This is a genomic window from Leisingera sp. JC1, assembly GCF_001679925.1.
Taxonomy (GTDB): domain Bacteria; phylum Pseudomonadota; class Alphaproteobacteria; order Rhodobacterales; family Rhodobacteraceae; genus Leisingera.
Genome location: NZ_LYUZ01000101.1, coordinates 1 through 40709 on the forward strand (window position 1 = coordinate 1; position 40709 = coordinate 40709).

Annotated in this window: 33 protein-coding genes and 4 pseudogenes; 12 read left to right on the plus strand and 25 right to left on the minus strand. The window is 63.9% G+C overall.

What is annotated here, in order from left to right; translation table 11 throughout:
• Window positions 1–23 precede the first annotated feature (23 nt).
• From A9D60_RS15505 to A9D60_RS15595, 20 genes and pseudogenes are all read right to left on the minus strand, one after another.
• Window positions 24–766, minus strand: a pseudogene (locus A9D60_RS15505) (IS3 family transposase); the annotation flags it as partial.
• Between the two features lie 51 nt (window positions 767–817).
• Window positions 818–1009: pseudogene (locus A9D60_RS27475) on the minus strand (IS3 family transposase); the annotation flags it as partial.
• 8 nt (window positions 1010–1017) lie between these two features.
• Window positions 1018–1278: helix-turn-helix domain-containing protein (locus A9D60_RS26145; RefSeq protein ID WP_175392971.1), on the minus strand; the 261-nt coding region annotated here is incomplete at its 5' end.
• 1 nt (window position 1279) lies between these two features.
• Window positions 1280–1448: pseudogene (locus tag A9D60_RS15515) on the minus strand (transposase); the annotation flags it as partial.
• A 51-nt stretch (window positions 1449–1499) separates the two neighbouring features.
• Complete coding sequence (locus A9D60_RS15520; protein WP_141117941.1) at window positions 1500–2480, minus strand: hypothetical protein; 981 nt, start codon at window positions 2478–2480, stop codon at window positions 1500–1502.
• A gap of 207 nt (window positions 2481–2687) precedes the next feature.
• The gene (locus A9D60_RS15525) at window positions 2688–4205 is read right to left on the minus strand and encodes an aldehyde dehydrogenase (NADP(+)) (protein WP_065268437.1); all 1518 of its coding nucleotides are present in this window, start codon (window positions 4203–4205) and stop codon (window positions 2688–2690) included.
• A gap of 128 nt (window positions 4206–4333) precedes the next feature.
• A complete protein-coding gene (locus A9D60_RS15530) occupies window positions 4334–5014 on the minus strand; it encodes a GntR family transcriptional regulator (RefSeq protein ID WP_065268438.1) in 681 nt (226 codons plus the stop codon).
• A gap of 140 nt (window positions 5015–5154) precedes the next feature.
• Entirely contained in the window at window positions 5155–6180 is a 1026-nt protein-coding gene (locus tag A9D60_RS15535; protein WP_065268439.1) for a trans-3-hydroxy-L-proline dehydratase, read from the minus strand.
• Window positions 6181–6192: 12 nt separating this feature from the next.
• Window positions 6193–7296: a cis-3-hydroxy-L-proline dehydratase gene (locus A9D60_RS15540; RefSeq protein WP_065268440.1), complete on the minus strand. Its 1104-nt coding sequence runs from the start codon at window positions 7294–7296 to the stop codon at window positions 6193–6195.
• Window positions 7297–7320: 24 nt separating this feature from the next.
• The gene (locus tag A9D60_RS15545; protein WP_065268441.1) at window positions 7321–8571 is read right to left on the minus strand and encodes an NAD(P)/FAD-dependent oxidoreductase; all 1251 of its coding nucleotides are present in this window, start codon (window positions 8569–8571) and stop codon (window positions 7321–7323) included.
• A gap of 11 nt (window positions 8572–8582) precedes the next feature.
• Window positions 8583–9893 carry a TRAP transporter large permease gene (locus A9D60_RS15550; protein WP_065268442.1) on the minus strand — a complete coding sequence of 437 codons (1311 nt, stop codon included), beginning with the start codon at window positions 9891–9893 and terminating at the stop codon, window positions 8583–8585.
• 3 nt (window positions 9894–9896) lie between these two features.
• Window positions 9897–10433, minus strand: a complete 537-nt coding sequence (locus A9D60_RS15555; protein ID WP_065268443.1) for a TRAP transporter small permease subunit — start codon at window positions 10431–10433, stop codon at window positions 9897–9899.
• Between the two features lie 53 nt (window positions 10434–10486).
• Window positions 10487–11548: a TRAP transporter substrate-binding protein DctP gene (dctP, locus tag A9D60_RS15560; protein WP_065268444.1), complete on the minus strand. Its 1062-nt coding sequence runs from the start codon at window positions 11546–11548 to the stop codon at window positions 10487–10489.
• Window positions 11549–11613: 65 nt separating this feature from the next.
• Window positions 11614–12564, minus strand: a complete 951-nt coding sequence (locus tag A9D60_RS15565) for a 4-hydroxyproline epimerase (RefSeq protein WP_065268445.1) — start codon at window positions 12562–12564, stop codon at window positions 11614–11616.
• On the minus strand, window positions 12555–13514 hold the full coding sequence (locus A9D60_RS15570; RefSeq protein ID WP_065268446.1) for a dihydrodipicolinate synthase family protein: 960 nt from the start codon (window positions 13512–13514) through the stop codon (window positions 12555–12557). The genes A9D60_RS15565 and A9D60_RS15570 overlap by 10 nt, the downstream gene beginning before the upstream one ends.
• 65 nt (window positions 13515–13579) lie before the next feature.
• Window positions 13580–14302, minus strand: coding sequence for an amino acid ABC transporter ATP-binding protein (locus A9D60_RS15575; protein ID WP_065268447.1), 723 nt, complete (start codon window positions 14300–14302; stop codon window positions 13580–13582).
• A complete protein-coding gene (locus A9D60_RS15580; RefSeq protein ID WP_019298488.1) occupies window positions 14299–14961 on the minus strand; it encodes an amino acid ABC transporter permease in 663 nt (220 codons plus the stop codon). The genes A9D60_RS15575 and A9D60_RS15580 overlap by 4 nt, the downstream gene beginning before the upstream one ends.
• Window positions 14962–14972: 11 nt before the next feature.
• The gene (locus tag A9D60_RS15585; protein ID WP_065268448.1) at window positions 14973–15635 is read right to left on the minus strand and encodes an amino acid ABC transporter permease; all 663 of its coding nucleotides are present in this window, start codon (window positions 15633–15635) and stop codon (window positions 14973–14975) included.
• A 73-nt stretch (window positions 15636–15708) separates the two neighbouring features.
• Window positions 15709–16509, minus strand: a complete 801-nt coding sequence (locus A9D60_RS15590) for a transporter substrate-binding domain-containing protein (RefSeq protein WP_039148525.1) — start codon at window positions 16507–16509, stop codon at window positions 15709–15711.
• Between the two features lie 128 nt (window positions 16510–16637).
• A complete protein-coding gene (locus tag A9D60_RS15595; protein ID WP_065268449.1) occupies window positions 16638–17051 on the minus strand; it encodes a winged helix-turn-helix transcriptional regulator in 414 nt (137 codons plus the stop codon).
• An 89-nt stretch (window positions 17052–17140) separates the two neighbouring features.
• Between A9D60_RS15595 and A9D60_RS15600 the strand changes: the two genes are divergently transcribed.
• From A9D60_RS15600 to A9D60_RS15610, 3 genes are all read left to right on the plus strand, one after another.
• A complete protein-coding gene (locus A9D60_RS15600) occupies window positions 17141–17902 on the plus strand; it encodes a YdhR family protein (protein WP_065268450.1) in 762 nt (253 codons plus the stop codon).
• 185 nt (window positions 17903–18087) lie between these two features.
• Window positions 18088–19983, plus strand: a complete 1896-nt coding sequence (locus A9D60_RS15605; RefSeq protein WP_065268464.1) for a methyl-accepting chemotaxis protein — start codon at window positions 18088–18090, stop codon at window positions 19981–19983.
• A 235-nt stretch (window positions 19984–20218) separates the two neighbouring features.
• Window positions 20219–22126 (plus strand): methyl-accepting chemotaxis protein, encoded by a 1908-nt coding sequence (locus A9D60_RS15610; protein ID WP_254656710.1) that lies wholly within the window; start codon window positions 20219–20221, stop codon window positions 22124–22126.
• A gap of 79 nt (window positions 22127–22205) precedes the next feature.
• On the opposite strand, the gene A9D60_RS15615 is transcribed toward A9D60_RS15610, so the two are convergent.
• Both A9D60_RS15615 and A9D60_RS15620 read right to left on the minus strand, forming a co-directional pair.
• Entirely contained in the window at window positions 22206–24419 is a 2214-nt protein-coding gene (locus A9D60_RS15615; RefSeq protein WP_065268451.1) for an NADP-dependent isocitrate dehydrogenase, read from the minus strand.
• A 296-nt stretch (window positions 24420–24715) separates the two neighbouring features.
• Window positions 24716–25213, minus strand: coding sequence for an SH3 domain-containing protein (locus tag A9D60_RS15620; RefSeq protein WP_065268452.1), 498 nt, complete (start codon window positions 25211–25213; stop codon window positions 24716–24718).
• A gap of 220 nt (window positions 25214–25433) precedes the next feature.
• Between A9D60_RS15620 and A9D60_RS15625 the strand changes: the two genes are divergently transcribed.
• The 3 genes from A9D60_RS15625 to A9D60_RS15635 all read left to right on the plus strand — a co-directional run bounded on the left by A9D60_RS15625 (window position 25434) and on the right by A9D60_RS15635 (window position 29759).
• Window positions 25434–26420 (plus strand): 2-hydroxyacid dehydrogenase, encoded by a 987-nt coding sequence (locus tag A9D60_RS15625; protein WP_065268453.1) that lies wholly within the window; start codon window positions 25434–25436, stop codon window positions 26418–26420.
• 39 nt (window positions 26421–26459) lie between these two features.
• Complete coding sequence (ggt, locus tag A9D60_RS15630) at window positions 26460–28241, plus strand: gamma-glutamyltransferase (protein WP_065268454.1); 1782 nt, start codon at window positions 26460–26462, stop codon at window positions 28239–28241.
• Window positions 28242–28355: 114 nt separating this feature from the next.
• Complete coding sequence (locus A9D60_RS15635; RefSeq protein WP_065268455.1) at window positions 28356–29759, plus strand: FAD-binding oxidoreductase; 1404 nt, start codon at window positions 28356–28358, stop codon at window positions 29757–29759.
• 145 nt (window positions 29760–29904) lie between these two features.
• Here the strand turns inward: A9D60_RS15635 and A9D60_RS15640 are convergent, their stop codons facing one another.
• The 3 genes from A9D60_RS15640 to A9D60_RS15650 all read right to left on the minus strand — a co-directional run bounded on the left by A9D60_RS15640 (window position 29905) and on the right by A9D60_RS15650 (window position 33027).
• A complete protein-coding gene (locus A9D60_RS15640) occupies window positions 29905–31167 on the minus strand; it encodes a glycerate kinase type-2 family protein (RefSeq protein ID WP_065268456.1) in 1263 nt (420 codons plus the stop codon).
• Window positions 31168–31247: 80 nt separating this feature from the next.
• Window positions 31248–32225 (minus strand): HpcH/HpaI aldolase/citrate lyase family protein, encoded by a 978-nt coding sequence (locus tag A9D60_RS15645; RefSeq protein WP_065268457.1) that lies wholly within the window; start codon window positions 32223–32225, stop codon window positions 31248–31250.
• Window positions 32226–32412: 187 nt separating this feature from the next.
• A complete protein-coding gene (locus tag A9D60_RS15650; protein WP_083194229.1) occupies window positions 32413–33027 on the minus strand; it encodes a response regulator transcription factor in 615 nt (204 codons plus the stop codon).
• 310 nt (window positions 33028–33337) lie between these two features.
• Here A9D60_RS15650 and A9D60_RS15655 point away from each other — a divergent pair, with 310 nt between their 5' ends.
• The 6 genes and pseudogenes from A9D60_RS15655 to glyA form a co-directional block, all read left to right on the plus strand.
• Window positions 33338–34585 carry an aminotransferase class V-fold PLP-dependent enzyme gene (locus A9D60_RS15655; protein ID WP_065268459.1) on the plus strand — a complete coding sequence of 416 codons (1248 nt, stop codon included), beginning with the start codon at window positions 33338–33340 and terminating at the stop codon, window positions 34583–34585.
• Between the two features lie 24 nt (window positions 34586–34609).
• Window positions 34610–35809 (plus strand): malate--CoA ligase subunit beta, encoded by a 1200-nt coding sequence (locus A9D60_RS15660; protein WP_065268460.1) that lies wholly within the window; start codon window positions 34610–34612, stop codon window positions 35807–35809.
• Entirely contained in the window at window positions 35806–36699 is an 894-nt protein-coding gene (gene sucD / locus A9D60_RS15665) for a succinate--CoA ligase subunit alpha (RefSeq protein ID WP_065268461.1), read from the plus strand. The genes A9D60_RS15660 and sucD overlap by 4 nt, the downstream gene beginning before the upstream one ends.
• 101 nt (window positions 36700–36800) lie before the next feature.
• Window positions 36801–37772, plus strand: a complete 972-nt coding sequence (locus A9D60_RS15670; protein ID WP_065268462.1) for a 2-hydroxyacid dehydrogenase — start codon at window positions 36801–36803, stop codon at window positions 37770–37772.
• Window positions 37772–40432: a phosphoenolpyruvate carboxylase gene (locus A9D60_RS15675; RefSeq protein WP_065268463.1), complete on the plus strand. Its 2661-nt coding sequence runs from the start codon at window positions 37772–37774 to the stop codon at window positions 40430–40432. Before A9D60_RS15670 ends, A9D60_RS15675 begins: the two co-directional genes overlap by 1 nt.
• Window positions 40433–40445: 13 nt before the next feature.
• A pseudogene (gene glyA, locus A9D60_RS15680) lies at window positions 40446–40709 on the plus strand (serine hydroxymethyltransferase); the annotation flags it as partial.

Below are 40709 nucleotides of genomic sequence, written 5' to 3' on the forward strand. Positions count from 1 at the left end.
CGTTGGACAGGATCTGGCGTAATTTAAGCTACTCTCTGCCGCTGCTGACCAGGTTGGGTTTCGTCTTTTCTCAGCCAATAGACCATGGCAGGAGGCTTGCCGCCAAGGGCGGAATGTGGGCGTTTTCGATTATAGAACTCGATCCATCTGCCGACGCCCGCCTTCGCCTCTGATCCAGTCTCCCAAGCGTGCAGGTAGACGCACTCGTATTTCAGACTCCGCCAGAGCCGCTCCACGAAGATGTTATCGCGGAACCGGCCTTTGCCATCCATCGAGATGCGCACACCGGATCGCCGCAGCCTGTCCGTCCAGGCGAAGGACGTGAACTGGCTGCCCTGATCTGTATTCATGATCTCGGGCGGGCCGAACTTGTGGATGGCCTCGTTCAGCGCCTCGACACAGAAGTCCGCTTCCAGCGTGTTCGAGATGCGCCAGGCCAGCACCTTGCGGGTGTGCCAGTCAATGATCGCCACCAGATACAGGAACCCCTTGCGCATTGGCAGATAGGTGATGTCTGCCGCCCAGACCTGGTTCGGGCGCCCCACCCGCAGACCACGCAGCAGATAGGGGTAGGTCTTGTGTCCCTTCGCTGCCTTGCTGGTGTTGGGCTTCTGGTAGATCGGCATGAGCCCCATCACCCTCATCAGCCGCCTGATCCGCTTTTCGTTCACCAAATGCCCCTCATTGCGCAGATGCCAAGTCATCTGCCGCACACCGAAGAACGGCGTTTCCAGGAACTGTTCGTCGATCCGACGCGCATGAGCCCCATCACCCTCATCAGCCGCCTGATCCGCTTTTCGTTCACCAAATGMCCCTCATTGCGCAGATGCCAAGTCATCTGCCGCACACCGAAGAACGGCGTTTCCAGGAACTGTTCGTCGATCCGACGCATCAGCATCAGGTTCAGAGCCGTCTCGCCTTTGGGTTGATAATAGAACGACGACCGCGAGATCGACAGCAGCTTGCACTGCTTGCCAATGGGCAGATTGGCATTGGCAGGCTCGATCATTTTCCGCCTCACTTGCCGATCCACGGTTTGAGCTTTCGTGACAAAAAATCGTTGGCAACGGCCAGCTCCCCAATCTTAGCGTGCAGCTCTTTGACCTGTTCTTCGTCAATCTCCGGGGTTTTCTTGCCGCCACGCTCGAACACGCCGGACGCGCCCTCCAGGAGCGCCCGCTTCCAGCTGTGGATCATCGTCGGATGAACGCCAAATTGGCTTGCCAGCTCTGCAACAGTCCGCTCGCCCTTCAAAGCCTCAAGTGCGACCTTGGCCTTNGCTCGAACACGCCGGACGCGCCCTCCAGGAGCGCCCGCTTCCAGCTGTGGATCATCGTCGGATGAACGCCAAATTGGCTTGCCAGCTCTGCAACAGTCCGCTCGCCCTTCAAAGCCTCAAGTGCGACCTTGGCCTTGAACTCAGGCGAATGGTTCTTCCGTTTCGACATCTCTGATCTCCTCTGCGTCGAAGATCAACAGACAGCAAATCGTAGCTTACGTCAGTGTCCGAAATTCAGGGGGTAGCTCAAGTCGCCTAATTCCGCATAAGCAATCAGTGGCTGCGAGGTCGCTCTTTCTGTAGTGTCAGAGCGCTTCTTTTGCTTCCACTTGCCGAGAATTTCTCCGGGTACTCGCTGCTTCACCCAGTTGGTGCCGTGGGCATTGGTCATCAAATTGAAGACAAATTGACGCAGTTCATACTCAAACCGCATTAGTTGGTTATGCGCCTCGTTTGTCCTTTGAAAATCGTCTTCGGTAGTTTCGCTGCTCTCCTCTTCAGATACTTCCTCTACATAATTGAGACCGGCTGAACTCATTCCGCTTCTGAAGGTGGTTTCGGGTAGCTCAACTAACTCCCGCGCAAGTCCTTGCGAGACATAAAATTCAGTGCGGATAATTGGGTCGAGAAGAGCTTTAAAATCGACTTTCAGAGGTTGACGCCAATCACCAAGATCAACTCGTAGAACTTGGGCGAGGTCTTCATCGAAACTGGGAAGCGTGTTCACAAGGTTCCCGATGCCCTGAATTTCCGCCAGGGCTGTTATTGAGCCAAAGTTGAGGCTTTCTAACTGTTCGGGTATAGTAATACCCAACGCGAAGCGCCGAAAATAGTCTGCCTTAAGGTCATATCTGTCAAGGGTGTCCAACAAGCCAATCTTAGGAGCATTCAATCTTAGCTGCTCTAGATTCGCTTCCGAGGCGATGCCGGTACCAGCCAAACTTGCAACTAGTTTGGAAAGAGATTCATTGGGCTCTGCAAGGGCAAGATCCAATACTCCTGCTAGACCTACCGATTGCTCAAGTAGCTTCACTTTTGCAAGGTCGTTATCAGTGGATATGCCCGGTACAGATACAGTTTCGCCCAGCTGGTCGATGATGGATTGGTACTCGACTGGGAGCGCAGAGGCTTGCATCAGTCGAGCGGCTTTTAGAACTGGAGTGTCTTGTAGTGCTAGGATTTTGCGTAGACGGTCTTTCATTCAGGAAAACTCAGCGGCTGAAATTCGTGTAAGGGTATTCCGTATTCTCCATCATGGTTGAATGGTAGCTCAGCGCAACTAACAATGCCGATATTGTTCCCAGAACCCAGCCTCTCAGCTTGGGGTTGATTTGTAAAACTAAAGCCCCGGATCACCTCCGGGGCCTTCTGCATTTCTCAGGGCAGCTGTCGCCTCAAAACCGCCCCCTCACCCCTCCCGCAAATCCTCCGGCAGCAATGCCTCCGGGATGTTCTGGTAGCACACCGGGCGCAGGAAGCGGCGGATGGACAGGGTGCCCACAGACGTCGCGCCGAAGTTGGTGGAGGCCGGGTAGGGGCCGCCGTGGACCATGGTGTCGCTGACCTCAACCCCGGTGGGGAAGCCGTTGGCCAGCACCCGGCCGGCCTTGCGCTCCAGCACCGGCAGCAGGGTCTGGCCTTGGGCAGTGTCAGCTTCGTCCAGATGCAGGGTGCAGGTCAGCTGGCCCTGCAGCGCGCGGGCGATCTCCAGCATCTCGGCGTCGCTGTCGGCGGTGATCACCAGACCCAGCGGGCCAAAGACCTCCTCGGCCAGGATCTCGTTATCGAGCCAGGTGCGGGCTTCGGTCACATAGAGGTAGGGCGCGGCGGTGCGGGTGTTGCAGCTGGTGGTCAGCAGCTCGCGCACGCCCGCGGTGGCGGCGACGCGGCGCTGGCCGTCCTGGTAGGCGCTGGCGATGCCCTCGGTCAGCATGGTCTGGGGGGCGACCGCTGACAGGGCGGCGGTGGCGGTGTCGATGAAAAGCTCGGCTTCGGCGCCTGCGCGCAGCACCGCGATGCCGGGGTTGGTGCAGAACTGGCCCGCGCCCATGGTCAGCGAGGCGGCCCAGCCGGTGGCGATTTCCGCGCCGCGATTGGCGAGGGCGGCGGTGAGGATGAACATCGGGTTCACGGATCCCAGCTCGCCGAAGAAGGGGATCGGCTCGGGGCGGGCAGCGCAGAGGTCAAAGAGGGCGCGGCCGCCTGCGAGGGAGCCGGTGAAGCCCACGGCCTTGATCAGCGGGTGCTGGACCAGCGCCGCGCCGACCTCGCGGTTGCCGCCCTGGATCAGGCTGAAGACGCCGGGGTGGAGGCCGCATCTGGTGATCGCGGCCAGGATCGCTTCGGCGACGATTTCGCCGGTGCCGGGATGGGCGCTGTGGCCCTTGACCACGACCGGGCAGCCCGCGGCCAGCGCCGCGGCGGTGTCGCCGCCGGCGGTGGAGAAGGCGAGCGGGAAGTTGGAGGCGCCGAAGACCGCGACCGGCCCCAGCGGGCGCTGCATCATGCGCATGTCGGGCCGGGGCAGGGGCGCGCGGTCCGGCAGGGCGGCGTCATAGCGGCGGTCGAGGTAATCGCTCTTCAGGATATGCTCGGCAAAGATGCGCAGCTGGCCCGTGGTGCGGCCGCGCTCGCCCTGCAGGCGGGCCTCGGGCAGGCCGGTTTCCTGGGTGCCGATGGCGGTGATGTCTTCCGCGCGGGCCTCGATCTCATCGGCGATGGCGTGGAGGAAGGCGGCGCGCTCTGCCCGGCTGGTGCTGCCGTAGCTGGCAAAAGCGTCCTCTGCCGCCTCTACTGCCGCGTTGACGTCTCTGACGCGGCCAACGGAGAAGTCGTGGCTGGCACCGCTGGCGGGGGCGGAGGGGAAGCGGGTGCCGCCGGGCACCCAGGCGCCAGCGATCAGGTGGTTTCCGTGCGGTGTGAACATGGGCGGGCCTCTGTCTCGTGGGGTCAGTGAATCTTGATACAGGATAATGGATACAAAATGCGAATTGTGCAAGATGCTGACCGGAGAAAACCGGGCGGTTCACGTGTCAGAAGCTGAAATAGGGCGGGTTAGCTGTCGGCCGTGGCGCGGTGTTCGGCGACCAGCGACAGCAGTTCCTCCTTGGTGCGGGAGATGTGATGGGTCAGCGCGGCGCAGGCGCCCTCCACATCGCGGGCCTGGGCCAGGTCCAAGAGGTCGTGGTGCTCTTTCTTGGCAGGCTCGCGCTGTTTCATCACGCTGAGGTGCATCCGGATGAAGCGGTCGCAATGCAGGCTGATGCCCTGCAGCACCTCGTTGGTCAGCTTGCGGTCCGCAGCGGCATAGAGCGCCGAGTGGTATTTGTGATTGAGCGCGCCCCATTTGGCCACGTCATTGGCATCGTAAGACGCGTCCATGTCCTTGAGGATCCGGGTGCAGCGCGCGAAGTCCTCGGTGGTCATGGCGGGGATCGCGCGGCGGAACAGGTCCACTTCCAGCAGGATGCGCAGGTCGAAGATCTCCGCGATTTCACGCAGTGAATGCTTGGTGACGGAGGCGCCGCGGTTGTTGGTGAACTGCACCAGGCCTTCGGCGTCCAGCCGTTTCAGCGCCTCGCGGATCGGCATGCGGGAGACCGCGTATTCCTCTGCCAGCGCTTCCTGCCTGATGGTTTCGCCCTCTGCCAGCTCGCCGCTGAGGATGCGTTCGCGCAGGTCGTTGGCAATCACCTCGGGAAGGGAGCTGCGGGTAACGGCGCGTTTGCCTGCCATGGGGGCCTCGTGAAATCAGTTGTTCGTATTTTGGATACGCTAGAGGGTCTGCCCCGTTTCTTCAAGCAATTGGGCCGGTTTAAAGCGGGCAACGGGCGCTGCTGTTCGGCGCGCGGTTTTTGTATCCAAAACCCGGGCCGTCAGGCGCCCCAGGTGTCGCTGAGGCGGTAGCCGCCGGGCCAGGGGTCGTCCGGGTCCAGCATGTGCTGGTGGATGCCGGTGATCCAGCCGCGGCCGCTGAGTTCCGGCACGATTGCCGCGCGCCCCGCCACCGTAGTTTGCTCCACGATCCGCCCGGTGAAGCGGGAGCCGATGATGGACACGGCCTCAAAGGTCTGGTCCGGCGTCATCTGCCCCTTGGCCAGCATCAGTGCCATGCGGGCGGAGACCGCGGTGCCGGTGGGGGAGCGGTCGACCTTGCCCGGCTGGATGGCGACGGCAGAGCGGCTGCTGAGGCCGGTTTCCTTCTCCTCCAGCGGGCCGCAGAAAGCGCAGAAAGAGATGTGGTTCCAGTCCGGGTTCTCCGGGTGGGCGAAGCCCAGCTGCGCGTTGGCGGCCTGCAGGATGCGGGTGCCGAGTTGGGCGATCTGCTTGGCGTTTGCCTCTGTGATCTCCAGCCCCAGATCGGCGGCCTGCACCACCACGAAACTGTCGCCGCCGTAGGCGGTGTCTACGGTCAGCGTGCCAATGCCCGGCACCTCCAGCGCCGCGCCGATCTCACCGGCGAAGCTTGGGACATTCTGCACGAAGATTCGCTCTGCCTTGCCACCCCTGCATTCGGCGCGCACCCGCACCAGCCCGCCGGGGGCCTCCAGCACCAGACGGGTTTCCGGCTCCTGCATCGGCAGGATGCCCCCGTCCAAGAGCACGGTGGAGACGCAGATCGAGTTGGAGCCGGACATTGGCGGGGTGTATTCCGGCTCCATGATGATGAAGCCCATGTCGGCCTCCGGGTGCGTGGGCGGCACCAAGAGGTTCACATGGCGGAACACGCCGCCGCGGGGTTCATTCAGGACGAAGTTCCGCAGGGTCTGGTCGCGGTCGATGAAGGCGCGCTGTTCCCACAGGGTGTCGCCCGGCGGCGGTGCGACGCCGCCAACGATCACGTCGCCCACCTCACCCTCTGCATGGGCGGAAATCACATGGATGGTCTTGCTGCTGCGCATCCGCAGGCCTCCTCAGGAATAGCGGGCAACCGGTTCGCCCAGAGCCTCGAAGATCGGGGTGATCCCCAGGCCGGGTTCATCGGAGGCGGTCATCCGCCCGTTCACACGCTTGGGCGCGCCGCTGGCAATGTCAACGGTGCCATAGCTGTTGAAGTCGGTGGCAGAGAAGGTGAACTCCGCCGGGGTGGAGCGGGCCAGATGGGCGATGGCGGCGGTGGTGATGTCGCCGCCCCAGGTGTCCTCGATGGTCATCGGAATGCCATGCGCCACGCAAAGGTCGCGCATCAGCCTAGCTTTGCTCAGGCCGCCGACCTTGGAGATCTTGAGGTTGATCACGTCCATCGCGTCCTCGGCAATGCCGCGCACCAGCGTGTTGGGGGTGTCGATCACCTCGTCCATCACAAAGGGCAGCGCGGTGCGGCGGCGGATTGAGACGCTTTCCTCGTAGGTGAGGCAAGGCTGTTCCACATAGACGTCGAGGCCCGCGATGGCGCCCACCACCCGCGCCGCCTCGTGCCGGGTCCAGCCGGTGTTGGCGTCGGCCACCAGCAGGTCGGACTTCTTCAGCACCGCACGGGTGGCATGGATGCGGTCGATATCGTCGTTGGCCTCGCCGCCGACCTTGAGCTGGAACTTGGTGTAGCCTTCGGCGGCATAACCCTCGATCTTGCGGGCCATGATGTCCGGGGCCTCCTGGCTGATGGCGCGGTAGAGCACCACATTCTCCTGCGCGGCGCCGCCCAGCAGGGTGTAAACCGGCTGGCCGGTGGCCTTGCCCAGGATGTCCCAGCAGGCGATGTCGACCGGTGCCTTGGCATAGGGGTGGCCGCGCAGGGCGGCGTCCATAGTGCGGTTGATGCCGCCGATATTCAGCGGGTCCTGCCCAATGAGATGCGGTGCCAGTTCGGCCAGACCAGCGCGCACGCCGCGGGCGAAGGAGGGCAGGTAGGCGGAGCCCAGCGGGCAGCACTCGGCATAACCCGTCAGCCCCTCGTCGGTGGTGATTTCCAGCACGGTGCTGTCGAAGACATCAACATAATTGCCGTTCGACCAGCTGTAGCGGCCTTCCTTCAGCGGCAGATCAACCTGATAGACGGTGAGCTGGGTGATCTTCATGGTGCGGGTCCTTTCTGGGGCAGGTCAAAAACGGGTGGCGGAATAGGGCTGCACCGGCAGCGCGGCGGGGATGTTTGCGGCCAGCGCCGCTACCAGCTCAGCGGTGCCGGCGGCCTGGGTCAGGCCCAGATGGCCGTGGCCGAAGGCATAGATCACGCCATCCGCGCGGGCGGAGCGGCTGATCACCGGCAGGCTGTCGGGCATCGAGGGCCGGAAGCCCATCCACTGGGTGCCGCCAGCGGTGTCGAGGTCCGGCAGGAAGTGCTTGGCCTTCTGCAGCAGGATGTCAGCACGGCGGTAGTTCGGCGGCAGTTTCAGCCCGCCGAGTTCTACAGCGCCGCCAACCCGCACGCCGCCGTCGATCTTGGTGACAACGAACCCATGCGCCGGGAAGGTCAGGTGGGTCTTCAGGCCAAAGGCACCGGGGGGCAGGGTGGTGTTGTAGCCGCGTTCGGTCTCCAGCGGGATGTTTTCGCCCAGGGTGCGGGCCAGATGGTGCGACCAGGCCCCGCAGGCCACCACGATCTGCGCCGCGGGGACCGGGCCGTCCTTGGTCTGCGCCACGGTTTGCCCGCCTTCGCTGCGCAGGGCGTTGACTTCAGCGGTGTCTATGCGGCCGCCGCGGTCCACAAAGGTCTGCGCCAGATGCTCCGCCCAGGTCTTGGGGTTCACCGTGTTCATCCAGTCGGGGGTGAAGGCGGCATGGGTGAAGCGCGGCGCCAGGCCGGGCTGAACCTCGGCAATCGCCTCCGGGCTGCGCAGCAGGTCGAAGCGGATGCCATGCTCGCGCCGCAGCTGCCAGCCGGGCAGGGCGGCGCGGAAGGCGGTGTCGCCCTCGTAGAGCTGCATCTGCCCCTCGCGCTGCATCAGCGGCTCGCCCTCTACATCGGCAATCTGGCGTTCCAGTGCGGCGCGAGAATGTGCCATCAGCAGCACCTGCGCCTGCAGCGCCGCCTGGTAGCGGCTGCGCCAGCTGGCGCGCCAGAACCGCAGCATCCAGGGCGCGATCTGCAGCGCATAGGCAGGCGGCACCGACAGGGGGCCCAGCGGATCCAGCAGCCATTTCGGTGCCTTGCGCATGATGCCGGGCGTTGCAAGTGGCACGATGTCGGTAAAGGCGAAGGCTCCGGCGCTGGCGGCCGAGGCTTCAGCCGCGACGCCGGTGCGGTCGAGGATGCGCACGCGGCAGCCCTGTTTCTGCAGCTCCAGCGCGGCGCTGAGGCCGATGATGCCGGCGCCAATGACGAGGATATCGTCTGTGGTTTCAGTGGTCATGAGAGGCTCCGTTACAGGCCAACCAGAAGGGAGGGCAGCCAGGTGGCCAGCTCCGGCACCAGGAGGAGCGCCGCCAGCACCAGGCCTTGTGCGGCCACAAAGGGCAGCACGCCGCGGTACATGTGGCCATAGGTCATGTCCTTGGGGGCAATGGAACGCAGGTAGAAGATCGAGGGTGCCATCGGCGGCGTCAGGTAGGAGGTCTGGATCACCACCAGCACCAGCATTGCGAACCACACCGGATCGATGCCGGCACTGCGCACCAGTGGCGCAAAGATCGGCACGAAGATCAGCACGATCGACACCCAGTCCAGCACGAAGCCCGCAAAGAACACCACCAGGAGCAGGAAGGTAATCAGGCCTGCATTGCCGTAGCCGATGACCTCCACCGTATCGCGCACCAGCCCGCCGCCGCCGGTGACAGCAAAGATCGAGGTGAACATGGTGCCGCCCGCCACGATCAGCATGATCATCGCGGTGATGCGCAGGGTGACCCCCAGCGCCTCGCGCAGCATGGTGAAAGTGAGTTCGCGGAACAGGAGTGTCAGCACCAGCGTGCCGGCAGCACCCACCGCGGCGGCCTCGGTTGCCGACGCGGCACCGGCCAGCAGCGAACCAAGCACCATGGCAATCAGCAGCAAGGGCGGCACCAGCGCGGTGACGGTGATCTTCAGCTTCTGCCCCATCGGCATGGCGCGGCCCTCCGGCGGCAGCACCGGCGCGTCCTCAGGGCGGCGCAGGCTGCGCAGCAGAACGTAGCCGACGAAGAACACCACCATCAGCACACCGGGCAGGATCGAGGCGGCAAACAGCTGCCCGATCGACAGCTGCGCGATGGAGGCATAGACCACGACGATCACCGAGGGCGGGATGATGGTGCCCAGCGAGCCGCCTGCGCAGATGGTGCCGGCAATCAGGTCGTTCTTGTAGCCCGCGGCGCGCATGGCGGGGATTGCCATCAGGCCCACGACGATTTCCACCGCGCCGACAACGCCGGAGGCGGCGGCGAAGATCGCGCACATGGCGATGGTCGACAGCGCCAGCCCTCCGGGCAGCCCGCCCAGCCAGATTTGCAGGGCATAGAACAGCCGCTTGGCAATGCCGGAGCGTTCCAGCACCGCGCCCATGAAGATGAACAGCGGGATCGCTGCCAGAACGAAGTTGGAGGCGGTGTGCAACAGTGGGCCGTAAAGCTGCAGGAACAGCATGTCGCCAAAGACGGAATAGCCAAAGGCAACCGCCACGATCATCATTGAAAAGGCCACCGGGATGCCGGCAAAGACCAGCGCGAAAAGCGCCGCAAACATCAGAAGGGGGATCATAAATCAGCTCTCCGGCGTGCTGTGATGATCATCGGGGGTTTGCCCCGGGATCTTCTCGCCGCGCAAGTAAAGGAGCGCCTCCAGCAGGAACTGCAGGCAGAAAGCAAAGAGGCCGAGGGCAATCACGGCGTAGAACGGCCACATCAGGGGTGCCCAGGGGCTGACGGTTTCCACCTCGCCGGTCTGAAACGCCTTCAGCGCCTTGGAGGCGGCGACCCAGGTCAGTGCGCCGGTGATCGGCGCCATCAGCAGCGCATAGACCGCGGCATTCAGCAGCTGCTGAACCCGCAGCGGGAATTTCTGCGACAGGAAGTCGATCCGCACATGCGCCTCCTTGCGCAGCGAATAAGCCGCGCCCAGGAACACGATGGAGCCGTTCAGCATGTAGGAAATGTCAAAGGCCCAGAGCGTCGGCGCGCCAAAGACGTAGCGGGCGGCGACCTCGTAAAGCATGGCTGCAATCATGGCGAGGATGGTCAGCTGGCCAACCGCGCCGAAGAGGGCTGACAGCCCTTCAACGCCGGTTCTGAAAAAATGCATGGAAACCTCCGGGCAGGGAGGCGCAGGCCGGAGATCCCGGCCCGCGCATAGGGTCATTCGGCGGCGTCACGCACCAGGTAGACGGAGTTTTCAGCCCAGCTGGCCTGGTAGGCGAGGTAGCTGTCCAGAACCTCCTGCATCCGGGCATTGCCTCCCTCGGACAGTTCCGCGGCCCGCGCCCGCGCCCAGTTGCGTCCAGCCTCGCGCAGCTTCTCGGATTCTGCGTGCTCCATCTGGACCATCTGCACCTTGGTCTTGCGGTAGTCGGCCATCGCCTTGATGTCGGCATCGCCAAAGCGGGTGTAGCCCTCATAGGTCGACAGGCGCGCGGAGGCTTCGATCAGCCCCTGCAGGTCTTCGGGCAGCGCGTCCCAGGTCTCAGCCTTGACGAACACCTCCCACAGAAAGGACGGCTGATGCACGCCGGGCATGATCATGTAGGGCGCGACCTCGTGGAAGCCTTCGGAGAAGTTGGCACCGGGGGTGGACCATTCGATGGCGTCCACGCCCTTGCGCTGCAGCAGGGTGTAGATCTCGTTGCCGGGCACCACGGTGGGCACGCCGCCGAAGTCGTCCTTCATCACCGCGGCAAAGGCGCCGGAGGTGCGGTATTTCACGCCCTTCAGATCCTCGACGGTTTTGATCTCGACATTGGAGTGGGCCATCACTTCAGAGGTGCCGATGCCGACGACCAGGCTGTGCAGCCCCATCTCCTCGCGGCGGAATTCCTGCAGCATCTTCTCGCCGCCGCCCTCGTAGATCCAGTGCAGGGTGGCCTCCGGCGACATGCCGCCGGGGAAGGAGGCAAAGATCGCGTTGGTCGGGTCCTGGTTGACCAGATAAGAGGGGGTGGAGTGGCCGGCCTCGACGATGCCTTCCTGCACCGCCTCGTGTGCCTTGAAGGCAGGCACCAGAACGCCTGCGCCGAACGGCTGGATCTCCACCCTTCCTTGCGTCAGGGTTTCGACGTTGCCGGCAAAACGTTCCATGAAGTTCTGGTAGAGGAACGAGCCTTCGCCGACTGCGGCTGTCATTTTCCATTCGACCTCTGCCGCACCGGCGGCGGTGGCCAGGGCCAGGCTGAAGCCCGCGGCGATTGCGGATGTGAATTTCATGTTATGGACCTCTCTTCTGCTGGAATGCGGCCCGGGTTTCTGTCCCGGGCCTTGGTTAAAGATGTTCAGGCGGCGGCTTCCCCGCTGCTGGAGATGCCGCCGCGGAAGGGATCATCAGGGCTGAAGAACAGCTTGCCCTCGCCCATCACAAAAGCCTGCCCGCTGAGGGTTGGGATCACCCCGCCGCCCGGCCCCGGCTGATAGGACAGCCGGTAAGGGGAGCCGATGATGCTTTCCTGGATGATCTCCTCACCCGGCTGCAGCCGTCCGGAGGCGGCCAGACAAGCCAGCCGGGCAGAGCTGCCGGTGCCGCAGGGAGAGCGGTCGTAGGTGTCGTCCGGGCACAGCACGAAGTTGCGGCTGTGGATGCCGGCGCGGGGGGAGGGGTCCTGAAAGATCACATGGTCGATCGGCTCGCCCTTCTCGCCGCCCACCCCTTGGGCGTTAGCGGCGGTGCGGATGGCGATGGCGTGATCGGTCAGGGTACGGATGTTCTCTGTTCGCAAGGGCAGCGGGCTGGGTTCGACAATGAAGAACCAGTTGCCACCATAGGCGACGTCGCCCGTCACTGTGCTGCCGTCCGGCAGGGTGACATTGGCCGCCGCGGTGACGCGGCGGCTTTCGATGTTGGTGACGGTGACGGTATTGGCATCCTCCAGCAGCACCGTCACCACGCCGACGGGGGTCTCGATGCGGTGGCTGCCGGGGGTGATCAGGCCCAGATGGGCCAGCGTCACCGCCAGCCCGATGGTGCCGTGGCCGCACATGCCCAGCACTGCATCGGCATCAAAATAGATGACGCCAGCGGCGCAGGTGGGATCGGTGGGCTGCACCAGCAGCGCGCCGACCATGGCGGGCTGGCCGCGCGGCTCGCGCATCACGGCGTGGCAGAAGCCCATGTGGTCCTCTGCCAGCCGCCGCACGCGCTCTGCCAGCGGGCCGGTGCCCAGATCGGGACCGCCCTCCAGGATCACGCGCGTCGGCTCGCCGCCGGTGTGGCTGTCGACTACATGCATTCGGCGATGATCCCGCCCTGCGCCGACCAGTCTGCGAACCAGGTGCGGAACAGCTTGTACTGCTGTTCGCAATAGTTGCGCTGGGCGTCCGACAGCTCGTCAGTCTCGTTGAAATGCAGGCGGTAGTCTTCTTCACCGTTCAGCACCAGGAGGTGCTTGTAGTAGAGGATCAGGTCCGGGCCTTCGTCGAATGTCGAGAGCACATGGATGGCATCGGTCAGCTCCTGCGCGCGGACACGGGCCTCAGCGCTGCCCTCTGCCGCCAGTTTGGACAGGCGCGCCAGCAGCAGCGCTTCCCGCGGAAGGGCGCAGCCGATGCCGGTGATCGAGCCGGTGGCGCCGCAGTTCACGAAGCCGTGGTAGACCTCGGTGTCGACGCCGACCATCAGCGTCACCTGATCGTCCTGGCTGGTGATGTGTTCAGCCGCATAGCGCAGGTCGTCTTTGCCGCCGAACTCCTTGAAGCCGATCAGGTTCTTGTGTTCCGCGCGCAGGGCAAAGAACAGATCGGCGCGAGTGGCAAAGCCGTAATAGGGGCTGTTGTAGATGATCGCGGGCACGTCCGGAGCCGCGTCCAGAATGGCCTTGAAGTGGTTCTTTTGCGCCGCAACGGAGGTGCCGCGGGACAGCACGCGCGGGATCACCATCAGGCCGGCCGCGCCGACCTCCTGCGCGTGGCGGGCGTGATCGACAGCGGATTTGGTGTTGATCGCACCGGTGCCGACGACGACCGGCAGCCCGGCGGCGGCGAGGCGGGCGACGCCTTCCATCCGCTGTTCATCTGTCAGCAGCGGCCAGTCGCCCATCGAGCCGCAGTAGACCACCGCCGACATGCCTGCGGCGATCATCTCTTCGCCTTTTTTGACCAGCGCGTCGAAGTTCGGCGTGCGGTCCGGGTTGCAGGGGGTCATCAGGGCCGGCATGGTGCCGGTGAAGACGTTTGTAGACATTATCCAATTTCTCCAGTTAGGGGCAGGCCGCCGCTGGGAGGCACGGCAGCCTGCGGGGGAAGGGGTCAGCGCACGTTGGCGAGGAATTTGCGGGTGTGTTCGGACCGGGCGTCGCCGAAGATCTGGGCGGGTGGGCCGATCTCCTCCATCACGCCCTGATGGAAGAAGGCCACCCGGTCGGAGACATCGCGGGCAAAGCCCATCTCATGGGTGACGCAGATCATTGTCATGCCCTCGTCGGCGAGCAGGCGCATGGTATCCAGCACCTCGCCCACCAGTTCCGGGTCCAGGGCGGAGGTCGCCTCGTCAAACAGCATGTACTCCGGCTCCATCGCCAGCGCGCGGGCAATCGCCAGACGCTGTTGCTGGCCGCCGGACAGGGCGCTGGGGTAGACATCCAGCTTCTCGCCCAGACCGACGTGCTGCAGCTGTTTGGCAGCAATCTCGCGGGCCTCAGCCTTGGATTTGCCTTTGACGATGCGCGGCGCCAGCGCCACGTTTTCCAGCGCCGTCAGATGGGGAAAGGAATTCCACTGCTGGAACACCATGCCCAGCTTCTGGCGCAGCTTGTTGATGTCGGTGCCCTTGGCGTGCACATCGGTGCCGTCGACGGTGACTGCGCCATCCTGGATCTTCTCCAGCCCGTTGATGCAGTAGAGCAGCGTCGATTTGCCGGAGCCGGAGGCGCCGATGACAGAGAGCACCTCGCCTTTCTGCACATCCAGGTCGATGCCTTTCAGAACGTGCAGAGCGCCGAAATACTTGTGAAGGTCGCGGATGGAAATCATTGGGCCCACCTGTTTTCGAGATGTGTGGCGTAGCGGGAGACTGGATAGGACAGCGCGAAATAGAAGGCGCCGGCCAGGGCAAGGATCAGGAACGGCTCCTGGGTGCGGGTGATAAGGATCTGGCTGGCTTTCAGCAGTTCGACATAGCCAAGCACCGAAACCAGCGCGCTGTCCTTCATCACCCCCAAGGCAACGCCGACCCAGGACGGGAACACCGCCCGCCCGCCGATCGGCAGCACCACATGGCGCAGGTCCTGCCAGTAGCTAAGCCCGAGGCTGCGCGCGGCGCGGCGCATCGGGGCGCCCACCGCCTCAATCCCGCCGCGGGCGACATTGGCCACCAGCGCCGCGGTATAGACGGTCAGGATCACGGTGCCGGAGGCAAAGGGATCCAGGTTCAGCCCGACGATGGGGGCGAAGTTGTAAAACAGCACCAGCTGGATGATCAGCGGCACCGAGCGGAACACGTCCAGCACCGGTGCCAGTGTCAGGGTTGCGGCGCGCCGCCCCTCGTACAGCATCCAGCCGAAAAGGGTGCCCAGCACCGTGCCAAGTGAGATCGACAGGACGGAAATCCACAGCGTTCGCAGCGCGGCCTCACCCATGAACCACAGGTCATTGGGGGCAAAGCCGCTGAAAAACTTGAGTGTCGGTTCCATGGCTCTCCCCCTCAGTACCGGAACAGCCGGGCGGCCATCAGCCGCGAGCTGAGCAGGATCACCTTGACAATGGCGTAGTAGATCACCGCCGTGACCGCAAAATACTCAAAGATGCGGAAGGTGCGGGAGGCGAAGAATTGGGTCTCGCCCGACAACTCGCGGAACCCCACCAGCATCCCCAAAGAGGACATCAGCACCGCCCAGACCATCTGGTTGGTGATCGGGTGATAAACGATGCGGAACACTTGCGGGATCACCACGCGGCTGTAGGCCTGCCAGGGTGTCATGCCAAGGCTGCGGGAGGCGCGGATCTGGGTCTCCGGCACCGCCTTGAAGCCGCCGCGGAAGTTTTCCGCCAGATAGCCCGCGCAGTTGAAGGTCAGACCTGCCAGCACGATCAGATAGGGCGACAGATGCAGGCCGAAGGCGCCGAGGCCGAAGCCGAAGAAAAACAGCTGGAACAGCGCGGGCGTGTTGCGGGCCAGCTCCACCCAGGCGGTGGCGAACCAGTAGACCGGCCCCTTCAGATGCAGCCGCGCCAGCGCCAGGCAGAGGCCGATCACGATGCCAAGCACCATCGCCAGCACTGCCACCTGAAGCGTCAGGGAGGCCGCCTCCAGCAGGTCCGGCAGGCTTTTCATCACCGGCCGCCAGTGAAAATTATAGTCGAACATGTGGGGTTATGCTCCCTAGCCCTTGCCAGCCGCCGGGAGAGCGCGGCCAGCAGGGGCGGGTTTCACCGTTGGATCAGTACAGCACGCCGGGGATGCGCAGCTCAGGCGCGTCGCCGCCGACGTATTTGCCCCACAGCTCGGCATAACGGCCCGACCGCACCTGATGGGTGACAAACAGGTTCAGGAAGTTGATCCAGGTGACATCCTCGCGCTTGCCCACGACCGAGGTGTAATCGGTCGTCCAGGGCATCCGCGGGCCGGCTGCCAGGGTCTCATACTGCTGGGTCACCGGCAGCACCGCGGTATTGGTGGTCAGGCCAATGTCCGCCTTGCCCTGCGCCACCGCCAGGAACACCTCGTTCTCGGATTGGTAGCCCTGATAGTTGCCTTCCTCGCCCCATTCGGCGGCGATCTTCAGCCATTCCTGCTCCGGCACGGTGCCGATGGCGCCGGCCACCCGCTTGCCCTTGATGTCCTCAAAGCTCTCGATGCCGCTTTCGGTATTCACGACGCCCTGGGCGAAATAGATCGCGTAGGGGATAGTGAAGCCGACGGTGCGCGCCCGCGCCAGGCTGTCGGAGGTGGCGCCAAAGACCACATCGGCACGGCCTGTCACGATGGCCGGCAGGCGTTCGGCCCATGTCACCGGCAGGATCTCGGCATCGACTTCCAGCGCCGCCGCCAGATCGTTGCAGTAATCGACGTCAAAGCCTGCCGGTTCGTTATTGGCATCGCGGTAGCCGATTGGCGGGAAATCCAGCACCACGCCGCAGCGCAGGGTGCCGCGATCCACTACATCATCGAGCGTATCCGCAAGGGCAGGTGCCAAGGGCACCAGGGCAAGCGCCGCAGCCGCGGCCAGCGATTTGAACATGAGATCCTCCTGTCGGTTCGTTGTTGTGGAGAATCAGATACAGGATAATGGATACAAAATCCACAAATATGTGGAGCCGCCCGCCGGGACTGTGGGAGGCGGGTTAAAGACGATTTTAGATCAGAGGTTTAGGGCCGCTCGCCTGCGCGCATTCTGGCCTCGGTTCCAGTCCGGTCCGCCGAGATTTTGTCAAGGAACCCCGTCAACGCATCCGGGTCAGGGTTGTAGCGGCCGCTCCACAGGGCAATTTCAATCAGCACCGGCGCCAGGTCACGGCCTTTCTGTGTCAGCCCATAAACAAAGCTGCGGCCGCTGTCCGGGTCCTTCTCCTTGGTGACAATGCCCGCCTGCTCCAGCTGCTTCAGCCGCTGCGCCAGGATGTTGGTGGAGATCCCCTCCCAGCCTGCCAGCAGCTCGCCATAGGTCCGGGCGCCTTTCACTGCCATGTCGCGGATCACCAGGAGGCTCCACCGGTCGCCGAAAATGTCCAGCGCATAGGCGACGGGACAGCCGGAGTCATATTTGCTGCGTGAATGGGTCATGGTTCCTGCGTATGTTTTTTACTTGCGAAATGCAAGTGTTCGTGCGAGCCAATGAATCACTTGCAAAAGGCAAGCAATCAGGAGTGACCATGACCCAAACCCCGATGACCGCGGATTCCCGCGAACGATCGCGGCTGTCCCGCCGCCAGCTGCTGGCCGCCTCTGCGGGTGCGCTGCTGCTGCCCTCCCTTTCCCAAGCACAGGAAACTGCCATGACCCCCAAAGCCTTTGTTTACACCGAAGTTGCCATCTCCGTGCCGTTCGACCAGGCGCCCTGGCAGGACATCAACGAGGCGATCCGGCAGCAGCCCGGGTTCCTGAACAAGACCTGGCTGTCGGGCCACGGCAATAACTCGCTGGGCGGGTTTTATGGCTTTGACAGCATTGAAAACGCGCGCAAATTCGTGACCGGCTATTTCCCTTCGGAGCCTCGGGCCTTCGGTGTGGCACATAACACGCGGGTCTTTGATGCCCGGATGACCGAAGCCGCCAGCCGTGACATGGCTGCGGTGCAATACGGCGGCGCAGGCGCAGCACCAGGTGCCTTTGTCTATACCGAGCTGCAACTGTCGGTGCCTTTTGAAGATGCGCCCTGGCAGGCCCGGAACAAGGCGCTGAAGATGCTGCCAGGGCTGCAGAACAAGGTCTGGCTCAGCGGGTTGCAGACCCGGACGCTGGGCGGGTTTGATGCTTTCGATACGCTGGACCACGCGTTGGATTTCGCAGTGAACATGTTCCCGGAAACCGCGGCGGAGCTGGGCTGCGCCTTCTACACGCGGGTGTTTGACGCCTCGGTCACGGAGACCGCCAGCAGGGCAATGCACTCCCCTTACTACAGCCCTGCCGCCTAGCACCGGGCGGCTGCGCCAGTGCAGCTTGATTGTGTCCAGGCCGCTGCGGTTTTGCGCGGCGGCCTGGACCGGTGCGCTCACGGATGGTGCTGCGCCGGTGACGGTGCTGCGGCGCTAGGGTTTTGTTAGGACCGGCTGCCTATTTGAAGAAGGAGATGGCCCGGAATCAAAGGACCCAAATCACTATGCCTGCTTTCTTCTACCGTTTGCCGGTGCGGATCTACGCACTGGCCGCAATGGCGGTTTGCCTGTTTGCCCTGCTGACCGTCTTCCTGCTGGTTCGCGCAAATAACGATGAATATGTCAGTCGCGAACGCGAGCTGCATCAGGTCACGGACATGGCCTTCAGTCAGCTGGATGCGCTGCAGAACCAGGTCGCGGATGGCCAGCTGGATGAGGCAGCGGCCCGCGAGATGGGGCGCACGGTGCTGGAGACGTTCAGGTTCGGAACCGCCGGCGATTTTCACGCCTTTGATTTCGACCTGGTGATCACCGCAAACGCCTTTCTGCCGGAGTGGGTGGGCACGCGTCAGCAAGGCCTGACTGATGAAAACGGGGTCAAGATCTACCAGGAAATGCTCAAGATCGCCAAGGCGGATGGGCAGGGTTCTCTGATTTACCACTTCGCCAACGCAAGCACCGGAGTGATTGAAGCCAAGATGGGCTATATCCGGGTCTATGAACCCTGGGGCTGGATCGTTGGCACCGGTGCCTATGTGTCGGATATCGAGGCCAAGGTGCAGCAGAACATTATCACGACCGTGACCGGGCTGCTTGTCACCCTGGCGGTTCTGATGGTGGGCGCGACCCTGATTACCCGCAGTGTCACCGGGCCGGTCGGCGCTCTGCGCGGGCGCATGCAGTCGATGGCTGACGGCGATACCGCCAGCGCCATTCCGGCCACCGCCAGCAAAAGCGAGATCGGTGAGATGGCGCGCACTCTGGATGTGTTCCGCCAGGCGCTGATCCGCCAGCAGGAGCTGGAAGACGCGGAGCATGCGCTGAACGAGAAGCGCAGCAAGGTGGTGGCGGCGCTCAGCAGCAAGCTGTCGGCGCTGTCGCAGGGCGACCTGACCGCACAGATCACCGAGACCTTCCCGGAGGATTACGAACAGCTGCGCCAGGACTTCAACACCACCGCGCGGAACCTCAGCGCCACGGTGGAGCAGGTGATTGCCGCCGCCGCCAGCATCCGCAACGGTGCGGCTGAGATCAGCCAGGCCTCCGACGACCTGTCGCACCGCACCGAAAGCCAGGCGGCGACGCTGGAGCAGACCGCCGCGGCGCTGGACGAGCTGACAGCAAGCGTCAAATCCGCCGCTGAGGGCGCCCGCAGCGTTGAGGCGACGATGGAAGACGCCAAGGCAGAGGCCCGCACCAGCGGCGAGGTGGTGCAGAGCGCGGTATCGGCGATGACCGAGATCGAGGAAAGCTCGAACAAGATCAGCCAGATCATCTCGGTGATCGACGACATCGCTTTCCAGACCAACCTGCTGGCGCTGAACGCAGGCGTCGAGGCAGCGCGGGCCGGCGAGGCGGGCCGCGGATTCGCGGTGGTCGCCAGCGAGGTGCGGGCTCTGGCACAGCGGTCGTCTGACGCGGCGATGGAGATCAAGACGCTGATCTCCGACAGCTCCGGCCAGGTGGCCCGCGGTGTGGATCTGGTGGGCAAGGCGGGTGACGCGCTGCAAAGCATCGTCAGCCAGGTCACCCATATCTCGCAGCTGGTCTCCGGCATTGCCGAGGGTGCTGCGGAGCAGTCAACCGGTTTAAATGAGATCAACACCGGTGTCACTCAGCTGGACCAGGTGACCCAGCAGAACGCGGCGATGGTGGAGGAGGCGACGGCCGCCGGCCACATGCTGAAGACCGACGCGGGCAAGCTGGCGGACCTGGTCGCCCACTTCAAGACCGCAGGAGGCAGCGTGATGGCAGCACCGGCGAAACCCGCTCCCGCCCCGGCAGCAGCGCCGGCCCCGAGCGCCCATGGCAGCGATGACTGGGACATGCAACCCGCGCCGCAACCGGCCGCAGTGGCCGCCAGCGGCAACGCCGCCCGCGACCTGTGGCAGGATTTCTGATCCAGGACAGACCGTTGCAGACAAAAAACGCCCGGGGAAAATTCCCCGGGCGTTTTATCTTGCGGCGGTAGGGATGGGCGCTGGCCGGCAGATTGAAAGCGGTTCAATCAAAATGCGGCAAGAATTTCCGGCAATACGGCGTGAAAGCGCAGGCAGGGCTTTGCTGGGTAGGGGTTTGTTAGAAACTGCGGCCTAAACAGGCAGGCAATAGACCTGCAATGAAGGCTCTGATTACATGTCCAGAATACCCGCTTTTCTCTACCGCTTGCCTGTCCGTATCTACGCGCTTTCGGCGCTTGCGCTGTCGTTGATGGCGCTGCTGACTTTCCTGCTGCTCTCGCAGTCCGTCAAAAACGCTTATGAGATGCGCTATACGGAGCTGCACAATGTCACCGACACGGCTGTCAGCCTGCTGCACGACTTGGAGGAAGGGGTTCAGTCCGGCCGCTTCACGGAACAGGAGGCCCGTGACATCGGCCGCGAGCGCCTGACCGCGCTGCGCTTTGGCGATTCGGGGTATGTCTTTGTTTTCGATCACGATCTGGTGGTTCAAGCACACCCGGTTGTGCCGGACTGGGTTGGCACCAACCAGGGCGCTTATGAGGATGTGACCGGCATCAAGGTGTTCCAGGAGCTGGAGAAGATCGCTGCCGCCAAGGGGGCAGGGGAGCTGACCTATTTCTTCAAGAAGCCCGATTCAGAAGTGATGGAAGCCAAGATCGGCTATGTGCAGGCCTATAAGCCCTGGGGCTGGATCATCGGCACTGGCGCCTATGTGTCGGACATCGAGGCCGATGTTGCAAAGATGCGCAATGAGGCGCTGATCGTTCTGGGTATCAGCCTGGTCGCGCTGATGGTTGCCGCCTATTTCATCACCCGCAGCGTGACCGGCCCGCTGACCGGTCTGAAGAACCGGATGCAGACGATGGCCGATGGCGACACCAGCAGCGAAATCCCCTCAGCAGAGGCGCGCAGCGAACTGGGCGAGATTGCCCGGAGCGTCGATGTGTTCCGCCAGGCGCTGATCCGCCAGCAGGAGCTGGAAGACGCGGAGCATGCGCTGAACGAGAAGCGCAGCAAGGTGGTGGCGGCGCTCAGCAGCAAGCTGTCGGCGCTGTCGCAGGGCGACCTGACCGCACAGATCACCGAGACCTTCCCAGAGGATTACGAACAGCTGCGCCAGGATTTCAATACCACCGCGCGGAACCTCAGCGCCACGGTGGAGCAGGTGATCGCCGCCGCCGCCAGCATCCGCAATGGTGCGGCTGAAATCAGCCAGGCCTCTGACGACCTGTCGCACCGCACCGAAAGCCAGGCGGCGACGCTGGAACAGACCGCCGCCGCGCTGGATGAGCTGACGGCATCGGTGAAATCCGCCGCTGAGGGCGCCCGCAGTGTTGAGGCGACGATGGAAGACGCCAAGGCAGAGGCCCGCACCAGCGGCGAGGTGGTGCAGAGCGCGGTCTCTGCAATGACCGAGATCGAGGAAAGCTCGAACAAGATCAGCCAGATCATCAGCGTGATCGACGACATCGCTTTCCAGACCAACCTGCTGGCGCTGAACGCAGGCGTCGAGGCGGCGCGGGCCGGCGAGGCAGGCCGCGGATTCGCGGTGGTCGCCAGCGAGGTGCGGGCTCTGGCGCAGCGGTCGTCTGACGCGGCGATGGAGATCAAGACGCTGATCTCCGACAGCTCCGGCCAGGTGGCCCGCGGTGTGGATCTGGTGGGCAAGGCGGGCGACGCGCTGCAAAGCATCGTCAGTCAGGTCACCCATATCTCGCAGCTGGTCTCCGGCATTGCCGAGGGTGCCGCGGAGCAGTCAACCGGCCTCAATGAGATCAACACCGGTGTCACTCAGCTGGACCAGGTGACCCAGCAGAACGCGGCGATGGTGGAGGAGGCGACGGCCGCCGGCCACATGCTGAAGACCGACGCAGGCAAGCTGGCCGACCTGGTGGCCCACTTCAAGACCGCAGGCGGCGGTTCCGCGGCGGCCCCGGCAGCCCCGGTGAAACCCGCCGCTGTCCCGGCCTCGGCACCAACCGCGCATGGCGGCGATGACTGGGACATGCAACCCGCGCCGCAACCGGCCGCAGTGGCCGCCAGCGGCAACGCCGCCCGCGACCTGTGGCAGGATTTCTGATCCAGGACAGGGTCTTTGCAGAAAAAACGCCCGGGGAGCGATCCCCGGGCGTTTGCTGTTTCAGCCGGTCAGGAGCGGATCAGCCGATGATGGCGTTCAGCGTCGGGCTGGGGCGCATCACCTTGGCCTTCAGCTCCACGCTGGGGCGGAAGTAGCCGCCGATATCGGCGGGCGCGCCCTGGGCGGCGGCCAGCTCGCTGATGATCTGCTCTTCCTTGGCGCCCAGCTCCTCGGCAATGGGAGCAAAATGCGCTGCAAGCTCTGCATCGTCGGTCTGGGCTGCCAGCGCCTCGGCCCAGTAGCGGGCAAACCAGTAGTGGCTGTCGCGGTTGTCCGGCTCGCCCGCCTTGCGCGAGGGCGAGCGGTTGTGGTCGAGGATGCCTTGGGTCGCGTCCTCAGCCGCACGGCCCAGCACGCCGGCCTTGGTGATGCCTTTGACGTCGGCCAGGAAGTTCAGCGACTCGCCGAGGGCGCAGAACTCACCCATCGAGTCCCAGCGCAGGTGGTTCTCTTCGACCAGCTGCTGCACGTGCTTGGGGGCAGAGCCGCCAGCGCCGGTTTCAAACAGCCCGCCGCCCTGCATCAGCTTGACGATCGACAGCATCTTGGCCGAGGTTCCCAGTTCCAGGATCGGGAACAGGTCGGTCAGGTAATCGCGCAGCACGTTGCCGGTGATTGCGATGCTGTCCTTGCCTGCGGTGATGCTTTCCAGGCTCTGGCGGGTGGCTTCGCGCGGCGCCAAGATCTGGAACTTGTCCGCAACGCCGGCCGCCTGAAGCGCGGGCTGAACGTATTTGATCAGCTCGGCGTCATGGGCGCGGTTTGCGTCCAGCCAGAAGATCGCCTCGGAGCCGGTCAGGCGCTGGCGGTCCATCGCCAGCTGGATCCAGTTCTCGATCGGCGCCTTCTTGACGGTGCAGGCGCGCCAGATGTCGCCGGTTTCAACGTCGTGCGAATGCAGCGTATCGCCATTGGACAGCATGATGCGGATGGTGCCGTCGGCCGGCGCCTCAAAGGTGGTCGGGTGGGAGCCGTATTCCTCAGCCTTCTGCGCCATCAGTCCGACGTTGGCGACCGCGCCTGCGGTGGTCACGTCCAGCGCGCCGTTGGCTTTGAAGAAATTGATGGACTCGTCATAGACGGTGGAATAGCAGCGGTCCGGGATCACGCAGTTGGTGTCGCCCTTGTTGCCGTTCTGGTCCCAGCCCTTGCCGCCGGCGCGGATCACCGCAGGCATGGACGCGTCGATGATCACATCCGATGGCACATGCAGGTTGGTGATGCCCTTGTCGCTGTCCACCATGTACATGTCGGGGCGCTCGGCGCGTACCGCTTCGATGGCGGCGGTGATTTCGGCGTTGCCTTTGACGCGCTCCAGCAGGTCGCCCATGCCGGAGTTCGGGTTCACCCCCAGCGCGTCCAGCTCGGCGCCGTATTTCTCGAACACCGGGGCCAGCCAGGCCTTCACTGCGTGGCCGAAGATGATCGGGTCGGAGACCTTCATCATGGTCGCTTTCATATGCAGCGAGAACATGGTGCCGTCCGCCTTGGTGTCGGCAATCGCTTCGCCGAGGAAGGACGACAGCGCCTTCACCGACATGAAGGTGGCGTCCGCCACGGTGCCTTCTTCCAGCGGCCAGCCGTCTTTCAGCACGGTGACAGCGCCGTCCTTGGCGACAAACTCGATCCGCGCGGCACCGGTCTGGGCGGCGGTGATGGTTGCGGACTTCTCGTTGGCGTAGAAATCGTTGCCGGGCATTGACGACACTTTGGTCTTGCTGTCTGCCGACCATGTGCCCATCGAATGCGGGTTGGCCTTGGCGTAGTTCTTCACGGCCTTGGCGGCGCGGCGGTCGGAGTTGCCTTCACGCAGGACCGGGTTCACCGCCGAGCCCTTGATCGCGTCATAGCGGGCGCGCACGTCTTTTTCGGCGTCGGTCTTGGGCTCTTCCGGGTAGTCCGGGAGGTCATAGCCCTGGGCCTGCAGCTCCTTGATGGCGGCGGTCAGCTGCGGCACCGAGGCGGAGATGTTCGGCAGCTTGATCACATTGGCGTCCGGGGTCTTCACCAGCTGGCCCAGCTCGGCCAGGTCGTCGCTCTGGCGCTGCGCGTCGGTCAGGTTCTCCGGGAAGGCGGCGATGATGCGGCCGGCCAGCGAAATGTCCTTGGTGCCGACGGTGACGCCAGCGGCAGACGCGAACTTGCGGATGATCGGCAGGAAGGATGCCGAGGCCAGTTCGGGCGCTTCGTCTACAATGGTATACAATATGTCCGGGGTTTGATTTTCTGCCATGTTCCACAACCTTTCAGCGATCTCGGAGGCTTATAGGGCATCAGCGCGGTCGGGCCGCGCCGGTTTCGGGTAGTCCGGTGCTGCCGCAGCGGCGCCCGTGTTTCGGGCGGGTCAGGCCTGGGCAGCCATGTGTGTGGCCCCCATGTAGAACACGATTGCTGCGGGTGCAATGGTTTGGCGCACTTGCGCCCCCGCGCGGATTGCCGCGGCTGGCGTGAGGGGCGCAGCCCCTCTTGGGCAGCGGGCTCAATTCACCCCGGAGTATTTCGGCAAAGAAGAAGGGGCGGGGAGGGGGGTTACTCGCGCAACTCGTCCGGGGAGACGCCCCAGAGCTTTTTCTTCGGCGCCCAGCCGCTGTAGCCGCCGGCGGAGATCTCGCACCAGTCGCTAGCGCATTCGCCCAGCCGCGCCACCACGCCCAGTTCAAAGGCGGCCGTCACCGGCGCGCGGGTGTCGGGGCGGGCGTGCACTGTCAGCATGTCCTCCTCGACCAGCACGGTGCGCACGCCGGACAAGAGTGCGTAATGCACCCAGCCGCCGGCGCCATCGCGGTCCTGCACCCGTCGCCAGTGGCCGTATTCCGCGGTGATTTCCAGCGGCATGCCACGGCGCTTAAACACCCAGTCGATCTTATGGGTCAGCGACGGGCCGCGGCGCACATTGCCGGTGGCGGCCTTCATCGAGACATAGCGGGGCAGGGGCAGGTTGGTGACCGGGCCGCGGGATTCGGCCGCACAAACGGTGGCCGTCAGCAAGGTAACTGCTGCTGCCGCTGCCAGATGGCGGAGTGCCATTGCCGCGTTTCTCACTGCCTGCTCGCCTCTTCGTTGCCCAGCCGGGTTATGCCCAGCCTCTTGTTCCGGTTTTTTTAGCCCGTCTTGTTATGCCCCTGCAGCGCCCGGCATATTTCCGGTCCCGCGGTCAGGGAATGCGGTTGGGTTCTTGTGCCTCTGCGCATCCTGCGCCACGATGCCATGGAGGCGTGCGGAATGAAAAGCCCAAGGGAGAGCACAAGTGCCAAGAGACCGATTGAGTGTTGTCGTTACGCGACGGTTGCCGGAACCTGTGGAAACCCGGCTGAGCGAGCTGTTCAATGTGCGTCTGCGCGAAGATGACACGCCGATGACCCGCAGCGAGCTGGCCGCGGTGCTGAAAGATGCCGATGTGCTGGTGCCGACCGTCACCGATTGCATTGATGCGGGCCTGCTGGGTCAGGCCGGCCAGCGGCTGAAGCTGATCGCCAATTATGGCGCCGGCGTGGATCATATCGACGTTGCGACCGCCCGCCAGCGCGGCATTCTGGTGTCGAACACCCCCGGTGTGCTGACCGATGATACCGCGGATATGACCATGGCGCTGATCATGGCCGTGGTGCGCCGGATGCCCGAAGGCCTGGCGGTGATGCAAAAGGGCGACTGGCAGGGCTGGGCGCCGACCGCGTTCCTGGGCGGGCGCATCGCCGGGCGGCGTTTGGGAATCCTCGGCATGGGCCGGATCGGCCAGGCGGTCGCCAAGCGCGCCGCCGCCTTCGGGATGCAGATCCACTACCATAACCGCCGCCGCCTGCGCCCGGAGATTGAGGAGAAGCTGGAGGCCACCTTTTGGGAGAGCCTTGACCAGATGGTGGCGCGGATGGATGTGATCTCCGTCAACTGCCCTTCGACGCCTTCCACCTTCCACCTGATGAACGCGCGGCGGCTGAAGCTGATGAAACCTTCGGCGGTGATCGTGAACACGTCGCGCGGCGAGGTGATCGACGAGCACGCACTGACAAGGATGCTGCGCTCGGATGAGATCGCGGGCGCGGGGCTGGACGTCTATGAGCACGGCACCGACATCAACCCGCGCCTGCGTGAACTGCCCAATGTGGTGCTGCTGCCGCATATGGGGTCGGCCACCATCGAGGGCCGGATCGAGATGGGCGAGAAAGTGCTGTTGAATATCAAGACGTTTGAGGACGGCCACCGGCCGCCGGATCAGGTTGTGCCGTCGATGCTGTAACCGCGGCTGCAGGGCTGGAATTATCAAGGAGGACTTTTCATGAAGTATCTGATTCTGGCCGCTGCCGCATTTGCTGCTGGCCCTGCCGCCGCGCAGGAGGCCGCAGATGCAGTCGCCCCCGAGGCTGCAACCGCTGGCACGTTTGAGGCGATGTCCCCCGAGGTGGCCGCCGCGCTGGAGGCCAAGGCCGAAGGCCAGCCGGTGGAAGCGGACAACTGGATGGTTGCTGCCGCCAACCCGCATGCGGTGGAGGCCGGCGCTGCGATCTTGCGCGCAGGCGGCAGTGCGGCGGATGCGATGGTCGCGGTGCAGACCGTGCTGGGCCTGGTGGAGCCGCAGTCCTCTGGCCTGGGCGGCGGTGCGTTTCTGGTCTGGTATGATGCCGCCACGGGTGAACTGACCACGCTTGACGGGCGCGAGACTGCACCGCTGGCGGCGACGCCGACCCTGTTCCAGGATGAAAACGGCGAGCCGCTGAAGTTCTTTGACGCGGTGGTCGGCGGACGTTCCGTCGGCACGCCTGGCACGCCCGCGCTGCTGGACGAGGCGCACCGCCGCTGGGGCCGTGCCAACTGGCCATCTCTGTTTGAGCCGGCCATCCGGCTGGCGGAGGATGGCTTTGCCGTGTCGCCGCGACTGGCTGCATTGGTGGCAGGGGACGCCGGACGGCTGGCGCGCGCCCCGGCGACCGCGGCCTATTTCCTGCCGGAGGGCGAACCCATTGCCGAGGGCGCAACCCTGCTGAACCCGGAATATGCCGCCACCCTGCGGGCGCTGGCAGAGGGCGGGGCGGGTGCGTTCTACGCGGGCCCCATCGCGGCAGAGATTGTGCGCGCCGTGACCACGGCTGAGGGCAACCCCGGCGTGCTCTCCGCCACCGATCTGGCGCTGTATCAGGTCAAGGAGCGCCCGGCGGTCTGTGCAGCCTACCGCGATTTCGAGGCCTGCGGCATGGGGCCGCCGTCCTCTGGCGCGCTGACCGTGGGGCAGATCCTGGGGATGCTGGGCAACTACGATCTGGCGGAACTGGGGGCGGAAAGCGCCGAGTCCTGGCGGATGATCGGCGACGCTTCGCGCCTCGCCTTTGCCGACCGGGGCCGCTACATGGCGGACAGCGACTATGTGCCGGTGCCCGCCCACGGACTGGTTGCTGCGGACTATCTGGCGGGCCGGGCAGAGCTCTTGCAGGGTGATGATGCACTGCCCGAAGTGGCGCCGGGCGCCCCGGAATTTGACCACGCGCTGATGCTGGCGGATGATGAGTCGATCGAGCTGCCCTCGACCTCCCATATCTCGATTGTGGACCAGTACGGCAACGTGCTGTCGATGACCACGACGATTGAAAATGCCTTTGGCTCGCGGCTGATGGCGGCCGGGTTCCTGTTGAACAATGAGCTGACGGATTTCTCCTTCCGGACCCATGCGGACGCGGTGCCCATCGCCAACCGGCTGGAGCCGGGCAAGCGGCCGCGGTCCTCGATGGCGCCGACGATTGTGCTGAAGGATGGCAAGCCGGTGCTGGCCATCGGCTCCCCCGGCGGCAGCCGCATCATCGGCTATGTGGCCAAGTCGATCATCGCCTGGGCCGACTGGGGCATGGATATCCAGCAAGCATTGGCGCTGCCGCATCTGGTGAACCGCTTCGGCACCTATGATGTGGAGGCCGGGACCAGTGCCGAAGACCTGTCGGAGGCGCTGACAGACATGGGCTATGAGGTCAATGCCCGCGACCTGTCTTCCGGCCTGCACGCGATTGAGATCGGCGACGGGCTGAAGGGCGCGGCGGATCCGCGGCGGGAAGGGATCGCACTGGGCGGATAGGCCGTGCAGGGGGCGGCTACCGGGTTCTGGGTATTGCTGAACTCCGGTGGCTGCCCGTAGGTTAACAGGTGAAATGTTCCGGGGCGCTGCGCCCCGCTGCCAGGGGAGGCCGCCATGGTCCAAGCCACATCACTGCCGCGCAACGAGGCCGGGATCGCCGCCGCCATTGATGCACTGTCCCAGCAGTTCGGCGACCGGTTGCAAACCGGCCAGGCGATCTGCGAGCAGCACGGCCACACCACCACCTGGATCACCAACCAGGCGCCGGATGCGGTGGTGTTCCCAACCACTACCCGCGAAGTCGCAGAGATCGTCGCGGTCTGTGCTGAATTCGGTGTGCCGGTCATCCCCTTCGGTACCGGTACCTCGCTGGAGGGGCACGTGAACGCGCCTGCGGGTGGCATCTGCGTCGACATAATGCGGATGGACCAGATCATTGCAGTGCATCCCGAGGATCTGGACGTGGTGGTGCAGCCTGGTGTCACCCGCGAGCAGCTGAATACCTACCTGCGCGATCAGGGCCTTTTCTTCCCGATTGATCCCGGCGCCAATGCATCGCTTGGCGGCATGGCGGCGACTCGTGCCTCCGGCACCAATGCGGTGCGGTACGGCACCATGAAGGACAACGTGCTGGCTCTGGAGGCGGTGATGGCCGATGGCGCCGTGATCCGCACCGCACAGCGGGCCAAGAAATCCTCCGCTGGCTATGATCTCACCCGGCTGCTGGTCGGCAGCGAGGGCACTTTGGGACTGATTACTGAGCTTACCCTAAAACTGCAGGGCATCCCGGAGGCAATCCGCTCCGCCCGCTGTTCCTTCCGCACGGTGGATGAGGCCTGCCGCGCGGTGATGATGACCATTCAGTACGGCATTCCGGTGGCCCGCATCGAACTGCTGGATGAAATGAGCGTGCGCGCCGCCAATGCCTATTCCGGACTCGATCTGCCGGAAACGCCGCTGCTGCTGCTGGAGTTCCACGGCTCGGACGCGGGCGTGGTGGAGCAGTCGGACATGTTTGCGTCTATCGCCGAGGAGTTTGGCGGCTTCGATATTTCGGCCACTTCAACGCCGGAAGAGCGCAGCAAGCTCTGGCAGGCGCGCCATGACATGTATTGGGCCAGTCTGCAGTTGCGTCCCGGCGCAAAAGGGCTGTCTACCGACGTCTGCGTGCCGATCTCGCGGCTGGCGGAATGCGTAAGCGCGGCGCGCGAGAAGGCCGAGGGCATGGGCCTGCTGGCGCCAATGGTAGGCCATGTGGGGGACGGCAACTTCCACGCGCTCTTGCTCATCGACATGGAGAGCGATGCGGAGCGGCAGAAGGCGGATGAGTACATTGGCTGGCTCAACGAGATGGCGATAGACATGGACGGCACCTGTACCGGCGAGCACGGCATCGGCCAGGGCAAACGCCCCTATTTGCAGCAGGAGCTGGGCGAAGCGACCCGCTACATGGCGGCGATCAAGGCGGCGCTGGATCCGGAAAACATCATGAATCCGGGCAAGATCGTGGAGATGTAGGCGATCTGCTGTCGTTCCGCGCCGGGCTGGCACCGGAAAGTCCCCTTGCCGCGGAGGCTTGTATTCAGGAGCCAGGAGAGCACCTCAGGCTGCTTCGGAAATGGTGGACCTCCAGCAAAGATGAAGGCCGGGCGTGGCTCAAGGGTTAATCCGGCCGCCTTAGGAAAACTTGCACGTCGGCCACATTGGTGCCGGTGCCGCCGGTGATCAGCAGCGCCTCTGCGGCGTTCAAGGCGGCATAGCTGTCATTGTTGGCGAGAAGCGCGTCCGGGTCCTGCCCTGCGGCTCGAATGGCCTCCCAAGTGGTGGGGGTTGCGATGCCACCGGCCGCGTCTGTGGGGCCGTCGCGCCCGTCGGTGCCGCCGGAGAGGAACAGCCAGTCACCGCTGAGCCGTTCAGCACCAAGTTTGGCGACGCGCAGGGCCAGTTCCTGGTTGCGGCCGCCAAGGCCGGTGCCTCGGAGCTGCACCGTGGTTTCCCCGCCGAAGATCAGCGCGATAGGTCTGTCCAGCGGCGCGGATTCGGCTGCTGTGACAACGGTTTCCGCTGCCTCAGCCACGTCGCCCACCAGACGGTGGGAAACCAGCCTTGGGTTCCAGCCTTCTGCCGCGGCGGTCATCATCGCCTTCAGGCTGTGGCGGTTGGAGCCGATCAATATGTTGGTGGCAGGAGGCGGGGTTTCCTGGGATTCTTCAGTTGCAATGAGATGGGTTCTGACGGCCTCTGGCGCGCTGTCCCATAAGCCGGCACGCTGCAGGATGTACCGTGCCTGAGAACGGGTGCCAATTGGCGCTACGGTGGGGCCGGAGGCAATGGCGCGCAGGTCGTCACCGATCACGTCCGAGAGGATATAGGCCTGAACCTGCGCAGGCGCCGCATGGCGCAACAGCCCGCCGCCCTTGGTGTCCGACAATTGCTGTCGGATCAGGTTCATTTCGTTGATCTCAAGTCCCGAGGCGAGCAGCAGCTTGTTCACAGCCGCCTTGTCCGCCAGTGTGAGGCCGGGAGCGGGGGCCACCATAAGGGCGGAGCCACCGCCGGAAATCAGCGCGATCAGCCGGTCATTCGGGCCGAGAGAACGCGCCAGTTCTATGGCTGCCTGACCTGCTGCGGCGCTCGTTTCGTCCGGCACAGGGTGGCTGCCGCAGATCACCGTGGCACCGGGAATTTCCGCGTAGTTCTCGGGGTTTGTGATGGCCAGCGCCTGGGCTGCATCCGGGATCAGCCGCAACGCTTCGTGCATCATCGGGATGGCGGCCTTGCCCACGGTCAGCAGCACGTTTCTGCCGCCTTCGGGCAGCGGCGGGAGCGGTGAAGACGCCAGCTGGGCACGCAGTGCCTGCGCCGGGTCTGCCCGGTCGACAGCAGCTTGGAACAGGGCCTTGGCGGTGGTCAGCAATCCGGTCATCTGCATCTCCCTGGCATAGCGACGCTCAGCCGCCCCAGCCAGAACCGGGACGGCGTAAGGTCTTGAGACTGAACGGCGGCTTAGTTGCCGGCGATCTGCTTTGCTTTTTCCACCAGCACTTCTGCCTGACGGATTGAGGCATAGTCAATCAGGCGGCCGTCCAGCGAGACCGCGCCTTTGCCTGCGGCCTCGGCCTCGGCCATGGCTTCGAGGATGCGGTGCGCCTTGGTGATTTCCGCATCCGACGGAGACATCACTTCGTTGGCCAGTTCGATCTGGCTGGGATGGATGGCCCATTTGCCTTCGCAGCCCAGAACAGCGGCGCGTTTGGCGGCGGCCTTGTAGCCTTCCTTGTCCTGGAAATCGCCGAACGGGCCGTCGATCGGGCGCAAGCCGTTGGCGCGTGCAGCAACCACCATGCGGGCCAGCGCATAGTGCCACATGTCGCCCCAATGCACGTCGCGCGAGCCGTTTGCGGCCGGGTCGGTCAGCACCGAGTAATCGGGGTTCACACCGCCGATGATGGTGGTGCGGGCGCGGGTCGAGGCGGCATAGTCGGCAACGCCGAAATGCAGCGATTCATTGCGCTTGGAGGCTGCGGCAATTTCACTCACGTTCTGCATGCCGAGCGCGGTCTCGATGATGTGCTCGAAGCCGATCCGCTTCTTGTAGCCCTTGGCGTCTTCGATCTGGGTGACCAGCATGTCGACTGCATAAACATCGGCTGCGGTGCCGACCTTGGGGACCATGATCAGGTCCAGACGTTCACCTGCTTGTTCAACCACATCGACCACGTCGCGGTACATGTAGTGGGTGTCGAGGCCGTTGATTCGCACCGACATGGATTTGTTGCCCCAGTCGATCTCGTTCAGGGCCTTGATGATGTTCTTGCGGGCCTGGTCTTTTTCGTCCGGTGCAACCGCGTCTTCGAGATCCAGAAAGATCACGTCGACGTCGGATTTTGCCGCTTTTTCAAACATTTGTGGCTGGGATCCGGGGATTGCCAGCTCGCTGCGGTTCAGGCGGCCAGGGGCCTGTTCGATGGTATGAAACGACATGGGTGCGCTCCTCATTCGCAATGGGGTTTCGTCCTCTCCTCCTTAGGCATTCCCCATCAGGGTGTTTCCTGTCAAGAAAAAAGTTTTCATTTAAATACATTCGCGCGGGAGCGCGCCCGCGCGTCGCGCCCTCGCGTGCGTACGCGTACGCGAGCACGCACGCGAGGCGCGGGGCGGCAATCCGGGGTCATTCCTCTAGGCTGAAATCGCCCTTGGCGGCGCGGTTGGCGTAGTAGAACGCAATCGCCTGGGCGCGGTTTTTGACCGAGAGTTTTTCGTAGAGGTTCGACAGGTGGAACTTCACCGTGTTGGTCGAAATCTCCAGCTCCTTGCTGAGCTCCTTGTTGGTCAGCCCCTTGGACAGCGCCTCGAGCATCGTGCGCTCACGGCGCGACAGTTGCTCGATCGGATCGGTCTGCAGGCCGCGGACGTCGAGGAAGGGAAACACCATCTTGCCTGCGGCCACCGCGAGGCAAGTGTCCAAGAGCCCCTCGACAGCGCTGGAGCGCGGCGCAAAACCGGCGGCGCCTGCGCTCATCGCCTTGCGCGGGACGTCGCCGCTGTCGTCGGCATAGACCACCAGCCGCGGCGCGTTCGCTTGGTCGCGCAGCACTTCGATCAGCTTGGCGCCGCCAAGCGCGGGCAGGTTCCAGTCGATGATCCCGACCTGAACCGGCACCCGCATCACCGTTCCGAGGAAGCCTTCGGCGGTGGCAGAGGTGGCGACCAGCGAGAATCGAGGGTCCTTGTCGAAGATCTCTGACATCGCTGACAGCACCAGCGGATTTGCGTCAGCAAGCATGACCGATATCGGGGAAACTTTGTCGCTTATAGGAGCCATTTGGTGCCTTTTCGTTTCAAACCACCCAAATGGGTAGGGCGTATTTCGGTATGCAACGGTATTTTTACCACTTTGGGTAGGTTTTTCGCCACCCATTTAGATACCCAAAAGCAGGATATAGGAATGTTGCGGGTTTTGTCGACCTAGGTTTTCCTTAGGTTAACAGATGTTGCCCAACAGGAAACAAACCTTCCCGCAGCGAAGATCGCGACGAAGAAGGCCCGTGACCTCCGGCACATCGCCGAAACGACAACAGCGAGGCCTGACCCCGATGACTGAACCCACGATCTTCCCCAGCCTGGAAATCCCGGAAACCCTGGCCGCCGGCCCTGGACCGGGCAATACCGACCCCCGCGTGCTGCAGGCTTTTGCCAACACCGGCCTGGCCGACCACATGCAGGCGGACGTGCTGCGCGGCATGATCGAGTGCAAGCAGATGCTGCGCGATCTGTGGGGCACCTCCAACACTTACACCTACGGTGTCGGCGGCACCGGCTTCTCCGGCCTGGATTGCATGCTCAATGCGATCCTGCCTGGCGATACCGTGGTTGCCTTCCAGAATGGCACCTTCTCCGGCATCGACGCTATGACTATCCGGATGAAAGCGGCCACTCGCGAGGAGCTGGCCGCCGACGCCATGAACCCGCAGCCGGCCTCCGTCACGGTGGTTGACGTGCCGCACGGCGAGTCGGTGTCCGGCAAGCTGGTGGAGCAGGTGCTGGCAGAGAAGAAGCCCAAGTGGGCCTTCATGGCGCATTGGGAAACCGGCTCGGGCCGCATCAACGACCTCAAAGGGTTCTCGGATGCCTGTGTGAAGAACGGCGTGATGGGCCTGATCGACGCGGTATCTTCGCTGGGTATCGAAGATGTCTCGATCGACGATTACCCGGGCGTCGTGGGCTGGGCCTCCTGCCCGCAAAAAGGCGTGCTGTGCCTGCCGCTGACCTACGCGCCGGTGTCCTTCACCGACCAGTACATCCAGACCGTGCGTGAGAACGGCTGTCACTCCTATGTCCACAACCCGATCTTGGAAGCTCGACACTGGGGCATCGTGGACGGCCAGGACGTGGCCGCCGGCACCTACCACCGCACCCATTCCGGCTATGCGGTTGCCGCCTTCCACGAGGCGCTGCGCATCACCCTGCAGCACGGCCGCGCCCAGAAGGCCCGCGACTATGCCTTCCATGAGAAAGCGCTGCGCGACGCCGTGACCGCCATGGGCTGCGACGTGACCAGCAACATGACCAGCCTGGTGGTTCTGAACCTGCCCGGCGATCTGGCGGGCCGCGAAAAAGAGCTGGTGGGCAACTGCCGCGCCGTTGGCTTCGGTATTTGGCCGACCCTGTCGGAGCCGGTCCAGGTCCGCATCGGCATCCTGAACCAGATCACCCCGGCCGCTATCACCGACATCGTCAACCGGTTCGGAAATGCGATGAACGACATGGGCGCCCAGGTGAACATGGAAGAGATCAATGCGCTGCTCGACCGCCATTACAGCACCGCGGTTGCGGCCGAATAAGCCCGCTCCATAGGGAGGAAACCAATGGACATTCATGAATACCAGGCCAAGGAAGTTCTCAGCAACTTCGGCGTGACCGTACCGCCGGGTGCGCTGGCCTACAGCCCCGAGCAGGCGGCCTACCGCGCGCGGGAACTGGGCGGTGACCGCTGGATCGTCAAGGCCCAGGTTCACGCCGGCGGCCGCGGCAAGGCGGGCGGCGTCAAGCTGTGCAACTCGGAAGCCGAGATCTATGAGGCGACCGAAAACCTGTTCGGCAAGAAGCTGGTGACCCACCAGACCGGCCCCGAGGGCAAAGGCATCTACCGTGTCTATGTCGAAGGCGCGGTGCCGATTGCCCGCGAGATCTATCTCGGCTTTGTGCTGGACCGCTCCAGCCAGCGGGTGATGATCGTTGCCTCCTCTGAGGGCGGCATGGAGATTGAGGAGATCTCTGCCGAGCGGCCCGAGTCCATCGTGCGCTCGACCGTTGAGCCGGCCGTTGGCCTGCAGGACTTCCAGGCTCGGGAGATCGCGTTCCAGCTGGGTATTGAACCGGCAATGACGCAGCAGATGGTGCGCACGCTCAAGGGCTGCTACCAGGCGTTCTCCGAACTGGACGCCACCATGGTTGAGATCAACCCGCTGGTGGTCACCTCGGACAACCGGGTCATCGCGCTGGATGCCAAGATGACCTTTGACGACAACGCCCTGTTCCGCCACCCGCAGATCGCGGAACTGCGCGACAAGTCCCAGGAAGACCCGCGCGAAGCCCGCGCGGCCGACCGCGGCCTGTCTTATGTTGGGTTGGAAGGCAATATCGGCTGCATCGTGAACGGCGCAGGCCTGGCGATGGCGACGATGGATACCATCAAGCTGGCCGGCGGCGAGCCTGCCAACTTCCTGGACATCGGCGGCGGTGCAACGCCTGAGCGGGTCGCCAAGGCGTTCCGCTTGGTGATGTCCGACAGCAATGTGCAGGCGGTTCTGGTCAACATCTTCGCCGGCATCAACCGCTGCGACTGGGTTGCCGAAGGCGTCGTGCAAGCGCTGAAGGAAGTGCAGGTCGACGTGCCCGTAGTGGTCCGCCTTGCCGGTACAAACGTGGAGGAAGGCCAGAAGATCCTGGCGCAAAGCGGCCTGCCGCTGATCCGCGCAACCTCGCTGATGGAAGCCGCCGAGCGGGCCGTCGGTGCGTGGAAAAACGACCTTGATCAAAACACTCGTGTGAGGGCCGTCAAATGAGCATCCTTCTTGATCGCGAAAGCAAAGTCATCGTCCAGGGCATCACCGGTAAGATTGCCCGGTTCCACACCAAGGACATGATTGAATACGGAACCAACGTCGTGGGCGGCGTGGTGCCGGGCAAGGGCGGCGATACCGTCGAGGGCGTGCCGGTCTTCAACACCGTGAAAGAAGCGGTTGAGGCCACCGGCGCCAATGCCTCGCTGGTATTTGTGCCGCCGCCGTTTGCAGCCGACTCCATCATGGAAGCGGCGGATGCGGGCATCAACTACTGCGTCTGCATCACCGACGGCATCCCGGCCCAGGACATGATCCGGGTGAAGCGCTACATGTACCGCTATCCCAAGGACAAGCGGATGATCCTGACAGGCCCGAACTGCGCGGGCACCATCTCGCCGGGCAAAGCACTGCTGGGCATCATGCCGGGCCATATCTACCTGCCGGGCACCGTGGGCATCATCGGCCGTTCGGGCACACTGGGGTATGAGGCCGCGGCACAGCTGAAAGAGCTGGGTCTGGGGGTTTCCACCTCGGTCGGCATCGGCGGCGACCCGATCAACGGCTCCTCCTTCAAGGACATCCTGGAATGGTTCGAGAAGGATTCGGAAACCGAAGTCATCGCGATGATCGGTGAAATCGGCGGCCCGCAGGAAGCGGAAGCGGCGGATTACATCAAGAACCATGTGACCAAGCCGGTGGTGGCCTATGTCGCGGGTCTGACCGCACCCAAGGGCCGTACCATGGGCCATGCGGGCGCGATCATCTCAGCCTTTGGCGAGAGCGCCTCTGAGAAGGTGGAGATCCTGTCGGCGGCCGGCGTGACCGTTGCCGAGAACCCCGCCGTGATCGGCGAAACCATCGCAAGCGTGATGAAAAAGAACGCCGCCTGATCCGGAAACGGAACAGGCGCAACGCTCCACCCCTGGCCCGGGGCAATGGCGGGGGTGGGGCGCATTAAAAAATAGCACAAGCACGTCAGGGAGATGAAATCATGGCAAAGCCCAAGGTTCTGGTGACCCGCCGCTGGCCAGCCGCAGTCGAGGCGCAGCTTTCCGAGGCGTTTGATGCTGTGCTGAACACGGGCGACAAGCCGCTGAGCGAGGACGAACTGCGCGACGCGCTCAAGTCTTATGACGCGGTGCTGCCAACCGTGACCGACAAGATCTCCGCCAGGGCGTTTGATATCGCCAAGCCCCAAGCCCGGATCCTTGCCAACTACGGTGTCGGATACTCCCACATTGATATGCATGGCGCCGCAGGCCACGGTATGACCGTGACCAACACCCCGGATGTGCTTAGCGAATGCACCGCCGATATCGCCATGACCTTGCTGCTGATGGTGGCCCGCCGGGCCGGTGAGGGAGAGCGCGAGCTGCGCGCCGGCGAATGGACCGGCTGGCGCCCGACCCATCTGGTCGGCACCAAGGTCTCCGGCAAGACACTGGGCATTGTCGGCTTTGGCCGCATCGGCCAGGAGATGGCGCGGCGTGCGCATCACGGCTTTGGCATGAAGATCGTAGTGCAGAACCGTTCCCGCGTTTCCCCTGATATCCTGGCCCGCTACAACGCGACCCAGGCGGACAGCCTGGAAGAGCTGATGCCGCAGTGCGACTTTCTCTCGCTGCATTGTCCAGGCGGGCCTGCCAACCGGCATCTGATCAACACCCGGATGCTGAACCTGATGAAGCCGGACGCCTTCCTTATTAATACGGCGCGTGGTGAGGTGATCGACGAACTGGCCCTGTCCCGTGCTTTGTGGTTTGAAACCATCGGCGGCGCAGGTCTGGACGTCTTCGACGGCGAGCCGCGCATCAACCCGGATCTGCTGGACTGCGACAACCTGGTGATGCTGCCGCATCTGGGCAGCGCAACCCGCGAGGCACGTGAGGCGATGGGCTTCCGCGTGCTCGATAACCTCAGCGATTTCTTTGCAGGGCGCGAGCCGCGCGACCGGGTGATGTGATGGGAGACCCTGCCGAATCCGCCCATGCGGACTATGAAGACACCGGCTATGCCGCTGAGCTTCGCAACGAACTCCACGCGCTTTGGCTGGACGTCCTGCGCCAGCGCGCTCCGGAGGTGGCCCAGAAGGCCGTCGGGGAATCCGCTTGGGATTTGTCCGGCGACCAGCCGGCCACTCCTTATCTGCAGGCCTTCAATATCTGGTTCCAGCTGCTGAAGATCGTCGAGGAAAACGCGGCCATGCGCGACCGCCGCATGGCGGAAACCCAGGACGGCCCGGAGGTGGTCGAGGGCAGCTTTGCCCGCGCGCTGGATCTGGCCGGGGAACTGGCCACGCCGGAACGGCTGCAGGAGGTTGCCAGTCAGTTTTCCATCGGCCCGACCCTGACCGCGCATCCGACCGAGGCCAAGCGTGTCACCATCCTGGAAATCCACCGTCGCATCTACCGCGGTTTGGTGTCGCTGGAAGCCAAGCGCTGGACCCCGCGCGAGCGTGAGGGGCTGCTGGAGGATCTGCGCTCGGAAATCGATCTGTTGTGGATGACGGGCGAGTTGCGCCGCGACCGGCCCAGCCTGCAGGATGAAATCCAATGGGGCCTGCAGTTTTTCCGTGACAGCCTGTATGAAGCGGTGCCGCAGCTGTTTGAACGCTACATCGCAGCTGCCGAACCGCGGCTAGGCGACAGTGCCGATGCGCCCTGCCTCAAGTTCCATTCCTGGATCGGCGGCGACCGCGACGGCAACCCGAATGTCACGGTTGACGCCACGGCGGCGGCGCTGACCGCAAACCGTGCGGCGATCTTGAAACGCTACCAGAAGGCGCTGACCACCGCAGCGGAACGGATCTCCATTTCGGCTGCCGTGTTTGCCTTGCCTGACGGCACTTCTGCCAGGCTGACAAAGGTCATTGCCGCCACCCCCGGCGCTGCGGCGCTGTCCGCTCGCAACCCGGGCGAGGTTTTTCGCCAGGCGCTGACCGCGATCCTGGCGCGGATCAAGGCCACCGCGGCAGAGGAAGCCGGTGCATATAAACATCTCGGCGATTTCGTTGCCGATCTGGCAGAAATCGAAGAAGCGCTGGAGGAAATCGGCGCGCACCGTCTGGCCGCCCGCTATGTGCGTCCGATCCGCTGGCAGGCGGATGTCTTTGGCTTCCGCACGGTGACACTGGATGTCCGCCAGAACTCCACCGTGACAACCGAAACGCTGACCGAAATCTGGGCGCGTTCCGGCGAGGTGCCGGAGTTCGGCAGCCCGGAATGGTCGGCGCGGCTGCGCAAGGAACTGGGCAGCGCCTCGCTTCCATACATGACCCCGGATGAGCTGAGCCCGCAAAGCGGCGAATTGCTTAAGCTGCTGCGGCTGATGCGCGATGCCGGTGCGGGCGAGGATCCGCAGGCGATGGGGCCGTTCATCCTGTCGATGACCCGCTCCACCGATGACCTGCTGGGGGTCTATCTTCTGGCGCGCTATGCGGGCTTCGGTGCTGAAAAGGCCGCGCTCAAAGTGGTGCCGCTGTTTGAAACCATTGGCGATCTGCGCGCGGCCCCGGGTATCCTTGATGGCCTGCTGGGCGTGCCCTTTGCCCTCCGCTCTCTGAAATCCAGTGACAACCGTATCGAGGTGATGCTGGGTTATTCCGACAGCAATAAGGACGGCGGCTTTCTCTGCTCCACCTGGGAGCTGGAAAAGGCGCAGCGGCTGATCACCCGCACCCTGGCAGCGCACCGGATGAAGCCGGTATTCTTCCACGGCCGCGGCGGCTCTGTTTCACGTGGAGGTGCCCCTGCCGAACGCGCCATTGCGGCCCAGCCTGCAGGCACCATCGCGGGGCGGATGCGCATTACCGAACAGGGCGAGGTTGTCAGTTCGAAATACGCCAACCGCGGTACTGCCCTGCACCAGCTGGAGCTGATGGCGTCCTCGGTGCTGCGCCATTCGCTGCAGGACGACMCCCCGCCGGTAAACCCGGAGTTTGATGACGCCTTTGAAGCGCTGGCCGGCATGTCCCAGGCGGCCTACTCCAACCTTCTGAACACGCAGGGTTTTCTTGACTATTTTCAGCAGGCCAGCCCTGTGGAGGAACTGGCGATGCTCAAGATCGGCTCGCGCCCTGCGCGCCGCTTCGGAGCTGGATCGCTGGACGATCTGCGGGCGATCCCCTGGGTCTTTGCCTGGTCGCAGAACCGCCACATGATCACCGGCTGGTATGGTTTCGGCTCGGCGGTTGCCAGTTTCCGCAAGTTCCGCGGCGCCCGCGGCGATGCGGTGCTGCAGGAGATGTTTGCGGGATCGCCGCTGTTCCGCCTGGTGGTGGACGAGGTTGAAAAGACTCTGCTGCAAAGCGACATGGAAATCGCCGCTGATTACGCGACGCTGGTGCAGGACGCCGAGATCCGCGACCGCATCTTTGGTTCGATCCGCAAGGAATACCAGCTGTCCTGCGAGGCAATTGCGTTCCTGACCGGCGACAGCAGCCTGTCGCAGCGGTTCCCGCGCCTGCGCGCCCGGTTTAGCCGCGTCGAAAACATGCTGCGCGAAATACACAAAACCCAGGTGCGCCTCCTGCGGGAAGAGCGCGCCCGGAAATCTTCAACAGTGCCCGTCCCGCTGATGCAGTCGATGAACTGCGTTGCGGCGGGCCTTGGCTGGACTGGATAGACAGGAGCCCCGAATGTCCAAAGATCTGTTTTTCACCCAAGCGCTTTCTGAGCGCGATCCTGAACTGTTTGGCGCGATCACTGCCGAACTGGGCCGCCAGCGCGACGAGATCGAGCTGATTGCGTCCGAGAACATCGTCTCCGCCGCGGTGATGGAAGCGCAAGGCTCGGTGCTGACCAACAAATACGCCGAAGGCTACCCGGGGCGCCGTTACTACGGCGGCTGCCAGTATGTCGACGTCGCTGAAAACCTGGCGATCGACCGCGCCAAGGCGCTG

What these genes read in the sequence shown, in the direction of transcription:
- A9D60_RS15520 (WP_141117941.1), bottom strand. Translation starts at nt 2,480, where the DNA reads ATGAAAGACCGTCTACGCAAAATCCTAGCACTACAAGACACTCCAGTT.
- A9D60_RS15525 (WP_065268437.1), bottom strand. Translation starts at nt 4,205, where the DNA reads ATGTTCACACCGCACGGAAACCACCTGATCGCTGGCGCCTGGGTGCCC.
- A9D60_RS15530 (WP_065268438.1), bottom strand. Translation starts at nt 5,014, where the DNA reads ATGGCAGGCAAACGCGCCGTTACCCGCAGCTCCCTTCCCGAGGTGATT.
- A9D60_RS15535 (WP_065268439.1), bottom strand. Translation starts at nt 6,180, where the DNA reads ATGCGCAGCAGCAAGACCATCCATGTGATTTCCGCCCATGCAGAGGGT.
- A9D60_RS15540 (WP_065268440.1), bottom strand. Translation starts at nt 7,296, where the DNA reads ATGAAGATCACCCAGCTCACCGTCTATCAGGTTGATCTGCCGCTGAAG.
- A9D60_RS15545 (WP_065268441.1), bottom strand. Translation starts at nt 8,571, where the DNA reads ATGACCACTGAAACCACAGACGATATCCTCGTCATTGGCGCCGGCATC.
- A9D60_RS15550 (WP_065268442.1), bottom strand. Translation starts at nt 9,893, where the DNA reads ATGATCCCCCTTCTGATGTTTGCGGCGCTTTTCGCGCTGGTCTTTGCC.
- A9D60_RS15555 (WP_065268443.1), bottom strand. Translation starts at nt 10,433, where the DNA reads ATGCATTTTTTCAGAACCGGCGTTGAAGGGCTGTCAGCCCTCTTCGGC.
- dctP (WP_065268444.1), bottom strand. Translation starts at nt 11,548, where the DNA reads ATGAAATTCACATCCGCAATCGCCGCGGGCTTCAGCCTGGCCCTGGCC.
- A9D60_RS15565 (WP_065268445.1), bottom strand. Translation starts at nt 12,564, where the DNA reads ATGCATGTAGTCGACAGCCACACCGGCGGCGAGCCGACGCGCGTGATC.
- A9D60_RS15570 (WP_065268446.1), bottom strand. Translation starts at nt 13,514, where the DNA reads ATGTCTACAAACGTCTTCACCGGCACCATGCCGGCCCTGATGACCCCC.
- A9D60_RS15575 (WP_065268447.1), bottom strand. Translation starts at nt 14,302, where the DNA reads ATGATTTCCATCCGCGACCTTCACAAGTATTTCGGCGCTCTGCACGTT.
- A9D60_RS15580 (WP_019298488.1), bottom strand. Translation starts at nt 14,961, where the DNA reads ATGGAACCGACACTCAAGTTTTTCAGCGGCTTTGCCCCCAATGACCTG.
- A9D60_RS15585 (WP_065268448.1), bottom strand. Translation starts at nt 15,635, where the DNA reads ATGTTCGACTATAATTTTCACTGGCGGCCGGTGATGAAAAGCCTGCCG.
- A9D60_RS15590 (WP_039148525.1), bottom strand. Translation starts at nt 16,509, where the DNA reads ATGTTCAAATCGCTGGCCGCGGCTGCGGCGCTTGCCCTGGTGCCCTTG.
- A9D60_RS15595 (WP_065268449.1), bottom strand. Translation starts at nt 17,051, where the DNA reads ATGACCCATTCACGCAGCAAATATGACTCCGGCTGTCCCGTCGCCTAT.
- A9D60_RS15600 (WP_065268450.1), top strand. Translation starts at nt 17,141, where the DNA reads ATGACCCAAACCCCGATGACCGCGGATTCCCGCGAACGATCGCGGCTG.
- A9D60_RS15605 (WP_065268464.1), top strand. Translation starts at nt 18,088, where the DNA reads ATGCCTGCTTTCTTCTACCGTTTGCCGGTGCGGATCTACGCACTGGCC.
- A9D60_RS15610 (WP_254656710.1), top strand. Translation starts at nt 20,219, where the DNA reads ATGTCCAGAATACCCGCTTTTCTCTACCGCTTGCCTGTCCGTATCTAC.
- A9D60_RS15615 (WP_065268451.1), bottom strand. Translation starts at nt 24,419, where the DNA reads ATGGCAGAAAATCAAACCCCGGACATATTGTATACCATTGTAGACGAA.
- A9D60_RS15620 (WP_065268452.1), bottom strand. Translation starts at nt 25,213, where the DNA reads ATGGCACTCCGCCATCTGGCAGCGGCAGCAGCAGTTACCTTGCTGACG.
- ggt (WP_065268454.1), top strand. Translation starts at nt 26,460, where the DNA reads ATGAAGTATCTGATTCTGGCCGCTGCCGCATTTGCTGCTGGCCCTGCC.
- A9D60_RS15635 (WP_065268455.1), top strand. Translation starts at nt 28,356, where the DNA reads ATGGTCCAAGCCACATCACTGCCGCGCAACGAGGCCGGGATCGCCGCC.
- A9D60_RS15640 (WP_065268456.1), bottom strand. Translation starts at nt 31,167, where the DNA reads ATGACCGGATTGCTGACCACCGCCAAGGCCCTGTTCCAAGCTGCTGTC.
- A9D60_RS15645 (WP_065268457.1), bottom strand. Translation starts at nt 32,225, where the DNA reads ATGTCGTTTCATACCATCGAACAGGCCCCTGGCCGCCTGAACCGCAGC.
- A9D60_RS15650 (WP_083194229.1), bottom strand. Translation starts at nt 33,027, where the DNA reads ATGCTTGCTGACGCAAATCCGCTGGTGCTGTCAGCGATGTCAGAGATC.
- A9D60_RS15655 (WP_065268459.1), top strand. Translation starts at nt 33,338, where the DNA reads ATGACTGAACCCACGATCTTCCCCAGCCTGGAAATCCCGGAAACCCTG.
- A9D60_RS15660 (WP_065268460.1), top strand. Translation starts at nt 34,610, where the DNA reads ATGGACATTCATGAATACCAGGCCAAGGAAGTTCTCAGCAACTTCGGC.
- sucD (WP_065268461.1), top strand. Translation starts at nt 35,806, where the DNA reads ATGAGCATCCTTCTTGATCGCGAAAGCAAAGTCATCGTCCAGGGCATC.
- A9D60_RS15670 (WP_065268462.1), top strand. Translation starts at nt 36,801, where the DNA reads ATGGCAAAGCCCAAGGTTCTGGTGACCCGCCGCTGGCCAGCCGCAGTC.